This is a genomic window from Flavobacterium marginilacus (assembly GCF_026870155.1).
In the GTDB taxonomy this organism is placed as follows: domain Bacteria; phylum Bacteroidota; class Bacteroidia; order Flavobacteriales; family Flavobacteriaceae; genus Flavobacterium; species Flavobacterium marginilacus.
In genome coordinates this window covers 4613714-4671384 of the sequence record NZ_CP113975.1, presented here as the reverse complement: position 1 = coordinate 4671384, position 57671 = coordinate 4613714, and the positions used below count along the sequence as shown (strand labels likewise).

43 protein-coding genes and 1 tRNA gene (2 of these 44 running past the window's edge) are annotated in these 57671 nt (G+C 34.4%); 35 read left to right on the top strand and 9 right to left on the bottom strand.

Annotated features, from left to right (window positions below; translation table 11 throughout):
* Positions 1-972: the 3' portion of an MFS transporter gene (locus OZP07_RS19450; protein ID WP_281636399.1), read on the top strand. Its footprint begins 267 nt before the window's first position; only the last 972 of its 1239 coding nucleotides appear in the window; the start codon falls outside the window, past its left edge; the stop codon is at positions 970-972.
* Between the two features lie 491 nt (positions 973-1463).
* Here OZP07_RS19450 and tsf read toward each other — a convergent pair whose 3' ends face one another.
* The 4 genes from tsf to rplM form a co-directional block, all read right to left on the bottom strand.
* Positions 1464-2426 (bottom strand): translation elongation factor Ts, encoded by a 963-nt coding sequence (tsf, locus tag OZP07_RS19445; protein WP_194641931.1) that lies wholly within the window; start codon positions 2424-2426, stop codon positions 1464-1466.
* 127 nt (positions 2427-2553) lie between these two features.
* The gene (gene rpsB / locus OZP07_RS19440; RefSeq protein ID WP_194641930.1) at positions 2554-3333 is read right to left on the bottom strand and encodes a 30S ribosomal protein S2; all 780 of its coding nucleotides are present in this window, start codon (positions 3331-3333) and stop codon (positions 2554-2556) included.
* A gap of 189 nt (positions 3334-3522) precedes the next feature.
* Entirely contained in the window at positions 3523-3909 is a 387-nt protein-coding gene (gene rpsI / locus OZP07_RS19435) for a 30S ribosomal protein S9 (RefSeq protein WP_194641929.1), read from the bottom strand.
* The gene (gene rplM, locus OZP07_RS19430) at positions 3909-4364 is read right to left on the bottom strand and encodes a 50S ribosomal protein L13 (protein WP_194641928.1); all 456 of its coding nucleotides are present in this window, start codon (positions 4362-4364) and stop codon (positions 3909-3911) included. The genes rpsI and rplM overlap by 1 nt, the downstream gene beginning before the upstream one ends.
* 349 nt (positions 4365-4713) lie before the next feature.
* Here rplM and OZP07_RS19425 point away from each other — a divergent pair, with 349 nt between their 5' ends.
* The 3 genes from OZP07_RS19425 (at position 4714) to OZP07_RS19415 (ending at position 7533) form a co-directional block, all read left to right on the top strand.
* Complete coding sequence (locus tag OZP07_RS19425) at positions 4714-5739, top strand: LacI family DNA-binding transcriptional regulator (protein ID WP_194641927.1); 1026 nt, start codon at positions 4714-4716, stop codon at positions 5737-5739.
* 538 nt (positions 5740-6277) lie between these two features.
* On the top strand, positions 6278-6910 hold the full coding sequence (locus tag OZP07_RS19420; RefSeq protein ID WP_281636398.1) for a hypothetical protein: 633 nt from the start codon (positions 6278-6280) through the stop codon (positions 6908-6910).
* A 161-nt stretch (positions 6911-7071) separates the two neighbouring features.
* Positions 7072-7533 carry a hypothetical protein gene (locus tag OZP07_RS19415; RefSeq protein WP_281636397.1) on the top strand — a complete coding sequence of 154 codons (462 nt, stop codon included), beginning with the start codon at positions 7072-7074 and terminating at the stop codon, positions 7531-7533.
* Between the two features lie 288 nt (positions 7534-7821).
* Here OZP07_RS19415 and polA read toward each other — a convergent pair whose 3' ends face one another.
* Positions 7822-10659 carry a DNA polymerase I gene (gene polA, locus OZP07_RS19410; protein ID WP_281636396.1) on the bottom strand — a complete coding sequence of 946 codons (2838 nt, stop codon included), beginning with the start codon at positions 10657-10659 and terminating at the stop codon, positions 7822-7824.
* Between the two features lie 502 nt (positions 10660-11161).
* On the opposite strand from polA, the gene OZP07_RS19405 reads away from it, so the two are divergent.
* The 6 genes from OZP07_RS19405 to OZP07_RS19380 all read left to right on the top strand — a co-directional run bounded on the left by OZP07_RS19405 (position 11162) and on the right by OZP07_RS19380 (position 15788).
* A complete protein-coding gene (locus tag OZP07_RS19405; RefSeq protein ID WP_194641923.1) occupies positions 11162-11353 on the top strand; it encodes a hypothetical protein in 192 nt (63 codons plus the stop codon).
* Between the two features lie 149 nt (positions 11354-11502).
* Positions 11503-12177, top strand: coding sequence for a response regulator transcription factor (locus OZP07_RS19400; RefSeq protein ID WP_281636395.1), 675 nt, complete (start codon positions 11503-11505; stop codon positions 12175-12177).
* Between the two features lie 187 nt (positions 12178-12364).
* Positions 12365-13699 carry a sensor histidine kinase gene (locus OZP07_RS19395; RefSeq protein WP_281636394.1) on the top strand — a complete coding sequence of 445 codons (1335 nt, stop codon included), beginning with the start codon at positions 12365-12367 and terminating at the stop codon, positions 13697-13699.
* Between the two features lie 107 nt (positions 13700-13806).
* Positions 13807-14004, top strand: coding sequence for a hypothetical protein (locus tag OZP07_RS19390; RefSeq protein ID WP_194641921.1), 198 nt, complete (start codon positions 13807-13809; stop codon positions 14002-14004).
* Positions 14005-14182: 178 nt separating this feature from the next.
* Positions 14183-15418, top strand: a complete 1236-nt coding sequence (locus OZP07_RS19385) for a metallophosphoesterase (protein ID WP_281636393.1) — start codon at positions 14183-14185, stop codon at positions 15416-15418.
* Between the two features lie 73 nt (positions 15419-15491).
* Positions 15492-15788, top strand: a complete 297-nt coding sequence (locus tag OZP07_RS19380; RefSeq protein WP_194641919.1) for a thioredoxin family protein — start codon at positions 15492-15494, stop codon at positions 15786-15788.
* A gap of 14 nt (positions 15789-15802) precedes the next feature.
* On the opposite strand, the gene OZP07_RS19375 is transcribed toward OZP07_RS19380, so the two are convergent.
* Both OZP07_RS19375 and OZP07_RS19370 read right to left on the bottom strand, forming a co-directional pair.
* Positions 15803-16441 carry a polysaccharide deacetylase family protein gene (locus OZP07_RS19375; protein WP_281636392.1) on the bottom strand — a complete coding sequence of 213 codons (639 nt, stop codon included), beginning with the start codon at positions 16439-16441 and terminating at the stop codon, positions 15803-15805.
* Positions 16442-16539: 98 nt separating this feature from the next.
* Positions 16540-19815, bottom strand: a complete 3276-nt coding sequence (locus tag OZP07_RS19370; protein WP_281636391.1) for a glycosyltransferase family 117 protein — start codon at positions 19813-19815, stop codon at positions 16540-16542.
* Positions 19816-20078: 263 nt separating this feature from the next.
* On the opposite strand from OZP07_RS19370, the gene OZP07_RS19365 reads away from it, so the two are divergent.
* A tRNA-Gln gene (locus OZP07_RS19365) sits at positions 20079-20149 on the top strand.
* Between the two features lie 108 nt (positions 20150-20257).
* Here OZP07_RS19365 and OZP07_RS19360 read toward each other — a convergent pair.
* On the bottom strand, positions 20258-21085 hold the full coding sequence (locus tag OZP07_RS19360) for a universal stress protein (RefSeq protein ID WP_281636390.1): 828 nt from the start codon (positions 21083-21085) through the stop codon (positions 20258-20260).
* A gap of 170 nt (positions 21086-21255) precedes the next feature.
* Between OZP07_RS19360 and rimP the strand changes: the two genes are divergently transcribed.
* The 4 genes from rimP (at position 21256) to OZP07_RS22285 (ending at position 27171) form a co-directional block, all read left to right on the top strand.
* Positions 21256-21720 carry a ribosome assembly cofactor RimP gene (gene rimP, locus OZP07_RS19355; RefSeq protein WP_281636389.1) on the top strand — a complete coding sequence of 155 codons (465 nt, stop codon included), beginning with the start codon at positions 21256-21258 and terminating at the stop codon, positions 21718-21720.
* 14 nt (positions 21721-21734) lie between these two features.
* On the top strand, positions 21735-22988 hold the full coding sequence (gene nusA, locus OZP07_RS19350; RefSeq protein ID WP_115811312.1) for a transcription termination factor NusA: 1254 nt from the start codon (positions 21735-21737) through the stop codon (positions 22986-22988).
* 90 nt (positions 22989-23078) lie between these two features.
* Positions 23079-25994: a translation initiation factor IF-2 gene (infB, locus tag OZP07_RS19345; protein ID WP_281636388.1), complete on the top strand. Its 2916-nt coding sequence runs from the start codon at positions 23079-23081 to the stop codon at positions 25992-25994.
* Between the two features lie 1021 nt (positions 25995-27015).
* Positions 27016-27171 carry a phosphorylase family protein gene (locus OZP07_RS22285; RefSeq protein ID WP_432419541.1) on the top strand — a complete coding sequence of 52 codons (156 nt, stop codon included), beginning with the start codon at positions 27016-27018 and terminating at the stop codon, positions 27169-27171.
* A 57-nt stretch (positions 27172-27228) separates the two neighbouring features.
* On the opposite strand, the gene OZP07_RS19340 is transcribed toward OZP07_RS22285, so the two are convergent.
* Positions 27229-27618: an SPOR domain-containing protein gene (locus tag OZP07_RS19340; protein WP_194641912.1), complete on the bottom strand. Its 390-nt coding sequence runs from the start codon at positions 27616-27618 to the stop codon at positions 27229-27231.
* Between the two features lie 219 nt (positions 27619-27837).
* On the opposite strand from OZP07_RS19340, the gene OZP07_RS19335 reads away from it, so the two are divergent.
* The 20 genes from OZP07_RS19335 to cyoE form a co-directional block, all read left to right on the top strand.
* Complete coding sequence (locus tag OZP07_RS19335) at positions 27838-29169, top strand: c-type cytochrome (protein WP_281636387.1); 1332 nt, start codon at positions 27838-27840, stop codon at positions 29167-29169.
* Between the two features lie 103 nt (positions 29170-29272).
* Positions 29273-32335 (top strand): TAT-variant-translocated molybdopterin oxidoreductase, encoded by a 3063-nt coding sequence (locus tag OZP07_RS19330; RefSeq protein ID WP_281636386.1) that lies wholly within the window; start codon positions 29273-29275, stop codon positions 32333-32335.
* A gap of 36 nt (positions 32336-32371) precedes the next feature.
* Entirely contained in the window at positions 32372-33775 is a 1404-nt protein-coding gene (gene nrfD / locus OZP07_RS19325) for an NrfD/PsrC family molybdoenzyme membrane anchor subunit (RefSeq protein WP_194641909.1), read from the top strand.
* On the top strand, positions 33768-34292 hold the full coding sequence (locus OZP07_RS19320; protein ID WP_194641908.1) for a DUF3341 domain-containing protein: 525 nt from the start codon (positions 33768-33770) through the stop codon (positions 34290-34292). Before nrfD ends, OZP07_RS19320 begins: the two co-directional genes overlap by 8 nt.
* 8 nt (positions 34293-34300) lie before the next feature.
* Complete coding sequence (locus OZP07_RS19315; protein WP_194641907.1) at positions 34301-34849, top strand: c-type cytochrome; 549 nt, start codon at positions 34301-34303, stop codon at positions 34847-34849.
* 30 nt (positions 34850-34879) lie between these two features.
* Positions 34880-36217, top strand: coding sequence for a quinol:cytochrome C oxidoreductase (locus OZP07_RS19310; protein ID WP_281636385.1), 1338 nt, complete (start codon positions 34880-34882; stop codon positions 36215-36217).
* A 19-nt stretch (positions 36218-36236) separates the two neighbouring features.
* Positions 36237-37394, top strand: coding sequence for a cytochrome c oxidase subunit II (locus tag OZP07_RS19305; protein ID WP_281636384.1), 1158 nt, complete (start codon positions 36237-36239; stop codon positions 37392-37394).
* Positions 37395-37425: 31 nt separating this feature from the next.
* Entirely contained in the window at positions 37426-39222 is a 1797-nt protein-coding gene (locus OZP07_RS19300; protein ID WP_281636383.1) for a cytochrome c oxidase subunit I, read from the top strand.
* An 83-nt stretch (positions 39223-39305) separates the two neighbouring features.
* Positions 39306-40328 carry a Holliday junction branch migration DNA helicase RuvB gene (gene ruvB / locus OZP07_RS19295; RefSeq protein ID WP_281636382.1) on the top strand — a complete coding sequence of 341 codons (1023 nt, stop codon included), beginning with the start codon at positions 39306-39308 and terminating at the stop codon, positions 40326-40328.
* Positions 40329-40346: 18 nt separating this feature from the next.
* A complete protein-coding gene (locus OZP07_RS19290) occupies positions 40347-41687 on the top strand; it encodes a cytochrome P450 (RefSeq protein ID WP_281636381.1) in 1341 nt (446 codons plus the stop codon).
* Positions 41684-42610 (top strand): tRNA epoxyqueuosine(34) reductase QueG, encoded by a 927-nt coding sequence (queG, locus tag OZP07_RS19285; protein WP_281636380.1) that lies wholly within the window; start codon positions 41684-41686, stop codon positions 42608-42610. The genes OZP07_RS19290 and queG overlap by 4 nt, the downstream gene beginning before the upstream one ends.
* A gap of 214 nt (positions 42611-42824) precedes the next feature.
* Complete coding sequence (locus tag OZP07_RS19280) at positions 42825-43250, top strand: CBS domain-containing protein (protein WP_281636379.1); 426 nt, start codon at positions 42825-42827, stop codon at positions 43248-43250.
* Between the two features lie 148 nt (positions 43251-43398).
* Positions 43399-45681, top strand: a complete 2283-nt coding sequence (locus tag OZP07_RS19275; RefSeq protein ID WP_281636378.1) for an NADP-dependent malic enzyme — start codon at positions 43399-43401, stop codon at positions 45679-45681.
* A gap of 150 nt (positions 45682-45831) precedes the next feature.
* Positions 45832-46413: a Holliday junction branch migration protein RuvA gene (gene ruvA, locus OZP07_RS19270; RefSeq protein WP_194641900.1), complete on the top strand. Its 582-nt coding sequence runs from the start codon at positions 45832-45834 to the stop codon at positions 46411-46413.
* Between the two features lie 24 nt (positions 46414-46437).
* Positions 46438-53586 carry a T9SS outer membrane translocon Sov/SprA gene (gene sov / locus OZP07_RS19265; protein ID WP_281636377.1) on the top strand — a complete coding sequence of 2383 codons (7149 nt, stop codon included), beginning with the start codon at positions 46438-46440 and terminating at the stop codon, positions 53584-53586.
* Positions 53587-53668: 82 nt separating this feature from the next.
* The gene (gene gcvH, locus OZP07_RS19260; RefSeq protein ID WP_194641898.1) at positions 53669-54049 is read left to right on the top strand and encodes a glycine cleavage system protein GcvH; all 381 of its coding nucleotides are present in this window, start codon (positions 53669-53671) and stop codon (positions 54047-54049) included.
* Positions 54042-54437, top strand: a complete 396-nt coding sequence (locus tag OZP07_RS19255) for a VanZ family protein (RefSeq protein ID WP_281636376.1) — start codon at positions 54042-54044, stop codon at positions 54435-54437. The genes gcvH and OZP07_RS19255 overlap by 8 nt, the downstream gene beginning before the upstream one ends.
* A gap of 99 nt (positions 54438-54536) precedes the next feature.
* Positions 54537-55280 carry a deoxyribose-phosphate aldolase gene (deoC, locus tag OZP07_RS19250; RefSeq protein WP_281636375.1) on the top strand — a complete coding sequence of 248 codons (744 nt, stop codon included), beginning with the start codon at positions 54537-54539 and terminating at the stop codon, positions 55278-55280.
* A 16-nt stretch (positions 55281-55296) separates the two neighbouring features.
* Complete coding sequence (locus tag OZP07_RS19245; protein ID WP_281636374.1) at positions 55297-57411, top strand: gliding motility protein RemB; 2115 nt, start codon at positions 55297-55299, stop codon at positions 57409-57411.
* A 168-nt stretch (positions 57412-57579) separates the two neighbouring features.
* A protein-coding gene (gene cyoE / locus OZP07_RS19240; RefSeq protein WP_281636373.1) for a heme o synthase crosses the window boundary here: on the top strand, positions 57580-57671 show its beginning. 811 nt of this gene lie beyond the right edge of the window; the window shows 92 of its 903 coding nt (coding positions 1-92); the start codon lies at positions 57580-57582; its stop codon lies beyond the right edge, outside the window.

The window sequence follows — 57671 nt, the reverse complement described above, 5'->3', positions numbered from 1 at the left end:
GGAATAGTGTTTATTTTGCTGCAGTATGCTACTACTTTTGAAGAGCTTTGTGTCGGTATTTTGATTCTTACTACTATTGCAGATATGTTTAGACCTGCTATGCTGGTATGTTTGAAAACATTTACAGAGAAAGAGGACAGAGCCCGTGCCTATTCATTAACTCGTGCTGCTATCAATTTAGGTTTTCTTTTTGGTCCAGTACTGGGCGGACTGATTATTATGCAGATGGGTTACGAGTACATTTTTTATGTAGACGGGATAACTTGTATATTGGCAATTATTGTTTTTGTTCTTTTTGTTAAAGAGAAAAAATTACCAATTAAAGCACAAAAAGAAAGCAAAGAAAAAGTTAAAGTTTCAGTAATGAAAGACAGACCTTTCATGCTGCACTTGGTTATTTGTCTGATTACTGGTATTCTTTTCTTTCAGATCTTTACTACTTTGCCGTTATATCACAAAGAGCGTTTTGATATGACGGAGTTTGACAGCGGGTTGCTTTTGAGTTTAAATGGATTGCTTATATTGCTTTTTGAACTTCCTATAGTGAATTATGTAAGCAGAAATAAAATTAATAATCACAAAGTTATTTCTTTTGGTTTATTGTTAATGGCGACTAGTTTCTTATTGTTATTGCTTCCTTTTGAGGTTGTTTTGGTTCCAATGATGTTCTTTATGACTTGCGGTGTAATGCTTACTTTTCCGTTTGCTAATTCATTTGCAATGGACAGATCGCATATGCAGGAAGGCAAATATATGGCGGCTTTTACAATGAGTTATAGTTTTGCACATATTTTAAGTGCTAAAACGGGTATGGAAATCATTCAGAATTCAGGATATGAGTCCAATTGGGTTTTCATGACTTGTTTAGGAGTTGTAGGTACTTTACTTGTTTTTAGACTTTCTAAAATGGTCGAAAAAGAAGAATTGAAGGATTCTGCAATGGTAACTGTAGAAGTTAACGACAGAAAATAGTTAATTCAAATGGTACTCTTTTGAGTATTTGAATAGTATAAAATTACAATTAAAAGAACAGCAGTAACGATATTTTACTGCTGTTTTTTTATGGGACAAATTTTCTATTTTGATTAGATTGGTGTTTTGAAAAATTAAAATTGTTCCTTAATGATGGTTTGACTGTTATGTAAGGTCGTTGTATGGTCTTTATTGCAATCAAAAAGAGAAAGGAGGATTTTGGTTGGTTTAGTTTAAATAGTGCTGGTTTTATTCTAGAATAGAATCTTATGAGGTGTATTTGTTATGTGTTAGCTTCCTTTTTTAGAAATAAAGATGGGGAGTTTTTTTAAGTAGTAAACTGGGATGAATTGTATGTGTTACTGGTGATGCTGAGTTCAGTAAAGATTAATCATAAAAAAATCCCATCTTGATGAAACAAACAAGATGGGATTTTATATGTAAACGGAAATCTTAATTAGATTTTCGTTTGTTTAAATCAATAGGTTGTATTATCCTAAAGAAACTCTTTTGAAACCTGAGATTTCAACGTTGAATCCTTTTACATAATCACCTACTTTTTTACTGTCATCTTTGATGAAGTTTTGATCTAATAAAGCTTTCTCTTGATCTAAAGTTGTATTATCAGAAATGAAACGCTGAATTTTTCCTGGAATAATTTTATCCCAGATTTGTTCTGGTTTTCCTTCAGCTTTTAATTCAGCTTTAGCATCTTCTTCAGCTTGTTTGATAACTTCTTCAGTTAATTGAGAGAAAGAAATGTATTTAGGAACATTTTTTAAAGTTTTTCCTAAACGTTTTGCTTCTTCATTTTCTTTTTCGATTACTGCAATACGGGCAGCAAGTTCAGAAGCAACGAAAGATGGATCAAAATCTTTGTAAGATAATGTATCAGCTCCCATAGAAGCAACTTGCATAGAAATGTCTTTAGTTAAAACGTCACCATTAGCAATTGGTGCAGAAATTGCAGTTAATGCAGCAATTTTGTTAACGTGAACATAAGATCCAACGAAAGCGCCTTCTAAAATTTCAAAACCGCCGATTTCGATTTTTTCACCGATAACACCAGTTTGCTCAATTAATTTTTCAGCAACTGTAAGTCCGTTGAAATCTGAAGCTAAAAATTCCTCTTTTGAAGAAAAGTTAATAGCTCTTTCAACTAATTCTTTGGCTAAAGTTACGAAAGCTTCATTTTTACCTACGAAATCTGTTTCGCAGTTTAAAGTGATAATAGCTCCTTTGGTTTTGTCAGCATTAATGAAAGAAACAGCAGCTCCTTCAGAAGACTCACGGTCAGAACGGTTAGCAGCAACTTTTTGTCCTTTTTCTCTAAGGTTTTGTATAGCTTTATCGAAATCTCCATCAGCTTCAACTAAAGCTTTTTTACAGTCCATCATTCCGGCACCTGTAGTTTGTCTTAATTTATTTACGTCTGCAGCAGTAATTGTTGCCATAATATATTTGTGTTTTAATGTTAAAAGTAAAAATTCCAATCTTCAAATCCCAAATTCCAATGTTATCAGATGGTTAAAGATCTGATTTTGGAATTTGGAATTTAAAATTTGGAATTTAAAGTTTGATTTATTCTTCAGTTGCTGGAGCTTCTGGAGCTTCAACTGCTGGAGCTTCAGCTTCAGCGGCAACTTCAGCAGTATCAGTTTCTTTATCAGATGTTCTGTTTGCAAGACCATCGATAATTGAAGTAGTTACTAAAGATAAAATTTTATCAATTGATTTAGAAGCGTCATCATTTGCAGGAATCACGTAATCAACCTCTCTTGGGTCAGAATTCGTATCAACCATTGCAAAAACTGGAATGTTTAATTTTTGAGCTTCTTTTATTGCGATGTGTTCAGCTTTGATATCTACTACGAACAATGCAGCAGGAAGTCTAGACATATCTGCGATTGAACCTAAGTTTTTCTCTAATTTAGCACGAAGACGATCAACTTGCAAACGCTCTTTTTTAGATAGAGTGTTGAATGTGCCGTCTTTCTTCATTTTATCAATAGAAGACATTTTTTTAACAGCCTTTCTGATAGTTACGAAGTTAGTCAGCATCCCGCCAGGCCATCTTTCAGTGATGTATGGCATGTTTGCAGCTTTTGCTTTGTCAGCAACGATGTCTTTTGCTTGTTTTTTGGTAGCAACAAATAATATTTTTCTACCTGATGCAGCGATTTTTTTCAAAGCTTCATTAGCCTCTTCGATTTTTGCTGCAGTTTTATATAGATTGATAATGTGGATTCCATTACGCTCCATATAAATGTAAGGAGCCATGTTTGGATCCCATTTTCTAGTCATGTGTCCAAAATGAACACCTGCTTCTAGTAATTCTTTTACTTCTACTTTGTTTGACATTTTTTGTACTAGTTTACGTTCTGTTGAATTAGCAATGTTCCTTATTGGCTTTAAGCTTTAAGCTTTAGGCTCTAGGCTTCATTTAGATGCTAAACTAATTTCCAGCCTCGGCTGGACAACAACAACATTGTTTTAAATTTTTTAATACATTCTAGAGTGTCCTGCATAAATGATGCAAGACAGGCAATATTAACGTTTAGAGAATTGGAATCTCTTACGAGCTTTCTTCTGACCGAATTTCTTACGTTCAACCATTCTTGGGTCTCTAGTTAATAAACCTTCTGGTTTCAGGATTCCTCTGTTTTCAGCATTTACTTCACACATTACGCGTGCCAATGCCATTCTTACAGCTTCTGCCTGACCATTTGTACCACCTCCATAAACGTTTACTTTTACGTCAAAGTTACTTGCATTTTCTGTCATAGATAATGGTTGTAAAACTTTGTACTGTAATGTAGCAGTTGGGAAATAAGTTGCAAATTCTTTTTTGTTTACAGTGATTACTCCTGTTCCTTCTGAAACATAAACACGTGCAACAGCGGTTTTTCTTCTACCGATTTTGTGAATAACTCCCATTACTTAAGATCGTTTAGGTTAACAGTTCTAGGTTTTTGAGCTCCTTGTTTGTGCTCAGATCCTACAACAACATTTAAATTTCTAAAAAGTTCTGCTCCTAATTTGTTTTTAGGTAACATACCTTTTACAGCTTTCTCTACTAATAATGCAGGGTTTTTTGCTTGCAGTACTTTAGCAGTTAAACTTCTTTGTCCTCCAGGGTAACCAGTGTGACGGATGTATGTTTTCTCATCCAATTTGTTACCTGTAAGGTTGATTTTTTCTGAGTTGATAACAATTACGTTATCTCCACAGTCTACGTGTGGTGTGTAACTTGGCTTGTACTTACCTCTCAAAATCATAGCGACTTTAGTAGCAAGACGTCCTAAGTTATGACCATCAGCGTCTACAACAATCCATTCTTTTGTAGAATTGGCCTTTGTTGCTGAAATTGTCTTGTAGCTTAATGCGTTCACAATAATATATTTTAATTAAACATTCCATTCCCAATAAAGGGAGCGCAAAAGTACAATTAATTATTTTAAAACCAAATAGCTTAATTGATTATTTTTTTGAGGAGTTTATGCTGATAATCAAATATATATTTATTGAATGTTAAATTCGACTGCGTTTGTGTTTCATTCTTTTGCAATAATTTTGATTATTTTTTTTTTTGATGTTGCATTTTTTTTGTACTTTTCCGTTTTATCGAATAAATGACTACTTTTTTTTATGTTTTTTAGTAAAAACATAGTATCCTGTTGTTAAATACGAATAATGTTCATTTTAACACTATTAATTTAGTTTAAATACCACTACTTTACAATGAAAGCAAAAGCAACATTAAAACAAATTGCGAAAGAACTTAATGTTTCGGTGTCTACAGTGTCTAAGGCACTAAATGATAGTCCTGAGATTAGCGAACAAACGAAAGTCAGGATTAAAGAATATGCAAAACTAAAAAATTATAAGCCCAACGTTATTGGGCTGAATCTTAAAAATCGTAAGACTAAAACAATAGGGGTTATTATACCTAATATATTGAATTCCTTTTTTGCCAAGGTTTTCAGCGGTATTGAAAAGGTAGCAGATGAAAGAGGTTATAATGTTATTATGTGTATCTCTAATGAGTCGTTAGACAAAGAGGCACATACAATGGAAATGCTAAGTAACGGAACTATTGATGGTTTTGTACTGTCTATTTCAGAAGAAGCTCAAAAATTAAATGATTTCAGCCATTTTAATTCTATTATTAACGACGGTACGCCTATCGTTATGTTTGATAGAACAACAGACGAAGTAGAATGTGATAAAGTGATTGTTGATGATTTTGATTCTGGTCAGAATGCAACGCAGCGTTTAATTGATTTAGGCTGTAAAAACATTGCATTAATTTCTTCGTCTAATAATTTAAGTGTTGGTAAATTAAGAGCCGAGGGGTATTTAAAAGCGCTGAAAATGAATAATATAGAAATCAATGAGAATATTATTATTCGAACAGAATCAGAATCAGACCATGACTTAGCGGAAAAAATTGAAGAAATGTATTCTAATAATCTGATAGATGGTGTTTTTGCATTGGAAGAAAGTGATTCGGTTGCGGCTTTAAAAGTTGGAGTAAAGAAAGGATATAAAATTCCGAAAGACCTAAAAATTATTGGTTTTGCTGATGGAATTCTTGCTTCTAGACGTTTATCACCTAGTTTAACAACAGTCAGCCAGCATGGAATTGAGATTGGAGAAGAAGCAGTAAGATTATTAATTGACCGATTAGAATCTAAAGAAGAACACAAACCTTTTGAAACAGTTGTCATCAAAACAAAATTAAAGGAAAGAGAATCTACTACATAATAAAAGAGCCATTCGTATTGAATGGTTTTTTTATGCTGTTTTTTTAGAAACGGCTGTAGGTAATTCATGAATCAGTTTATAAATTGGGTTCTATTGTTTCTTCGCCTTTTATGGCCAATAACACTGTTTGTTTTGTAATCGCCGATGGGAATTATTATGCCATTGGATTACTAAGCAAAAAATAGCTTTGCTATAAAATTAAGTTTGCTATTACCGAATAAATTCTGAATAATTCATTATAAAGGTTTTAAAAGCTGATTCGAAAAAGACGGCAGTTTGTTCGAAGCTTATAATAGGGACGCGGTAGTTCGCATCATGCGCACTGAAGACTATAATTTCTTCGAATGCCTATTTTACTGGCGGAGTGTAAAAACAGCTTAAATGAAGAAAATTACGTTTGCAGGTTTGTAATTTTAAATTTCTATATTTGAGAAAAGAATAAAACGAGACAAACTTTCGTTGATTTATCCAATTTGGGGTGTATATGTAAAGGTTTGTAGCGTATATAAACTAGTTGGCAGCTTTTTAAATCAATTACATGAAAAATATCATCTTAATATTTGTTTTACTGATTTCAATTTTTGTAAGCTCGCAGACAAAGAATGATTCTTACAAATCATTTTCTAACTCTACGAGAACTGCCCACATAATCAAATTCGAAAACGATAGTATTGTAACCATTCAAAATGTTATGAGGCATATGTGTGGCAGAATAGCTCTAAGCGGTATTTACCATAAAGTTCAAGACACAATTTATGTTTCTATTCCAGAACTTGATCAAACAAAAATGTCCGAAGCTAACAAATTTGGTTTAGCTTATTTATCAGGAACAAAAATCAAGTTAATCGAAACAAAAACTGAATTATTGAATTTTGAAAATGATGCAGTTTATGTTAGAAGTAAAATCTATGGCTCAAATAGGGTTCGTCGAAAAACAATAACTTTTATAAACGGTAAAAAATATCTCGTAGATGGAGGATTAACTGATAGCTATGGCTTAATAAAAAGTGAATCAAAAAAAAATGCTAAGTTTATGAAAGCTGTTGAAGAAATGATTAAAATGCCAGAAGATTACTTAATAAAAAAATATGGATTAATAGAAGGATATCAAAAATTCGGTATATTGGCAATTAAAGGTGTTATAGATTACAGAAAGAAAAACAACCTATAAAACTTGCTACAAAAGATTTGGGCAATTGACTTAATTTGAAAATGGTTTTGTATTTGGGATCTTTTGGCGAATCCAAAAATAAGGCTTAATTTAATTGCTAATACATTGTTGTTGAGCATGTTACTAGAAGTGATACAAGCCAAAAAATACTATGATAAAATATGGAAGCACTTTGGATATTCCCACTTTACATAATCAGCCCTTTAATAGGTACAATATTAACTGTTAGTGGTATTTTCAAAATTAGAATTGGTAATACAAATAAAACACTTTATATAGGACTAGGTTTTCTTGCACTTCCATTGATTCATCTTGTACTAGTTTCTATATTTCATCTAAATTTGGAAAATAAAATCGTAGGTAACTACAATCTCGGAAAAGAAAAAGATATTCTCATTATCTATGACAACGAGACTTTTACTCTATATAAATCTAAACAATACAATAATGTCGGTAAAGGAAAATGGAAAATTGAAGAAATCGATTCGCCAATACTAATTCTAGATTTTGACTCTATTAAAAAAAGTGAATTATGGCTACAAATTGAGCCGAATCAGAAAAAAAATGTATTGAAAACTATGCCTTGGGGAAATAATCTTTCAATAGAGTTTATCAAGAAATAATCACTGCGGGTAACAGGTAATACAACTGATTTGCCAACAGGCTTAATTTAAAAATGGTCTTGTATTTGGATGATTTGCTTCGTCAGTTCGCCCAAGTGGAAAATCCGAGGAATGGGCTTAATTTAGTACTAAACCCGCTTTAATAGCAACAAAAATTTCGGCTAGAAAATTGATAATCTCAATGCAGTAGAAATAAAAAGAGCAGAAATCGATACGGTTATTTACCTAACGATTTCTGCTCTTTTTATTTTTTTCTGATTACTTAAAACTGCTTTCTGCTTACTTTTTCTAGTGCGCTTCCAGCCAGTTTTTACCCAATCCAATTTCAACATCCAGTGGCACATCCATTTTAAAGGCGTTTTCCATTTCATGCTTAATCATCGGCTGGATTTTTTCGAGTTCTGAGTTGTGAACATCGAACACAAGCTCATCATGTACCTGCAGTAACATTTTTGATTTCCAGTTTTCAGAAACTAATTTTTTATGAATATTGATCATTGCAATTTTGATGATATCTGCGGCAGAACCCTGAATCGGTGCATTAACGGCATTTCGTTCGGCACCGCTTTTCACCATCATATTAGCAGAATTAATGTCTTTTAAATAACGTCTTCTTCCTAAAACCGTCTGCACATACCCATTTTCTCTTGCAAAATCCACCTGATTCGACATGTATGATTTCAGTTTTGGATAAGTAGCATAATAGGCATCAATCAGTTCGGCACTTTCTTTTCGCGAAAGCGAAGTCTGATTACTTAATCCAAAAGCAGAAACCCCATAGATAATTCCGAAATTCACGGTTTTGGCATTGCTTCTTTGTTCTTTGGTTACTTCTTCCAAAGGAACGCTGAATACTTTGGCGGCCGTACTTCGGTGAATGTCTTCGTTGTTTTGAAAAGCAGCAATCATGTTTTCTTCACCGGATAAAGCAGCAATGATGCGTAATTCTATCTGTGAGTAATCCGCAGAAACCAAAGTGTAATTTTCATCTCTGGCGATAAACGCTTTTCGGATCAATCGGCCTCTTTCGGTACGGATTGGAATGTTTTGTAAGTTTGGATTATTGGAACTCAAACGTCCTGTTGCAGCAACTGTCTGCATATAATCGGTGTGGACACGGCCTGTTTTAGAATCAACCTGATTAGGCAGTGCATCAATATAAGTGCTTTGCAGTTTCACCATTTGGCGCCATTCGAGAATATCGCGGACAATTTCATTGTCATTTGCTAAATACGACAAAACTTCTTCGCCGGTTGCGTATTGGCCTGTTTTGGTTTTTTTTTGTTTGGCTCCGCCAATTTTTAATTTATCGAATAAAATGTCGCCTAATTGTTTTGGCGAAGCCAGATTGAATTTTTCGCCGGCGGTTTCATATATTTTTTGTTCCAAAGCATTGCTTTCGGCAGCTATGTCAATTGACATTGATTTTAAGAAAGGAACGTCAAGATTAATTCCCTCCAGTTCCATTGCAGCCAAAACAGGAATCAATGGAATTTCGATTTCGTCAAAAAGTTTTTTGGTTTCGGCTTTATCTAGAATCGGGCTGAAATTCTGCTTTAATTGATAGGTGATGTCAGCATCTTCGGCAGCGTATTCTTTGATGTCTTCCAATGGTACTTCGCGCATTGTTTTTTGCCCTTTTCCTTTTTTACCAATTAAATCTTCAATCGATTTTGGCGAATATTTCAAATACGTTTCTGATAAAACATCCATGTTATGACGCATATCAGGATTGATCAGATAATGTGCAATCATCGTGTCGAATAACTTTCCTTTTATCTGAACACCATAATTCGAAAGAATCTTTAAATCGTATTTTACGTTCTGGCCAATTTTTTCGATGGCTTCGTTTTCGAAAAAAGGCTTGAATTTATCGGCCAAAGTCTGAGCTTCTTCTCTGTCTTCCGGAAACGGAACATAAAAAGCTTTTCCTTTTTCATAGGAGAATGACATCCCGACTAATTCGGCATTTAAGGCATCAATTCCTGTAGTTTCGGTATCGAAACATACGGAAGTCTGCTGAAGTAAATTTTGCAGAAGCAATTTTACAGCAAAATCGCCTTGAATAATCTGGTAAAAATGTTCGGTATTTTCAAGAGTTGCGTAGAATGAACTGTGTTGTGCTTCACCAGTTTCTTCCTCAGAAAAACCGAATAAATCAAATTGTTCTTCGTTGGATTTTTTTGCCGGCGCTTTTTTGGCAGCTGGTGTTTCAGGACTTGTGCTTTCTTCTTCAATCGCCAAATTGTACAATTTGTCAAATTGTGCCTTCATCTGGCGAAATTCCAGTTCCTGAAACAGCGCATCGGTTTTTTCAACATCGGGTTTGGATAATTCATACTCTGTTTCGTTGAAAGTTACAGGGCAGTCGAGCAGGATAGTCGCTAGTTTTTTAGACAATAATCCCAATTCGGCATTGGCTTCGATTTTTTCTTTTATCGCTCCTTTTAATTGATGCGTGTTGGCCAAAAGATTTTCCATGGAACCATATTCGGCCAAGAATTTTTTGGCTGTTTTTTCTCCAACACCCGGCAGGCCTGGAATATTATCGGCCGCGTCGCCCATCATTCCGAGAAAATCAATTACTTGTTCGGGACGCTCGATTTCAAATTTGGCCAATACTTCCGGAATTCCCCAAATTTCGATATCGTTACCCATTCTAGCAGGCTTGTACATGAAAATATTTTCGGAAACCAATTGTGCAAAATCCTTATCAGGAGTTACCATATACACTTGGTAGTTTTCTTTTTCAGCCTGTTTTGCTATGGTTCCTATTAAATCATCGGCTTCGAAACCAGGGACTTCTATAATAGGAATGTGCATTGCTTTTAATAATTCCTGAATGTAAGGAACTGCGATTTTGATAGCTTCGGGAGTTTCGTCACGGTTTGCCTTGTATTCCTGATACATTTCGTAGCGGTAAGTGCTTCCGCCTTTGTCAAAAGCTACGGCTAAATGATCTGGTTTTTCGCGTTTGATTACATCCATCAGGGCATTCATAAACCCCATAATGGCCGAAGTATCCATTCCTTTTGAATTGATTCTTGGGTTTTTGATAAAGGCAAAATAACCACGAAATATTAAGGCGTAAGCATCGAGAAGGTAAAGACGTTTTTGGGTTGACATAAAAAAAATTTAGTCTGTAAAAATAGGGAATTGCCTTTTAAAAACGAATTTGTTGCTGAAAATTATAATTGAAAGTATTGAAGTTTGCGCAATATTGTCATTCCGAGGCACGAGGAATCTCCGTAAGTAACTCCGCAATCAAAAGTATCACAATCTTTGTCGAGCTTCTAATGGAGATTCCTCGTGCCTCGGAATGACAAACAGTGAGGGGAATTCATGGTCGTAATAGCTGGTCTTATAAAAACAAAATGTTGTCTTTTGAGCCCCGATCGCAGTGAAAATCCTTGTGTGCCGGGGTTCGGCACACAAGATTGTAGCGGAGAGCGGGAACAATGCTGATAAGAATACCTAATGTTCTGCTCCAAAAAAAAAATTAGGAAAAGCGAAATCCGTTAAGGGAAAGTTAAACTTTTTGAGAAAGATAAATCTTCATTTTGTCTTCATTTTGCGGTTATACATTTGACCTATAAATAAAAAATTAATAATTTAAATTTTAGAAATCATGAGAAATTTATTGATGTTATTAGTAGCAGTTTTAGGAACAAGTGCAATGGTTCAGGCATTCCCTGCAAAAGATGTAAAAGCAGCTTCGGCAAAGGAGATCACAACAAAAAAACACCACAAACACAACAAAGCTAAAAAAGAGCAAAAAATGGCAGCACCCGAAGCCTCAAGTTCTAATGCAAAAAAATAATTGATGTTTTTGTTTTGCCTGCATTGAGGATGGGAGCAAAAGAAAAGGGTTAATTGTTTTATCAAAGTCAGTAGAGTCATTTACTGGCTTTTTTGTATTTTAGATACATCAAATTTTTAAAAGAATATGGTTGTAAATTGTGCTTTGTTATGAAAATTCTAATTGTTGAAGATAATCCCGAGTTGGCTGTAGAGGTGAAAGAATATCTTTCGGGAAGTGGTTATATCTGTAAAGTTTCGAAGAATTGCGAAGAGGCTTTGGAAGAAATCAACAGCAACGATTATGATATTATGCTTTTGGATTTGGGTCTGCCAGACGGAAGCGGTTTTGATATTTTGAAAGAGATTCGGAAAACCGAGTCTAAAGCTGCGGTAATTATCATTACTGCCCAAGGCGAACTGGAAGACCGCATAAACGGATTACAGCTTGGTGCGGATGATTATTTGACAAAACCTTTTGCTTTGACCGAATTGGGTGCGCGTTTGTTTGCGATTATCCGCAGAATGCACGGGTACACGGTGAATCAGCTGGATGTTCATGGTTTTAGTCTGAAACTGCAGGATTACAAGGTAAGTTATGCCGAAATTCCAATTAATCTCACCAAAAAGGAATTTGATATTTTTCAGTATTTGGTTTTGAATAAAAATCGGGTTATAACCCGTCTGCAGTTGACTGAACATATTTGGGGAGATATTCTGGAGGTGAATTCGGATTCTAATTTTATTGATGTTCATGTTCGGAATCTTAGAAAGAAATTGGATAAGCACAGTAAAATTGAGTGGTTTGAAACGGTTAGAAATGTTGGTTATAGAATTAATGTCTAAATTGGCTTTAGGCTTAAGGATTTCTTACTAGAGTTTGTAAAAGGATAGATCTCGCAAAGACGCTAAGACGCAAAGAAATCTGATCCTAACTTTGCGACTTCGCGTCTTTGCGAGAAGAAATTAAGTTTAATTTAATGACATTGAGCAATAAGCTTTATGTAAAACTGAAACTCATAATTATTAAAGTATGAAAATCAAACATCAGCTGGCTATTTTTAATGCATTATCACGTTTACTGCTGATATTGGTTTTGTGGCTGATGCTTCCTGTCTTAGTCGAAAAAGTGGTTTACAATCATATTAATAAAAGTCTGCTGGAGAAAAAGCAGAAATTCATTGACCATTTAGATAAGGAGGAAATAAATGATTTCATAGTTCGGAATGATACTTCTGAAACATATGCTAGTTTTTCGACTTTACACAGCGAGTTTCTTGTGCTTTCCAGAATGCCTTCCGCTGGTAAAATAAATCAGACGCTTTTTGTTACTGAACCAAGAATTATTGAAGAAGAAAGCAACGACTATAGAATTCTTCAGTATTATTTTAAGTATGAAAACGAAAATTATCTGTTAGAAATAGGGAACAGTTTGAGTGAAATTAATGACCTGACTTTCGTAATTAGGCTTTTCTTTATAATGGTTTTGATTGTTATTGTTGTGATTACTTTTGTGGCTGATACTTTTTATATCGAATATTTATTAAAGCCTTTTTATAAAATTATTGATACTAAAATCCGTCATGTCAACGAACCCGAGGCTTTTGATCACACCCCGATAAAAACACATTCTACGGATTTTCAGGAATTGGATACGGTTTTAAACCAAATGATGGATAGAATCAGTGAATTGTTTAAGAAAGAAAAACAGTTTATAGGCAATGTTTCTCATGAACTGCTGACTCCGATTGCATTATTGAAAAACAAATTTGAGAATCTGCTTCAAAACGAGTCTTTGAATGATGGTGCCGTGGACAAAATTGTGAGTTCATTAAGCACATTGGATTTGTTGAAAAAGATAATTGCTAATCTGCTACTGATTTCAAAAATCGAAAACAATCAGTATGAAGCGAATGAAGTGATTGATTTTGATGCAATAATTACTGATTTGGTAAGCGATTTACAGGATAGAATTGATGATAAAGAATTGTCTTTTGATAAAAAACTACAGCATCATTTTAATTTTAAAGGAAATAGAACCTTAATGCATATTCTTTTTTATAATCTGATTGTAAATGCCATCAAATACAATAAGCCATTGGGTACAATTGAAATTGCTGATGGGTTTTTGGATGGAAAATATTTTATATCAATATCTGACTCAGGAATTGGAATGAATGAAAAACAGCAGCAGAATGTTTTTAAGCGATTTACCAGAGTGAGCACAGATCAGGAAGGGCAGGGTTTAGGGCTTGCAATTGTTGAAAGTATTGCTCAATTCCACCATATTGCGATTGAAATTTCATCTGAAATAAATGTTGGTACCACTTTTCTTTTATTGTTTGCAAAAGAGCCAAAATCTAATTAAATGTTAATTTTTTCAGACAGGTCAAAACTTCATCTAATCTTCATCTAGCATGCATAGCTTTGACCTATAATTAATAAACGAATTAACAATTTTAAAAATTTAAGATCATGAAAAAATTATTGATGGTATTGGCAGTAGCTTTAGGAACAACAGTTATGGTAAGTGCACAAACTGCACCAGCTCAAACTACTCCGGCTAAAGAAACAAAAGCGGTTAAAAAAGAAGCTAAAAAAGAAACCAAAAAAGCTCACAAAGCTGAAGCTGCTAAAACTACAGCTGCCGAAACTACAACTGCAAAAAAATAATTGTTTTTTCAGTCAGTGGTTTATTAGGTCATTGACTAAAAAAGCATTAAAAGTTGGTTTTAATAGACGGAAAGAGGGGGATAAAGAAATTTACTCCCTTTTTTTGCGTTAAAATTATGATAATATAAAACCTTAACGTTTTCATTAGTTGTTACTTTGTGTAAAATTTTTTAAAATAATGATTCTACGTTTATTTTTTTTCGGAGCTGTTCTTTTTATTATTGAGCTTTATGCATTCCAAGCTGTCAAAACTTTGATTAAGATGCGATGGATGCTGATTTCTTATCAAGTAATAAGTTTTCTTCTTTTTGCTTTTATCCTTTATTCTTTTACACAGTTTGACCGTTCGGTCGGGCAGACTAAGCAGACTATGTTTACCATGGGACTGCTGCTTTTGGTTTATGTTCCAAAAATTGTAACAATGATTATTCTTTTGGGCGAAGATGTGTTTCGTATAGCAGCAGGTGCAGTTAATTATTTTATCGATAATAACAACAAAGCTGATTTTTTGCCTTCGAGACGTAAATTTGTAAGCCAAATTGGTTTAGGCCTAGCAGCTATTCCTTTTCTGTCGCTGATTTATGGAATATTTGAAGGGAAATATAATTTTAAAGTCATAAAGCAAGCGGTGCATTTCCCTGATCTGCCAGATGCTTTTGATGGTTTTACAATAACTCAAATTTCTGATGTGCACAGCGGCAGTTTTGATAATCCTGAGAAAATCAGTTACGCAATTGATTTGGTTAATGAACAGAATTCGGATTTGATTTTGTTTACAGGAGATATCGTTAATACGCATGCCAAAGAAATGCATCCTTGGATTGAGACTTTCAACAGAATTAAGGAGCATAAATATGGCAAATTTTCGGTGCTTGGGAACCACGATTATGGAGAATACGTGACCTGGCCTTCGCAGAAAGCTAAAGATGAAAACTTTGAAGGAATCAAAAAATTGTATGGAGATATTGGTTTTCAGCTGTTATTGAATGAGCATACTTTTATTGAAAAAGACGGAGAAAAAATTGCATTGGTAGGAGTAGAAAACTGGGGCAGAAATTTTAAACAGGCAGGAGATTTAAAGAAAGCTTCGCAGCATTTAACCAAAGAGGATTTTAAAATTTTAATGAGCCATGACCCAAGCCACTGGAACGAAGTGGTGCAGCATGATGATAAGCATTTTCAGTTAACATTGTCCGGTCATACGCATGGAATGCAGTTTGGTATTGAAATTCCAGGTGTTTTCAAATGGAGTCTGGCACAATATGTGTATAAGCAATGGGCAGGATTATATGAAAACTTAGGGAGATACGTTTATGTAAACAGAGGTTTTGGTTTTCATGCATATCCTGGCAGAGTGGGGATTATGCCTGAGATTACAGTTATTCAACTAATAAAAGGAGAAAAATTAGCATAATTGGTTTAAAATGCTAAATTTGTAACCTAAATATCTCTTTTTGGAACTAATAGAAATTTAACATTTTGGTTTTATGTCAAAATTTGGAGAACTTATAAATGTACAAGTTCCTGTGTTGATAGATTTTTACACAGATTGGAACGAACCATCACTTTCGATGCATCCTGTAATAAAAGATGTAGCAGCTGCGCTTGGAGATAAAGTAAAAGTTATCATGATAGATGTAGATAAAAATCAAGAATTGGCCGAAGCACTGCGTATTAAAGGCTTGCCTACCTTGATGATATATAAAGAAGGAATGATGATATGGAGACAATCCGGCGAGCTTGATGCCAATACTTTAATTGGAATTGTACAAGAACAATTGTAGATAATCCTTGTTTTTTAATGGATTGTGTCAAATGTAAAACCTCTTTCTTTTAGGATTTGTAATGACCGAGGGAGTACATATTCCAGATTTTTATAAGCTTTTACACTGTCGTGGAAAATAATTATACTTCCCGAAACAGTATTTTTGAGTACGTTTTCAAGACATTTTTCTGGTGTTATGGTTTGGTCAAAATCGGCACTGAGGACATTCCACATGATTATTTTGTAACCCAGTCTTCGCAATTCTTTAGATTGTGATTTTTTTATTTTGCCGTATGGCGGACGAAACAGCTTGTTGTTTGCTGTGTTTAATCTGTTGATTTCAGCTTGGCATAGGAAAGTGTTTTTTACATAATCATTAGAACTTGTTTTCCAGCCATTAAAATGATTAAAAGTGTGATTTCCTATTGCATGACCTTCATTGATTACTTTTTGAAATAAACCTGGGCTGTTTTCTATATTCTTTCCAATGCAAAAAAATGTTGCTTTTGCCTGATGCTTTTTTAGTTCTTCCAAAACCCATTCAGTTACTTCAGGAGTTGGCCCGTCGTCAAAAGTGAGGTAGATTTTATTCTCTGCATTGGGAATATCCCATGTAAAATTGGAGAATATTTTTTTTATAAACGTATTTGTCTTAATCCAATAGAATTTCATAATCCAATAGTACAATTAAATTCAATTTTAAGCAAAAAAAATGTAGTGCCTTTTTTAGTTGCACTACATTTTAATTGTTTTTGATTTATATCAGATAGCTATTCTTTTTTGCGTCCAAATCGGGCAAATATTTCAATATAAGTGTTAAATGTTTTTTTGCTTGAATTGTAATATGCCTGATCTTTACTTTCCTGCATAACTGTTAATAAGCTTCTGTAACGCTCTATGTCGGTAATGATTTCAATACTTACATCAGATTGTTCTGAAGGAGCTAATTTTGCATAATAATTAAGGTTTTCGCGATATTTGTTTATCAATTTTTCTAATAAATCATGTGCTTTAGCCTTTTCTCCAACATCATAGTAACCTTTAGCAAATGGTTCAACTAAGGAGTAATATCCAAATTTTTCCAAAGGCATTTTTGTCATTGCTAACTCAATGATTTTTTTGGCTTTGTCAATTTTTCCTTCAGCGATCAGCTGTTTCATCAATCGGGCCAAATTCATTCGGTAAGTAAGACTTTCTCTGCGCGTTTCTGGATCATGATATATTTTGTCACTGTCGCTGTTCCCCCAATCCCACGCCATTACTTTGGCATACATGTTTTCAGTGTCAATTCGTCCCATATCCATTTGACCAGAATCTTCAGTGAATGCTGTTTTTATTGGAACTAATTTATAAACCATACCTTCTAATTGAAGATAATCTTTCATCCATAAATAATCTTCTGCATCAAATGCGCCTCCGCTAAAATAAACAGGTCTTTTCCAGTTGTTGTTGTTGATAAGGTCAAGCATCATCAGTCTGTTTTTGTAGATGGCACTTCCTTTTATATCAATATCAATATAAGGAACAATTGAATCGTATAATTTTGGATTGACAATTTTGTTCTTTATAATGTTGGCTTTATTAATAGGAATTCTGATTTTATTAGTCGGATAAAAATGTATGGTTTGTCCATTTTGCATTTCTACAGTAGATCTAGGGTCTTTTATGAATTTTATAAAAGCGGGTAAATCCCAGCGGCTTTCGGTTTTTTGAATATGTGCTACATAGTCAAGTTTATCTCCCACATATTCATTATGTGTAAATGAAATTGGCAGAGCATTGGATTGATATGCTTTTCTCTTCATTTGATCAATGTACCAATCTGTCATAAATAAACTTGTATTTACAATTTTAATATCGGTACGGATGCCTTCTATTTCCTGAGCATACCAAAGAGGAAATGTGTCGTTATCTCCAATGGTAAATAAAATAGCATTTGGATCACATGATTCTAAATAGGCTTTTGCCATAGCGGTTGCTGTGTATTTCCCTGAACGGTCGTGATCATCCCAGTTTTGATAAGCCATTAATACTGGTGCTGCCAATAATGAAGCTCCTATGAATACAGGACCTGCAATTTTTGGAGAAAGGTATTTTTGAAAACTTTCATATAATGAATATACGCCAAAACCTATCCAAATGGCAAATACGTAAAATGATCCTACTAAGGCATAGTCTCTTTCGCGCGGTTCAAATGGTCTTTCGTTCAGGTATATTTTTAACGCAATTCCCATAAAAAGGAAAAGTGCTAATAAAACATAAAAGCTTTTTCTGTCTTTGCTCGCATGATGCATAATTCCAATTAACCCAAGTATAAATGGTAAAAAGAAATATACGTTTCTTCCTTTATTGTTTAAAGTATCTTTTGGTAAATTGTCTTGAGAAACTAAGTGTAAATTGTCTACAAATGGAATACCGCTTATCCAGTTTCCGTCAAGATAGTCATATCTGCCCTGTTCGTCGTTTTGTCTTCCAACAAAATTCCACATTAAATACCTCCAGTACATGTATCCAAATTGGTATTCGAACATAAAGCTGAAGTTGTCTGCAGTGGTTGGTTTTTCTATAATTAAATAGTCGCTATAGTGTTTTAGAAAAGCAACATATCCTTCATTGTCAATTTGTTTTTGAGCATAAGCCTGTCTGAACTCAGATACCGTTTTTTCAGTTTCATTTTTTAATTGTGCAACTGCTTTGTTGTAATCTTCTTCACTTAATTTGCTTGGATCCAATCCATATTTTACAAGATCTTCATCATAATCATGGTTTGGATTTATTCTAAATGCCGGCGGATGTGTGAAGTTAATATAGTTTTCAATATGTTCTGTGCTCCACATTCTTGGAAGAATGGTTTTTTGGCTGTTGTCTGAATTTTGTTCGGCATTCTTGTAATTGTTTACAATAACATATTTGCCGGTTTTGTAATCTCTCTCGTAGTTAGGAGCTTTGTCTAAATATGGAGTTTCAGGGTCTAATCCTGTAAAAGCCTCGGTGTATTGAGGACCATAAAATAATGGGTTAACTCCGTATTGCTCTCTGTTGTAATATGCTAAAACTTCGGCAGCATCAGATGGTTTGTTTTCATTGATGACAGTTTCAGAATTGGCACGAATTGGCAACATCAGCCATGTTGAAAATCCTATAAGAATGAAAAGAATACAAAGAATAAGAGTGTTATAGTGTACTAATCCTTTACTGCGGGTATAATTCAATCCAAAATAGAAGAAAGCTATTAGAAGCAGTGTTACAAAAATAGTTCCTGAGTTAAAAGGCAGTCCCATTGAATTAACCATGAAGACTTCGGTTTTACCAAAGAAAGCCATTGTTAAAGGTAATAATAATTTGAAGATGAAAAGTAAAACAGAAACAACTACAATGTTGGCAATTATGAAATTTTTTACTGTTACTACTTTGTAGTTTTTAAAATAATATAAAAATCCAATAGCAGGAATAGTTAACAAGGCCATGAAGTGCACTCCAAATGATAATCCAACTACAAGCGAAATTAACAATAACCATTTATGACCTCTAGGAGTATCCATATCCTGTTCCCAGCGTAATCCTAGCCATAAAAGCAGAGAAATTAATAAACTGGCCATTGCATAAACTTCAGCTTCTACTGCATTAAACCAAAAACTGTCCGAAAAAGTATAAGCAAGCGAACCTACTAAAGAACTTCCAAGTATTACAATAGCATTACTGCTGTTTATTTCGGTATACTGACTTATAACTTTTTTCAAAATTATAGTTGATGACCAAAACATAAATAATATGGTGAAAGCACTTGAAAATACAGATGTCATGTTTACCATCAATGCAATATGTTCTTTGTCTAAAGCAAACATTGCAAAGAAAGCACCAATCATTTGGAACAAAGGTGCTCCTGGCGGATGCCCAACCTCTAGTTTTGCAGCAGTAGCAATATATTCTCCACAATCCCAAAAGCTCATGGTAGGCTCAACAGTAAGCGTATAAGTTATTAAAGCGATTGAAAAGGCAAACCAACCTGTAATGGTATTCCATTTGTTGAAATTGAATGATGTCATATACTCGTCTTCTGTTTTTTTTACATGTTTTAAAAAGTGATACAAAGAAAATGTTTTTTTTTTTAAAGTGAAGTCGCATTATTATAATTTTATTGAAAATAATCATTTTGGTAAATGCTTTGTAATTCAATGTTTTAATCATATTTTGATTTTTAAATTGAAATTTGTTTCGATTTTTTTAAAGAAAAAGGCAAAAAAAGTTTGCACAACTAGGAATTTGTTCTAAATTTGCACTCGCTAAGCAGAAATGCTCGCAGTAAAGCTGGTCTATGGTGTAATGGTAACACAACTGTTTTTGGTGCAGTCTTTCTAGGTTCGAGTCCTAGTAGACCAACAAAAAAAGCCTCTCAATCGAGAGGCTTTTTTTATGAAATAATTTTAAACTGTATGCGTTTGAAAAGTAAAGCCTCTCTTTTTTTTGGAGAGGCTTTCTTTTTTAAAATTATACTCTAAAAGTTAATACTGGCTTTTGAGAGTGATTTACTAGATCTTCAGAAATGCTTCCAGTGAAGAAATGGTTTAATGCAGTTCTTCCGTGTGTGCAGAAAGCAATTATGTCTCCATTGTTTTCATTAGAGTAATTTATGATTCCTTTTTCAATGTTGCTTTCGTTGTATGTTTCAAAAGTATACTCTGGCATATCAAATTCAGCAACGAATTCGTTTATGATTTTGCGTGCAGCCGAAGTGCTTTTGAAGCTGTTTGGAGTGCAGATCATTACAAGGTTTAATTTTGCTTCAAATATTTTAGCAAATTCAATAACCTTTTTGAAAGGTTTTTTGATTTCGTTAGAGAAATCTGAAGCGAAAATGATGTTTGCTGCTTTGAAGTTTTCTAGTTTGTTTTTGATTACTAAAACTGGAACTTCAGATTGTCTTACGACTTTTTCGGTATTAGAACCTACTAAGATTTCATTAAGACCGGTTGCTCCGTGAGATCCCATTACAATTAAGTCAAAATCGCTGTTTTGTTTAATGTAGTTGTTGATTCCTTTGTAAGCACCATCGAGTCTAACTACTTCGGTTACTGCTATTCCGTCTAGATATGGACGGTTTTTTATGCTTTTTAGAGTTTCTTCTGCTTTGCGTTTGAATAGCATAATTTCCGGGATGCTTGTTTCGCCGGATATGGCGTCATTCATGTGTGTAGGTAGTTCCAGCATGTGAATTAAGACAATTTCGCTGTTGTTTTTTTTTGCAATTTGTGCGCCAACTTCTATAGCTTCATCAGCATATTTTGAAAAATCAGTTGGGATAAGAATTTTTTTCATTGTAATTGGGGTTTGTTTAAGTATAAATTATTTGTTAATTGATAGATTAAAGATATATTATTTTTTAATAGTAATCAATTTTTTTGATTTAAAAAAAACACTATATTTGCACCGTTATTTAGTAAAGTTTAAATAATGAGGGGACTAACGTCCCCTCTTTTTATAAAGATATGACATTTAAAGAGAAAGTAAAGCAGGTATTAGAAGAGGTTCTTCTGGAAAAACCATCTATTTTTTTAATTGACTTGACTGTAACGGATAGTTTTAAAATTATTATTGGGATTGATGGGGATAATGGAGTGGTTTTGCAGGACTGTATTGATATAAGTCGTGCTGTTGAGGGTAACTTAGACAGAGAAGAACAGGATTTCTCATTAGAAGTAGCTTCGGTAGGAGTAGGTTCTCCTTTAAAATTAGTTAGGCAGTATAAAAAGAATATTGGCAGAACATTAATTGTTAAAACCAATCAAGAAAATATTGAGGCAGAATTAGTTGAAGCTAATGATCTTTTTATAATTTTGTCTTGGAAAGCCAGAGAAGCCAAAAAAGTGGGTAAGGGAAAAGAGACGGTTCAAAAGGAATTGCAGATACCTTACGCAGATATTAAAGAAGCAGTTGTTACAGTAACATTTTAATTTAAAGAATTCGCATGGAAAATTTAGCATTAATCGATTCATTTTCAGAGTTTAAAGATGATAAACTTATTGATCGTGTAACGCTTATGGCAATTTTGGAAGATGTATTTAGAAATGCATTGAAAAAAAAATACGGTTCAGATGATAATTTTGACATCATCATAAATCCTGACAAAGGAGATATGGAGATTTGGAGAAGAAGAGTAATCGTTGCTGACGAGGATTTGGATTTTGAAAATGAAGAAATTACATTAACTGAAGCTAGAAAAATCGAAGCCGATTTCGAAATTGGAGAGGAAGTTTCAGAAGAAGTTAAATTGATAGATTTAGGAAGAAGAGCGATATTGGCTTTAAGACAAAATTTAATATCAAAAATACACGAACACGATAATACGAATCTTTACAAGCAATTTAAGGATATTATTGGTGATATTTATACTGCAGAAGTGCATCATGTTCGTCCAAGAGTTGTAATTTTGGTGGATGATGACGGAAACGAAATCATTTTGCCGAAAGAAAAACAAATTCCTTCTGATTTTTTCCGTAAAGGAGATAATGTTAGAGGTATAATTGAAAGTGTTGAACTAAAAGGAAACAAACCTCAGATTATTATGTCCAGAACTTCAGATAAGTTCTTGGAAAAATTATTTGAACAAGAAATTCCAGAAGTTTTTGATGGTTTAATTATGGTTAAAAATGTAGTGAGAATTCCTGGTGAAAAAGCAAAAGTAGCTGTAGATTCTTATGATGACCGTATCGATCCAGTTGGAGCTTGTGTTGGTATGAAAGGATCTCGTATTCACGGAATTGTTCGTGAATTAGGAAATGAAAATATTGATGTGATTAACTATACAAGCAATGTTCAATTGTATATTACCAGAGCGTTAAGTCCTGCGAAAGTTTCTTCTATCAAAATTAATGAAGAAGCTAAAAGAGCCGAAGTGTTTTTGAAATTAGAAGAAGTTTCTAAAGCAATTGGTAGAGGAGGTCATAACATTCGTTTGGCTGGACAGTTAACAGGTTATGAATTAGATGTAATTCGTGAAGGTGATGTTGCCGGAACTACAGCTGATGATGATGATGTTGAATTAACTGAGTTCTCAGATGAGATCGAAGAATGGGTTATAGAAGAATTTGCAAAAATTGGTTTGGATACTGCTAAAAGTATTTTGAAACACGATGTTGAAGATTTAGTTAGAAGAACTGACCTAGAAGAGGAAACGATTTTAGATGTAATTAGAATATTAAATGAAGAATTTGATAGTTAACAGACTGTTAATTCCTCATATAAAATAAATTTCTATTTTTAATGTAAGGTAAAAATGGAACAACGAATAAGGTAAAAATAAAAAGATTTTATGTCTGAAGAGAGAATTATTAGAATAAACAAGGTTTTAAGGGAATTAAATATTTCGTTAGAAAGAGCTGTGGATTATCTTAAGGATAAGGGAATTGCTATTGAGGCAAATCCAAATGCTAAAATTTCTGACAATGAATTTAATATCCTACAAAGTCAGTTTGCAGGCGACAAGGGGAATAAAGAAGCTTCCAAGGAAGTAGGTGAAGAGAAAAGAAAAGAAAAAGAGGCATTGCGTATTGAGCGTGAAAAAGAAGTTGAAGATAAACGCAAACTAGAGGAAGAGCGTTTGAAACAACAAGAAGTTATTAAAGCCAGGGCTACATTGTCTGGGCCGGTTCAAGTTGGTAAAATTGATCTTAATCCTAAAAAAGCCGCTCCTGCTCCTGAACCTATTGTTGCTGAAAAAGTAATTACTCCTGTAGATATAACTTCAAATGAAGCACCTGTTTCTAAAGAAGATGTGAAAAAAGTTACTGCTGAACCTGTAGAAATAAAACAGCCAGTAGTAGAAAAAATCATAAAAGAGATACCTAAAGTTCAAGAAAATGAGGCTGTTGAAAAACCTAAATTCAAGGAAGTTAAAAGTGCCGATAAACAGCCTGAAGCTGTAGTAGAGAAAAAGGCAGTAAGCACTACTAATGAAGCTCCAGTTGAAGAATCAATTGCTACACAATACCAAAAACTTTCTGGTGCAACTCTAACCGGTCAAGTGATTGACTTGTCTCAGTTTAACAAACCGAAGAAGAAAAAAGAAGATCCAAAAATTACGCCTAACAAGCCTGGTACTTCTGGAGTTGCTGGTGCTAATAATGCGAATAAAAATAAACGCAAGAGAATTGCTCCTAAACCGGGAGCTCCAAAATCTCCTGCAGCTCCTGGTGTTCCTGGAGTGCCAAATCCTAATAAGATTACTCCGAATACAGGTGGAGGAGGTTTTAATGCAAACAGAAGTGCAAGACCTGGATTTGTAAAAGGCAATAGACCTGCAATTGTTGCAAAAGTTGAGCCAACAGAAGAAGAAGTTAAAAATCAAATTCGCGAAACTTTAGAGAAACTTCAAGGTAAAGGAGGGAAGTCTAAAGCGGCGAAATATAGAAGAGATAAAAGAGATACGCATCGTCAAAAATCTGATGACGAGCAAAGAGCTTTGGATGAAGGAAGTAAAACGATTAAAGTTACTGAGTTTGTTACTGTAGGTGAAATTGCAATAATGATGGATGTGCCGATTACAAAAGTGATTGGAACTTGTATGTCTCTTGGAATAATGGTTACGATGAATCAGCGTCTGGATGCTGAAACATTGACAATTGTTGCTGATGAGTTTGGTTATGACGTTGAATTTATAACAGTAGATATCGAAGAAGCTATTGAGGTAGTAGAAGATAAAGAGGAAGATTTAGTTACCAGAGCACCAATTGTTACTGTAATGGGACATGTTGACCACGGTAAAACATCTTTGCTGGATTATATTCGTAAAGAAAATGTTATTGCAGGTGAGTCAGGTGGTATTACACAGCACATTGGAGCTTATGGAGTAACATTGGATAACGGACAAAAAATTGCGTTCCTTGATACACCAGGTCACGAAGCGTTTACTGCGATGCGTGCCCGTGGAGCTCAAGTTACCGATATTGCTATTATTGTGGTAGCTGCGGATGATGATATCATGCCACAGACCAAAGAGGCTATTTCTCATGCTCAGGCGGCTGGTGTTCCGATTATATTTGCAATCAATAAAATCGATAAGCCAAATGCTAACGTTGAAAAAATTAAAGAACGTTTGGCAGGTATGAATTTACTTGTAGAAGATTGGGGTGGAAAAATTCAATCTCATGATATTTCTGCAAAAATTGGTACAGGTGTTAAAGAATTATTGGAAAAAGTATTGTTAGAAGCTGAAATTTTAGATCTGAAAGCAAATCCAAATAAAGCTGCGCAGGGTACAGTTGTGGAAGCTTTCTTGGATAAAGGTAAAGGTTATGTTTCTACAATTTTAGTACAGCATGGTACTCTTAAAATTGGTGATTATATGCTGGCAGGAAAGCATCATGGAAAAATTAAAGCGATGCACGATGAAAGAGGTAAAACTGTTACTATAGCAGGGCCTTCTACTCCTGTTTCGGTTTTAGGACTTGATGGGGCTCCTACAGCTGGTGATAAGTTCAATATTTTTGAAGATGAAAAAGAGGCAAAACAAATTGCTGCGAAACGTTCTCAATTAATGCGTGAACAATCAGTACGTACACAGCGTCACATTACATTAGACGAGATTGGACGTAGAATCGCATTAGGTCAGTTTAAAGAGTTGAACATTATTCTTAAAGGTGACGTGGATGGTTCTGTAGAAGCCTTGTCTGATTCGTTCTCTAAATTATCAACCGAAGAAATCCAGATCAATATTATTCATAAAGGTGTTGGAGCAATTACAGAATCTGACGTTATGTTAGCTTCTGCTTCTGATGCGATTATTATAGGATTTAACGTTCGTCCTGCTGGAAATGCTAGACAATTAGCTGATAAAGAAGAAATCGATATCCGTTATTATTCTATTATCTATGCTGCTATCGATGATTTGAAAGATGCGATGGAAGGAATGTTAGCTCCAGAAATGAAAGAGGAAGTTCTTGGTACTGCTGAAATCAGAGAATTGTTCAAAATTTCTAAAGTGGGTACAATTGCCGGCTGTATGGTTACGGATGGTAAAATTACCAGAAATGGTAAAATTAGAATTGTTAGAGACGGCGTAGTAGTTCATGAAGGTGAATTAATTGCATTGAAACGTTTCAAAGACGATGTAAAAGAAGTTACCAAAGGCTACGATTGCGGTATTCAGATAAAAGGCTATAATGACATCGAAGAAAGAGATGTTATTGAAGCTTACCACGAAGTGGCTATCAAAAAGAAATTGAAGTAATATTCAGTTGTTATATGATTTAAAATCCCAATTCGTTGGGATTTTTTTTTGTTTAGGATGTCGTTTTACTTAGGGGTTGATTGTTTAATTGAGAGCAGTAATATAAGGTGTTTTTTTATATGATTATTGCTCTTGCAAGTGAATTGTTGCGCTGGGATTAATTTTAAAGCTTCTTTGTTGTTATTGTTAAATGTTTTCACAATGATGCAAGGTATTCGCTTTTAAAAAATAAATATTACTTTGTCATTTTGCAAAACAGTTAAATTTGCACGTATCCCAAGGATTAAACAGATTAGGATGGGTTTTTTAATAACTCCGTTAAGAATTTAATTGGAATCTGTGCAAAATCCATTCAATCCGAGTCATCTGTGTGCCATTTTTTTTATACTTTGAGTGTGTTGAAATTAAAAGTTTTAAAAGCAAATGTCTTATCAATGATGGTTTGTGATTTATTGTTTAAATGGTTTTTGTTATGAATAAAAGACGGATTAATGCCTAAAGAAATTAATGGCATTGTCACTCTCCTTGCAGATAAAAAGGAAATTGTTAAAGGAATGTGAACTTATTCCATAGGCACGATAAGTAATTTTGAAGCTATAGTAGTGTTTTCAAGGTGGTCAATGTTGCTTCTAACTCACTTGATTGCAGAATTCGGAATAACTGAATTTTTATTTACAGGAGTTGCCAGTGCAGTAGAGGAGACTTAAATATCGGTGATATTGTTGTTGCGAATAGCCTTGTGCAGCATGATTTGGATGCCCGTCCTATAATCAAATAAATTGAAATCCCGTTCTTAGGCATAAGTGAACTCTTTCTTCCAAAAGAAGTTTTGGATAATTAAAGTAGAAAGGATTGGTGAGTTAGTTAAATGGAAACCTGATTGATTTAGTTTCTTTAAAACAACAGAAAGATTTTCCATTGATAATTCATAAAGTAATGGTTGGATAAAATATAAGCTGGAATCAATTCTTTTTAGTAATCTTGAATAAGAAAATATTCTAGCTGTCTTTCCAGATGTTTTGTGTGTAGTATAGAAGGATCAGTTGTGGTTCAGGTATGTTTTGAATATAATATTCCTTTTGTGATTATCTGTACTATTTCTGATGATGCGAATGAGAATTCTGTAATAGATTTCAATGAGTTTATATCACAGGTTGCTTCTAAATTTAGTCTGTAAATCATTAAAAAACTTACAAAACAGCTTAGGTTTTAATATAGTTCAGTGTTTAAAAATTTATTTGCTAGGCTTTATTAAAAAAACGTTTTTATATCTTTTTTTAATATCAATAAGATTTCGTTCGGCTTCCATTCTAGTTCTGAAATTTCCAACCCAAACTTTATAATTAGGTGTATTGAAAATAATTGTTCCGTCGAGGTCTTTGAATTCTTGTTTAAATTCTGACAAAGTTTTTTTGGCAGTTTCACTTACACCGTTGAATATTTGAATTTTGTACCTGTCATTATAAGATAAATTAGGGTTTGATTTTCTTTTTTCTGTCAGTAATTGTTCGAATTTTGGATCCTGATTAAGTGTTAAATTCGAATTTTGAGCTCCTGTTTTTATTGTAGTTAAACAAAATAAAAGAGCTGATACTAATGGCTGTGCTAATCTTAAAAATCTCATAATCTGATTATTTATTTTACAAAAATAACATTTTAACAGGAAATTGAAATTAGATTCCTTATTTAGATTTGATATAAATTATAATTAAGATTATTTTAAGGTTTTGAGAATAGTTCTTAAGTCGTATTTTTGTCGCAGTTTTTAAAATAAGGAGGGTTTCGTCTTCTAGTTTATTTGACAATAAGCGAACAATTTTTAGTAGATAATCAATATATTAATATGAAAAAGGTGGGTAACCATAATTCGAATTCAAGGAAATTATTTTTAAGCTTAGCATTAATGTTGAGTATTTCCGTAGCTTCGCTTGCACAAGATGCTGCTCCAGTAGCAGCTGCTGCAGCTGCTGCGCCAGCTGCCAGTTCTGGAGGTGATGCGGCAAAAGGGAAAGAGCTTTTTAATACCAATTGTGCCGCATGTCATAAGTTAGATGCAAAATCTACAGGTCCTGCCTTGAGAGGTGTGTCTGCAAGGCATGATATGGCTTGGATTTATAAATGGGTTCACAATAGTTCTGATTTAATTAAATCAGGAGATAAAGTTGCAGTAAAACTTTTTGAAGATAATAATAAAGTTCCGATGACTCCTTTTCCTCAGTTATCTGAAGGAGATATTGATAATATTATAGCATATACTTCTGAACCTAAGGCTGAAGTTGCTGCGCCAGCTGCTGGTGTTCCTGGTGCTGTAAAAGACGCTTCGCAAGAGGCTGGTATTTCAAATAATGTTATTTTAGGTGCTTTGTCATTAGTAATGGCAATACTTATTGTGATGTTGGTTTTGGTAAACAAAGTTTTAAGAAAAGTTGCAGCTGCAAATGGTATTGAAGTTGCTGCAAAAGAACCTACTTTGCCTATTTGGAAGGCTTTTGTTAAAAATCAATTCTTAGTATTGGTTTCGGCTATTTTCTTACTGCTGGCTGGGGCTTATATGGTTTATGGTTTTTTAATGCAGGTTGGTGTGGATCAAAACTACGAACCAATTCAGCCAATTCACTACTCTCATAGAATACACGCAGGAGATAATGAAATCAACTGTAAATATTGCCACTCTGCTTCTAGAGTGAGTAAAACTGCTGGAATTCCTTCTTTAAATGTTTGTATGAACTGTCATAAAAGTATTAGTGAAGTTGCTGAAACTACTGCAACTCCAGAATACAGTAAGGCTTTCTATGACGAGCAGATTAAAAAATTATACAAAGCTGTTGGCTGGGATGCAGCTAGTCAGTCTTATACTGGAAAGACCGAGCCTGTAAAATGGGTGCGTATTCATAACTTGCCTGATTTCGTTTATTTTAATCACTCGCAGCATGTTACTACAGCTGGAATTGAATGCCAGACTTGTCACGGTCCTGTTCAGGAATTTGAAATCATGAAACAGTTCTCTCCATTAACAATGGGATGGTGTATTAACTGCCACAGAAAAACTGATGTTAAAATGGAAGGTAATGAGTACTACAAAAAAATACACGAACAGCTTTCTAAAAAATATGGTGTTGATAAATTAACAGCTGCTCAGATGGGCGGGTTAGAATGCGGTAAATGCCACTACTAAAAAGTTTAAAGTTTCAGCTTTCAAGTCTAGTATAATTTGAAAGCTGAAGCAAATAAAGCTTGAAACTAAAAAGAAATTATTAAGATTAATATTTATATATAATATGTCATCAAACAAAAAATACTGGAAAAGTGTTGAAGAACTAGACGGAAATAGTTCTATTGTTGAGGCGCTTAGAAATAACGAATTTGTTGAAGAGATTCCTACTGATGAGTTTTTAGGAAATGAGTCGGCTTTGTCTTCTTCTTCAACTACACGTCGTGACTTTTTAAAGTACGTTGGTTTTAGTACAGCGGCGGCTTCTTTAGCTGCTTGTGAAGGTCCTGTGCATTTGTCAATTCCTTATGTGCTGCAGCCAGAACAAATTATTCCTGGAGTAGCAGATTATTATGCAACTTCGGTTTTTGATGGATTTGATTTCGCAAACCTTTTGGTTAAAACTCGTGAAGGGCGTCCAATTAAAATTGATAATAACACTATTGCTGGGGCTAAGTTTGCTGCTAATGCCAGAGTTCATGCTTCTATATTATCATTGTATGATAATATGCGTTTGAAAGAGCCTAAACTTGATGCTAAAAAAGCTTCTTGGTCTGCAGTTGATTCAAAAATAAAATCTAGTATTGTTGATGCTAAAGCAAAAGGAGGGCAAGTCGTATTTTTGACAAATACATTGGCAAGTCCGTCTACTGAAAAGTTGATTGCTGACTTTATCGCTAAGAATCCTAATGCTAAACATGTTATATATGATGCTGTTTCTTCTTCAGAAGCTTTAGATGCTTTTGAGGCTGTTTATGGAGAAAGAGCTTTAGTGGATTATGATTTTTCAAAAGCTTCATTAATCCTTTCCGTTGGTGCAGATTTCCTTGGAGATTGGCAAGGTGGTGGGTATGATTCAGGTTATGCTAAAGGCAGAATTCCATCTGGAGCAGTTGGAAAGAAAATAATATCTAAACACGTACAACTAGAATCTAATATGACGTTGTCTGGTGCAGCTGCTGATAAGCGTATTGCTATGTCTACGGCTAACCAAAAACAAGCATTAGTTCATATTTATAATATTATTACCGGATCATCTGTTGCTGCATCATTAGATGCTGCTTTCAAAGCGGATGTAACTAAAGCGGCTCAGCAATTGAAAGCTGCAGGTTCTAAAGGAGTTTTAGTATCTGGTATTGAAGATAAAAATGCTCAGTTATTAGTTCTTGCCATTAATCAAGTTTTGGCAAGTGAAGCTTTCAACACTTCGGGAACAAGACAAATCCGTAAAGGATCTAACGAAAAAGTCGCTCAATTAGTAAAAGACATGAATGCTGGAAGTGTTCATACTTTAATCATGAGCGGCGTTAATCCAGTTTATACTTTAGCTGACAGTAAATCATTTGCTGAAGGATTGAAAAAAGTAAAAACTTCAGTTGCATTATCTTTAAAAGAAGATGAAACTGCTTCATTGACAACAATTGCTGCTCCAGTGCCTCATTATTTGGAAGCTTGGGGGGATTTAGCATTGACAAAAGGGACTTATAGTTTGACACAGCCAACTATTCGTCCATTATTCGACACAAAACAATTTCAAGATATTTTATTATCTATAAACGGAATTCCTGGAACTTATTATGATTATCTGAAAGCATTTTCAGCTTCAATAATCGCTGGTTCTTCTTGGAATAAAGTTTTGCATGACGGTGTATTTGTAGGTGCTGTTCAAGTTTCTGCCGCAGGTACTGCTGATTACGCTGGTGCTGCAAGTGCTTTAGCGCAGTCAAAAGCTGCTGGTCTTGAATTAGTATTGTATACAAAAACTGGAATGGGAGACGGGCAGCAGGCAAACAACCCTTGGCTGCAAGAGTTTCCAGATCCATTAACAAGAGTTTCTTGGGATAATTATGTTACTGTTTCAAATGCTGATGCTAAGAAATGGGGAATGACAAATGAAATCGTTGCTAACGGTGGATTGAATGGTAGTTATGCTAATTTGATTGTTAATGGCGTAAAACTTGAAAAAGTTCCAGTAATTGTTCAGCCAGGTCAAGCTGTCGGAACTGTTGGTATGGCTTTAGGATATGGCCGTAAAGCTGCTTTGAAAGAAGAGATGCAGGTTGGTATTAATGCTTACGCTGTATATGGAGGATTCAATAATGTGCAGTCTGTTACTATTGAAAAAGCAAATGGAGAACATGAATTTGCTTGCGTTCAAGGTCAGAAAACATTAATGGGAAGAGGTGATATTATTAAAGAAACTACTCTTGAAATATTTAATACTAAAGATGCTGAAGTTTGGAATGAAAAACCAGTTGTATCTTTAGATCACAAAGAAGTTCCAACTACTTCAGTGGATTTGTGGGGTTCATTTGACCGTTCTACTGGACATCATTTTAATCTTTCTATCGATCTGAATGCTTGTACTGGTTGTGGTGCCTGTGTAATTGCTTGTCATGCTGAAAATAACGTACCGGTTGTTGGAAAAGATGAAGTAAGAAGAAGCAGGGATATGCATTGGTTGCGTATCGACAGATACTATTCTTCTGAGAGTACTTTTGAAGGTGATAACGAAAGAAAAGAGAATATTGCTGGATTGTCAAGTTCATTGTCTACTTTCAATGAAATGGAAAAAGCAGGAGATAATCCACAAGTTTCTTTCCAGCCAGTAATGTGTCAGCACTGTAATCACGCTCCTTGTGAAACTGTTTGTCCAGTTGCTGCAACTTCTCACGGCCGTCAAGGTCAAAACCAAATGGCTTATAATAGATGTGTTGGTACTCGTTACTGTGCTAATAACTGTCCTTATAAAGTTCGTCGTTTTAACTGGTTCTTGTATAGCAAAAACAGTGAATTCGATTATCATATGAATGATGATTTAGGACGAATGGTTTTAAATCCTGATGTAAATGTTCGTTCTCGTGGTGTAATGGAAAAATGTTCAATGTGTATTCAAATGACACAAGCAACAATTTTGAAAGCTAAAAATGAAGGAAGAGCAATTAAAGACGGAGAATTCCAAACTGCTTGTTCAAATGCTTGTTCTACTGGAGCAATGATATTTGGAGATGTAAATGATAAAGAGGCTGCTGTCACTAAATTGGCAGAAGATGATAGAAGCTATCATTTATTGGAGCATGTTGGTACTAAGCCAAATGTTGTTTACCACGTTAAAGTTAGAAATACCTAGTACAAAAATTATTAATTAAGAATCAAATAAAGGATTATGTCGTCTCACTACGAAGCAGCCATTAGAAAACCCTTAGTTATAGGTGATAAGTCTTATCACGATATAACTGTTGATGTAGCCGCACCTATTGAAGGTAAAGCAAATAAACAATGGTGGATTGTATTTTCAATCGCATTAATAGCCTTCCTTTGGGGATTAGGCTGCATTATATACACAGTGTCTACAGGTATTGGTACTTGGGGATTAAATAAAACAGTTGGCTGGGCTTGGGATATTACTAACTTCGTTTGGTGGGTTGGTATTGGTCACGCAGGAACACTTATTTCTGCAGTACTTTTGTTATTCCGTCAGCGTTGGAGAATGGCAATTAACCGTTCTGCAGAGGCAATGACCATTTTCTCTGTAATCCAGGCAGGTTTATTTCCAATTATTCACATGGGACGTCCTTGGCTGGCATATTGGGTATTGCCAATTCCAAATCAATTTGGATCTCTTTGGGTGAATTTTAACTCGCCATTGCTTTGGGACGTATTTGCAATCTCTACTTATTTATCTGTTTCGTTAGTTTTCTGGTGGACTGGTTTATTGCCTGATTTCGCAATGCTCCGTGACAGAGCTGTTACACCTTTCAACAAAAGAGTATATTCTATCTTGAGTTTTGGATGGAGCGGTAGAGCAAAAGACTGGCAGCGTTTTGAAGAAGTTTCATTAGTTCTTGCTGGTTTGGCAACTCCTCTTGTACTTTCGGTGCATACTATTGTATCCATGGACTTTGCTACTTCTGTAATTCCAGGATGGCATACTACAATTTTCCCTCCATACTTCGTTGCTGGAGCCGTTTTCTCTGGATTTGCGATGGTAAATACCTTACTTATCATTATGAGAAAAGTTATTAATCTTGAAGCTTATATCACTATTCAGCATATCGAATTAATGAACATTGTAATTATGATTACAGGTTCTATCGTAGGTGTTGCTTATATAACTGAGTTATTCATTGCATGGTACTCTGGTGTAGAGTATGAACAATATGCTTTCTTGAACAGAGCAACAGGACCTTATGCTTGGGCATATTGGGCTATGATGACATGTAACGTGTTCTCTCCACAATTTATGTGGTTTAAAAAATTAAGAACGAGTATTATGTTTTCTTTCATAATCTCAATTGTGGTAAACATTGGTATGTGGTTCGAAAGATTTGTAATTATCGTTACTTCATTACATAGAGATTATTTACCATCTTCATGGACTATGTTCTCTCCAACTTTTGTTGATATTGGTATTTTTATCGGAACAATAGGTTTCTTCTTTGTTTTATTCTTATTGTACGCAAGAACATTCCCTGTTATTGCACAAGCAGAGGTTAAAACTATATTGAAAGCTACAGGAGAAAATTACATTAAAGAAAGAGAAGCTAATAAACATTCACATCATGAGTAATAAAGTTATATACGCCATTTATAATGACGATGATATTTTGATGGATGCAGTAAAAAAGACACGTGCAGCCCACCACCATATCGAAGAAGTATTTACGCCATTTCCTGTTCACGGATTGGACAAAGCAATGGGGCTTGCTCCAACGCGTTTAGCAATTTGCGCTTTTATCTACGGATTGTGTGGTTTGTCTTTTGGAACTTTCTTGATGGACTTTGTTATGATTCAGGACTGGCCTCAAGATATTGGAGGTAAGCCAAGTTTCAGTTATATTGATAATATGCCGGCTTTTGTGCCTATTATGTTTGAAGAGACTGTATTTTTTGCAGCTCACTTAATGGTTATCACTTTTTATATGAGAAGTAGATTATGGCCATTTAAAGAAGCTGAAAATCCTGATGTAAGAACTACTGATGATCACTTCTTGATGGAAGTAGCAGTTAACGGAAATGAAGAAGATCTGGTTTCTTTTTTTGAAGGTACAGGTGCAGTAGAAGTTAAAGTAATTGAAAAGCATTAATTGTAGATATGAAAAGTTTATATAAAATAACACTTGTATTGGGTTTAATGATATTGGTTTCATCTTGTTTTAATAAAGATAAACCGAACTATCAATATTTTCCAAATATGTATGAAGCTGTAAGTGCAGAAACTTATGCACCGGCTCCAGTTGATGTATTTAAAAACGGTAAAGAAGGCCAGCTTCCTGCTGTTGGTTCAATAAACAGAGGTTTTGAACCTTTCGAATATGAAAATACTCCAGAGGGATATGCTTTAGCGAAAGCTAATTTAAAATCTCCTTTAGATTCATTAGCTAGAAATTCTGATAAAGGAAAAGAGCTTTTTGAAATTTACTGCATTAGCTGTCATGGTGCTGCTGGTGACGGTAAAGGAAAGTTGGTAGAAAGAGAAAAATTTCTTGGTGTTCCTAATTACAAAGACAGAGAGATTACTGAAGGAAGTATTTTCTTTGTTGAAACTTATGGTTTAAATGCTATGGGTTCACATGCTAATCAAATGAGTGCTCACGAACGCTGGTTAGTTGCTGACTATGTTCTTAAACTAAAAGCACAATAATAATTGTTGAACAAACTGATCGTAATAGATATGTATACATTTTCAAGTAAATTAAAAACTTTTTCTTTCGTCTTAATGGCCATTGGTCTTTTAGGAATTGGATATGGTTTTTTGAGTGCACCTAAAAATATTCAAGAAGTTGAAGCCCTTCTTGCAGCTGATTCACATGGAGGACATGGTTCTGAAAGTGCTCATGAAGCAGCTTCTTCTGAACATGCGTCTGCTGAGGCAAAACATGATGTTAAAGCTGATTCTGAACATAAAGAACATTTAGAGCATGTATTTCACCAATTAAGCAATAAACCTTGGTCTGCATTATATGTGGCTTGTATTTTCTTTATGTTGCTTTCTTTGGGAACTTTAGCTTTTTACGCTATTCAACAAGTTGCACAAGCTGGATGGTCTCCAGTTTTGTTTAGAGTAATGCAAGGGATAACTGCTTATTTGCCTGTAGGTTCAGTGATATTCTTTATTATACTTGTACTTTGTGGTCTTCACTTTAATCATTTGTTTATTTGGTTAGATCCTGAAGTTGTAAAGCATGATGAATTAATTCAGACTAAATCTGGTTTCTTGAATTTTCCTTTTTGGATTGTTAGAGCTGCAGTATTTTTGACTGGTTGGAACTTATACCGTTATTTTTCTAGAAAAAACTGTTTAGCTCAAGATGAGTCAAATGATAATAGTTTTTATAAAAAGAATTTTAATTATTCAGCTGGATTTTTAGTATTCTTTATTGTTACAGAATCTATTATGTCTTGGGACTGGATTATGTCTATTGATCCGCACTGGTTCAGTACTTTGTTTGGATGGTATGTGTTTGCAAGTTTCTTTGTAAGCGGTATTACTATGATCTGTATGGTAACTCTTTACTTGAAATCTAGAGGATATTTAGAGCATGTAAATACAAGCCATGTTCATGATTTAGCTAAGTTTATGTTTGGAATCAGCGTATTCTGGACTTACTTATGGTTCTCTCAGTTTATGCTGATCTGGTATGCTAATATCCCTGAAGAGATTACTTATTTTATAACAAGAATTCAGGTATATAACCTGCCTTTCTTTGGAGCTGTTGTTATGAATTTCTTGTTTCCGGTTTTAATTTTGATTAATACTGATTTCAAACGAATTACTTGGGTTTTGGTTATGGCTGGAATTGTAATATTGTTAGGTCACTATGTTGACTTCTTTAATATGATTATGCCTGGTACTGTTGGAGGCAGCTGGTTTATTGGTGTGCCAGAAATTGCATCAGTTTTATTCTTTCTTGGATTGTTTATTTTTGTTGTATTCTCGGCATTAACTAAAGCTCCTTTATTAGCAAAAAGAAATCCATTCATAGAAGAGAGTAAACATTTTCATTATTAATATTTAAAGAGATAAACAGATGACAAGTTTGTTGGTAATTATAGTTTTAGTTTTATTGGCTGTTGCTGTTTGGCAATTGACGAAGATATTCGATTTAACGCAAGTTGCTTCGACTTCTGACAATTCGCAAGTTGCAACCGATGATGATAATAATGTACAGGGATATTTGATGTTTGGATTTTTAGCCTTCATCTATATCTTTACAATATATGGAGTTTACACATGGGGTCATTTAGTACTTCATACTCCTGCTTCTGATCATGGTGCATTAATTGACCGCCTAATGAATATTACTTGGGTGTTAATTTTTACTGTTCAGGCAATTACTCAGGTTTTGTTGCATTATTTTGCTTTCAAATACAGAGGCAATAAAGATAAAAGAGCCTTATATTTTGCAGATAACAATAAATTAGAAGCAATTTGGAGTGTTATTCCAGCTGTTGTTTTAGCGGGATTAATCCTTTATGGTTTATATGCTTGGACTAACATTATGTTTGTTGATGAAGATGAAGACACTATTGTTATTGAGTTATATGCACAGCAATTTAAATGGACTGCAAGGTATGCTGGTGCTGATAATGTTTTAGGTAAAGCAAATGTTAGATTAATTGAAGGTGTTAATACTTTAGGTGTTGATTTGTCAGACCCTTATGCTCAGGACGATATTGTAGTTTCTGAACTGCATATTCCCAAAGGTAAAAAGATACATTTCAAAATGAGATCTCAGGATGTATTGCACTCTGCTTACTTCCCATATTTTAGAGCTCAGATGAACTGTGTTCCAGGAATGGTTACAGAATTTGCTTTTACTCCAATTTATACTACAGCTGAATACCAAGCTTTGCCTTATATGGTTGAAAAAGTAGCTAATATTAATGCAATCAGAGCGAAAAAAAGTATTGAATTAGTTGCAAAAGGAGAGCCTGGATTAGATCCATACACTTTTGAATATTTGTTATTATGTAACAAAATTTGCGGAGCTTCTCACTATAATATGCAAATGAAAGTTGTAGTTGATACTCCTGAAGATTATAAAAAATGGTTGAGTGAAAAAACAGCTCTAGTTGCTGAAGTAAAAGCTTCTAAAGCTGAACCAGCTGCACCAGAAGCTTCTTCAGCGAAAGATTCAACTGTTGCAAAAGATACTGCAGCTGTTGCGAAAATAGCAATGAAATAATTATTATTAAGAAAATTTAAAGTATAAATATATGTCAGCAGAAGGTCACGATCACGGACACGATCACGAACACGAACACCACCATAAAGACACTTTCATTACTAAATATATTTTTAGTATTGATCACAAAATGATTGCTAAGCAATATTTGTTAACTGGTATCATAATGGGTGTTATCGGTGTGAGTATGTCTTTGCTTTTTAGAATGCAATTGGCTTGGCCAGAAGAGTCTTTTAAGATTTTTAATGTTTTGTTGGGTGATAAATTTGCGCCAAATGGTGTAATGGCTAATGATATTTATCTGGCCTTGGTTACTATACATGGTACCATTATGGTTTTCTTTGTATTGACCGCAGGTTTGAGCGGAACCTTTAGTAATTTACTTATTCCGCTTCAAATTGGAGCTCGAGATATGGCTTCAGGTTTTATGAATATGATATCGTATTGGTTATTCTTTTTATCAAGTGTAATCATGATCTGTTCTCTTTTTGTTGAAGCTGGACCAGCTTCTGCAGGATGGACAATTTATCCTCCATTGAGTGCCTTGCCTCAAGCGATTCCTGGTTCTGGATTAGGTATGACTTTATGGTTAGTTTCTATGGCAATTTTCATTGCTTCTTCTTTAATGGGATCTTTAAACTATGTTGTTACCGTTATTAATTTAAGAACAAAAGGAATGTCTATGACAAGATTGCCTCTTACTATCTGGGCTTTCTTTGTTACAGCAATTATCGGTATCGTTTCGTTCCCAGTATTATTATCAGCTGCTTTGTTGTTGATTTTTGATAGAAGTTTTGGTACTTCATTCTTCTTGTCTGATATTTATATTGCTGGTGAAGTTTTACATTATCAAGGTGGTTCTCCTGTACTTTTTGAACACTTGTTCTGGTTCTTAGGACACCCTGAGGTATATATTGTAATCTTGCCTGCATTAGGAATCACTTCTGAAATTATTGCTACAAACTCTCGTAAGCCAATCTTTGGTTACAGAGCGATGATTATGTCAATTATTGCAATTGCATTTTTGTCTACAATTGTTTGGGGTCACCACATGTTTATCTCAGGTATGAATCCATTCTTGGGGTCTGTGTTTACATTTACAACATTATTGATTGCAATTCCATCTGCTGTAAAAGCATTTAACTATATTACTACGCTTTGGAAAGGTAATCTTCAGATGAATCCAGCAATGCTGTTTTCAATTGGTTTGGTTTCGACTTTCATCACTGGAGGTTTAACAGGAATCATTCTTGGTGACAGTACTTTGGATATTAACGTTCACGATACTTATTTCGTAGTTGCACACTTTCACTTGGTAATGGGTATTTCTGCTCTTTACGGTATGTTTGCTGGAATTTACCACTGGTATCCAAAAATGTTCGGAAGAATGCTGAACAAGAATTTAGGTTATGTTCACTTCTGGGTAACTGCAGTTTGTGCTTATGGAGTATTTTTTCCAATGCACTTTATCGGATTAGCTGGTTTACCAAGACGTTATTATACAAATACTAACTTCCCATTATTTGATGATCTGCAAAATGTAAACGTATTGATTACAACTTTTGCTTTAATCGGTGGAGCTTTCCAATTGGTATTCTTGTATAACTTCTTCGTTAGTATTTTCTACGGTAAAAAAGCTGTCCAAAATCCATGGAAATCTAATACTTTGGAATGGACTACTCCAGTAGAGCATATCCACGGTAACTGGCCTGGGGAAATTCCTCACGTACACCGTTGGCCTTATGATTACAGTAATCCTGGACATGAAGAGGATTTTGTCCCTCAGACAGTTCCAATGAAAGAGGGAGAAGTAGTTTTACATCACTAGAATTTCACAAAAATTATATAAATGCCTTTCATTATTGAGAGGCATTTTTTTATTGCAATGATTACTTTTTTTATCTTTATCGAATGAATGAGAATTTAGATCCTACGAATAATAATTTCAGTCCAGAAGAACTTGATATTGAAAAAAGATTAAGGCCATTATCCTTTGATGATTTTTCTGGTCAGGATCAGGTATTGGAAAATCTTAAAGTTTTTGTTGCAGCGGCTAATCAAAGGCACGAGGCTCTTGATCATACTCTTTTTCACGGGCCTCCAGGTTTGGGTAAGACAACTTTGGCAAATATTCTGGCAAATGAATTGGAAGTAGGAATTAAAATTACTTCGGGGCCTGTTTTGGATAAACCGGGTGATTTGGCAGGACTGCTGACTAATCTTGAAGAACGTGATGTTTTATTTATAGATGAAATTCACCGTTTGAGTCCAATAGTTGAGGAGTATTTATATTCGGCTATGGAGGATTTTAAGATTGATATTATGATTGAATCGGGGCCAAATGCCAGAACGGTTCAGATTAATTTGAATCCTTTTACACTTATTGGTGCAACAACCCGATCAGGACTTTTGACTGCTCCGATGCGTGCCCGCTTTGGAATTTCTTCCCGGCTGCAATATTACACAACGGAACTTTTGACTACTATTGTCGAACGGAGTGCTATGATTTTTAAAATGCCTATTACCATGGAAGCGGCTATTGAAATTGCGGGAAGAAGCAGGGGAACACCTCGTATCGCCAATGCTTTGTTACGCCGTGTCCGCGATTTTGCTCAGATAAAAGGAAATGGGACTATCGATATTGAAATTGCCCGTTATGCCTTGAAAGCATTGAATGTAGATGCTCACGGTCTTGATGAAATGGATAATAAAATCCTGAATACTATTATCGATAAATTCAAAGGAGGTCCTGTGGGATTAACTACGCTTGCCACTGCCGTATCTGAAAGCAGTGAAACGATCGAAGAAGTTTATGAACCTTTTTTGATTCAAGAAGGGTTTATTATGCGAACTCCTAGAGGAAGAGAAGTTACTGAAAAAGCCTATAAGCATTTGGGTAAAATTAAAACAAATATACAAGGCGGACTTTTTTAAAATTTTGTGCCAATTGCGATGAAGAAGAAATACAATTATCCTGAAAGACTTTCAATAGTTAATTTCTTTTTAGATGCTGAAGGTATTCGTAAAAATCCGATTCCTTTTCATAAAAAATATTTTGACAAATTAGGTGATACTTTTTCTGTTAGAATAGGCAGAACTAAACATCTGGTATTATCAAGAGATAATGAAGTAGCTGCTTACATATTACAGAAAAACCATAAAAGTTATTATAAGTCCAATATTCAGACAGTATATCTGTCAAAATATCTTGGGAAAGGTCTTTTGACTTCGGATGGTGACTTTTGGCTGAAGCAAAGAAGATTAATTCAGCCTGCTTTTCATAAGCAGAAGATGAATGAACTGGTTGTCAATATGGAGCAGATTATAGTCTCTGAATTAAATAATTTGGCTGAAGAAAAACCAGTCGATATATTTCCTGTAATGAGTCAGCTGGCATATACTGTTGTTGCCAAATCATTATTCCATCTTTCTGCTTCAAAAGAAAAATTAAATAGAATAAAATTTATTGTTGATGAAGTTCAAAAGTTCTTAATTAAAGAAGTAAGACTTCCGCATAAAGGATGGTGGTTTTATTTGAGCGGAGAAACAAAAAAGCACTTTCTATTATCATTAGAGAACAATAATATTATTAAAGAAATTATTGAGGAGAGAACAGCTTCAGATGTACAGACTAATGATTTGCTGAATATGCTTCTTGAAACACGATATGAAGATACTGGCGAAGGAATGTCAATTTCTCAATTAATAGACGAAATTAAAATCCTTTTTGTCGCTGGTTACGAAACAACTGCAAATGCCCTGACTTTTACGCTTTATCTTTTAGCAAAACATCCTGATGTGCAGCAAAAAGTTTGGGAAGAGATTATAGAAATTGAATCCTATGAAAGTGACACTGTTACTCAGCTGCAGAGGATGACTTATATTAATGCTGTTCTAAATGAATCCATGCGTCTGTATCCGCCAGCTTGGATTGTGGACAGGCAGAATGTTACTGATGATATTATTGGTTCTTATCATATAAAAAAAGGAACGCTTATTGGTATTTCATTATATGAACTGCACCGGAATCCAAAATATTGGAAGAATCCGGACGAGTTTAATCCCGAGCGTTTTTTAGGTGATGAAAAAAAACATTCCATGCAGTATTTTTATCCTTTTGGGGCTGGGCCTAGGATGTGTATAGGTACCGGTTTTGCCATTTATGAAATGTGTCTTACGCTTTTTAAAATTGTAACAAAATATGAGATAAAACCAGTAAGCGGAGAGGTTCAGTTTAATCCGCTGGTTACTTTGAAACCTGTAGGTGTTGAAGTTTTATTTGCAAAAAGATGACAATCAATTCTAAAGAAATCTATTCTAAATTTATAAAAGCTGAAGCTAAGCGCCTTGGATTTTTGTCTTGCGGCATCTCGAAGGCAGGCTTTCTTGAGCAGGAAGCTCCCCGTTTAGAAAATTGGCTGAATAAAAATTATAATGGACAGATGTCCTATATGGCAAATCACTTTGATAAGCGTTTAGATCCAACTTTATTAGTAGATGATGCCAAAAGCGTGGTTTCCCTATTATTGAACTATTATCCTTCGGAAACCCAAAATACTGATTCCTATAAGATTTCCAAATATGCATATGGTCAGGATTATCATTTTGTCATCAGAGAAAAACTTAATGAATTTTTGTTTTCAATTCAGCAGCATATTGGAGAGGTGGCTGGCCGTGCTTTCGTGGATTCTGCACCGGTATTGGATAAGGCCTGGGCTGCCAAAAGCGGTTTGGGCTGGATTGGCAAGAACAGTAATTTGCTGACTCAAAAAACAGGGTCTTTTTATTTTATCGCCGAACTTATTATTGATCTTGATTTAGAATACGATCATGCCGTTACTGATCATTGTGGTTCGTGTACCGCATGTCTGGATGCATGTCCCACACAGGCAATTGTTGCTCCGTATGTTGTTGACGGCAGTAAGTGTATTTCTTATTTTACAATTGAACTGAAAGATAATATTCCAATGGAAATGAAAGGAAAATTCGATGACTGGGCTTTTGGTTGTGACGTTTGTCAGGACGTCTGTCCCTGGAACCGTTTTTCTAAGCCCCACAATGAGCCTTTGTTAAAAGCCAATCCTGAATTGCTTTCTATGTCCAAAAAAGATTGGATAGAAATTACCGAAGAAACCTTCAAAAAGGTTTTTAAAGATTCCCCTCTTAAAAGATCAAAATTTAAAGGCTTAAAGAGGAATATCCTTTTCCTTGAATAAATTGTGAAACTGGCAGTTTTTACTTTTTAATGACTGGTTTTGAACCTAAAAAAACAAATAGATAATTAACATTTTGCATTCTATGACAGAATTTATTTTCAGTATTTTGTTAGTTCATTTAGATTTCAATTTTGGTTTCAAAGATTAAATTTTGATTTTTTTGGTTTTTGTATATCTTTTTTTTCTAAATTTAACTTTCTAAAATTTATCTATTATGACTGTAAATCAGATACTAAGAAAAAAAGGGTCGGAGGTATATTCTATTGTTTCGGACTTTACCGTATTCGAAGCATTACGGGTTATGGGAGAAAAAAACATAGGAGCGATACTTGTAATTGACAATGGAGTTTTAAAAGGGATTTTATCGGAAAGGGATTATGCGAGAAAAATTGTTTTAAAAGATAAGTCATCTAAAAAAACACCCGTAAGTGAAATCATGGAGAGTGATGTTGTAACCGTTAAGCCTTCAGATAATTTGGAATATTGCATGGGATTAATGAGCGGAAGAAGAATAAGACATCTGCCAGTGATTGAAAATGAAGTGATAATCGGGCTTGTCTCTATTGGAGATGTTGTAAAAGCTATAATTGAAGTTCAAAAAGAAACAATTAAGCATCTGGATTCATATATTTCACAGTAACAGTGAGTCGAAATTTTATTAAATAGCTGCATTTCAATGCGGCTATTTTTTTTAGTTATAAATTACATCAAAATAGTAAAAGATTGTGATAAAAGCTTCAGTTTTAAAGCTGGTGGCTTATCTTTGTTACTAGTAAAAAAAATAAAAAATGGACAATAATAGTAAAAGAACCGAAGCGTTATTGTATCACGCTAAACCGACTCCAGGGAAAATACAAGTAGTTCCAACCAAAAAATATGCAACACAAAGAGATTTGTCTTTGGCTTATTCTCCAGGAGTTGCAGAACCTTGTTTAGAAATTGCTAAAGACATAAATAATGTTTATAAATATACGGCAAAAGGAAATCTGGTAGCTGTAATCTCAAATGGAACAGCTGTTTTGGGGCTTGGTGATATTGGACCAGAAGCTTCAAAGCCCGTAATGGAAGGAAAAGGTCTTTTGTTCAAAATATTTTCGGATATAGATGTATTTGATATTGAGATTGGGACTAAGGATGTTGAAGAATTTATACAGACTGTAAAAAATATAGCACCAACATTTGGAGGAATAAATCTAGAAGATATTAAAGCACCAGAATCTTTTGAAATTGAGCGCAGATTAGTGGAAGAACTCAATATTCCTGTGATGCATGATGATCAGCATGGAACGGCTATTATATCTTCGGCAGCTTTGATTAACGCATTAGAATTGGCTGATAAAAAAGCTGAAGATGTAAAAATGGTTGTTTCCGGAGCAGGATCTGCAGCTATTGCATGTGCCGATTTGTATGTTTTATTGGGAGTGAAAAAAGAGAACATTTTAATGTACAACAGCAAAGGTCTTTTGACAAAAGATAACCCTAATCTGTCTGAATTGCAGCTTAAATATGCAATTGATGGTGCTTCTATTAGTCTTGAAGAAGCAGTAAAAGGATCGGATATTTTCTTAGGACTCTCAACAGCTAATGTAATGTCAGCTGAAATGTTATTGTCAATGGCAGCGAACCCAATCGTTTTTGCAATGGCAAATCCAAATCCTGAAATTGCCTATGATCTTGCTGTTGCTACACGTAAAGATGTAATTATGGCAACAGGACGTTCGGATCATCCTAATCAGGTTAATAATGTACTCGGGTTTCCATATATTTTCAGAGGAGCACTTGATGTTCGTGCTACAAAGATAAATGAGGCTATGAAAATGGCAGCTGTAAAATCTCTTGCAGCACTTGCTAAAGAGAATGTGCCTGAACAGGTAAATATAGCTTATGGTGCTACAAAACTGGTTTTTGGAAGGGAATATATTATCCCGAAGCCTTTTGATCCAAGATTAATATCTGAGGTTGCTCCTGCGGTTGCAAAGGCTGCTATGGAATCTGGGGTTGCATTGAATCCAATTACAGATTGGGATAAGTATAAAGAAGAATTATTGGAACGTCTTGGTAATGACAATAAAATGATTCGCCTGATTACCAATAGAGCAAAAACAGATCCTAAACGAATTGTCTTTGCCGAAGCTGAACAATTAGATGTTTTAAAAGCGGCTCAGATTGTTTATGAAGAAGGTATTGGTTTTCCTATTTTATTAGGGAATAAAGAAATTATTTCTGAGTTAAAAGGCGAACTGGGTTTTGATGCTGATCTTCAGATTATTGACCCCAAACTTAATGAGGAGGAAGAAAGAAGAACTAGATATGCAACTGTACTATGGGAATCTAGAAAAAGGAATGGAATCTCGTTTTATGATGCTGAAAAGTTCATGAGAGAACGCAATTATTTTGCGGCCATGATGGTAAACACTGGTGAAGCAGATGCAATGGTTTCCGGGCATTCCAGAAGTTATCCCTCTGTTGTTAAGCCGCTGCTGCAGATTATAGGGAAGGCACCTAATGTTTCGTTAGTAGCGACAACTAATATTATGATGACAGCCAGAGGACCAATGTTTTTATCAGATACTGCAATAAACGTGAATCCAACGGCAGAAGAATTAGCAAAAATTGCTGTCATGACTGCTAACACTGCAAAAATGTTTGGTGTCGAGCCTGTCATAGCAATGGTGTCGTATTCAAATTTTGGTTCTTCAGGAAATCCAAGTGCTTCAAAAGTAAAAGAAGCTGTAGCCTACCTGCATGAGCACCATCCTGAAATTATTGTAGATGGTGAGGTTCAGGCTGATTTTGCCTTAAACCCGGATATGTTATCGGCTAAATTTCCTTTTTCAAAATTGGCAGGCAAAAAAGTAAATACTTTGGTTTTTCCAAATCTTGAGTCAGCTAATATTACATATAAGTTAATGAAGGAACTGAATAAAGCGGGATCAATCGGGCCGATTATGATGGGAATGAAACATCCAGTCCATGTTTTCCAGTTAGGAGCAAGAGTAGAAGAAATGGTAAATATGGCTGCAATAGCAGTAATTGATGCTCAAGAAAAAAGTGCAAGATTGAAAGGATAATAATAGCAAAATACTTACGATTAAAATTTGAGGTTTTAAGAAAGAAATGCCATCAGTTAGTTTACATCCAGAAATGAGTAATCTAATATCAGCAGTGCATTTATCTTTTAATCTCAAATTTTTATTATATTTGAATAGATAATTTATTTTATGATAGCACATTTGCAAGGAAAATTAGTAGAGAAAAACCCTACCGAAGTGGTAATTGAATGTGGCGGAGTTGGTTATCATGTAAATATATCCCTTCATACATATGCTTTACTGCCTAACACAGATTTTATTAAGCTGTTTACTTATCTGCAGATAAAGGAAGATGCACACACTTTGTTTGGTTTTGTTGAGAAGTCTGAAAGAGAAATTTTTAAAATGCTGATATCAGTTTCTGGAATTGGTGCAGGTATAGCACGAACAATGCTTTCGTCTCTGGAACCCAAGCAGATTATTAATGCAATTGCTTCTGGTGATGTTGCAGCAATTCAGAGAATAAAAGGGATTGGAGCCAAAACTGCCCAAAGAGCCATACTCGATTTAAAAGAAAAAGTGTTAAAATTGTATGATTTGGACGAAGTTTCAATGATGCAGAGCAATACTAACAAAGATGAAGCGTTATCTGCTCTAGAAGTTCTTGGTTTTGTTAGGAAAACTTCTGAAAAAGTTATTGAAAAAATCATTAAAGAAGATCCAGAGGCTACTGTGGAAACAATAATTAAAAAAGCTTTAAAAAATTTATAAGGTCATTTACCAAGCCTAATTGATATGCATAAAATATACATTTTTTTGCTGGTATTTTTTTGTGGCTTCGTGTCTCAGGCTCAAGTGCAGGATGCTGTTCAGGATACTATAAAAAAAGGATATGATGTTGGAGAGCTTCAATTAGCAAATCCTAAAAGCATATTGTCTGCCTATACCTATGATCCAGTTACTAATACTTATGTTTATACCAGTTCGGTAGATGATTTCAACATCAATTATCCTATTGTTTTAACTCCAGCAGAATATGAAAAACTGATGTTAAAAGAATCCATGAATCAGTATTTTGGAAAAAAACTGGATGCTATTGATGGAAATAAAAAAGGGAGCGATGCGGCAAAAAAAGATTTATTGCCTCGTTATTACATAAAATCAGGACTTTTTGAATCTATTTTTGGGAGTAATACTATCGACGTAAAACCTACCGGATCGATTGAAGTAGATTTAGGATTATTGTATACTAAACAAGATAATCCAGCATTCTCACCCAGAAACCGCACAAATACTTCATTCGATTTTAATCAGCGGATAAGTATGAGTCTGTTGGGTAAAGTTGGTACAAGACTTAATGTGAATGCTAATTTTGATACCCAATCCACATTTGCTTTTCAAAATTTATTAAAACTGGAATACACTCCGGCAGATGATGATATTGTCCGAAAAATTGAGGTTGGAAATGTCAGCATGCCTTTAAACAGTACTTTGATTCAGGGAGCTCAAAGTTTATTTGGGGTAAAAACCGAACTGCAGTTTGGTAAAACTACAGTTACAGGGGTTTTCTCTGAACAAAAATCGCAGGCCAAAAGAGTAACGGCCCAAGGCGGCGGAACCATTCAGGAATTTGAAATGTATGGTTTGGATTATGATAATGACAGACATTTTTTTCTGTCTCAGTACTTTAGAGAAAAATATGATGCTTCGTTAAAAAATTATCCTTTTGTTGATTCCAGAGTTCAAATTACGAGACTGGAAGTTTGGGTTACCAATAAACAGAATAGGGTAAATGCTACAAGCAATAATTTACGAAACATTATTGCACTGCAGGATTTGGGAGAAGCGCAGTTAACTGGTCTGCCTGACAGTAAAGTTGTAGTGCTAAATCCCTCTGCCGGAATGTTCGTAAAACCAATAGATTCTCCTTCTGATAATACCAATAACTTATATAATCCAGCTTTAATCAATAATAATACGGGCTATTTAAATAGTAATATCCGTGAAATTGTTACCGCAAGTTCTGGATTTTCGCCTTCAATTGATGTTAGTGAAGGGCAGGATTATTCTAAATTAGAAAATGCAAGAAAGCTGCTGCCTAATGAATATACTTTTAATGCACAATTGGGTTATCTCTCTTTGCAGCAAAGATTAGGTAATGACGAAATTTTGGCTGTTGCTTATCAGTATTCGATTGGTGATAAGGTATACCAAGTAGGAGAATTTGGAAATGATGGTGTTGAGGCTACTGTTGTTGGAGGGAATCAGTCTTCCAATCAGACAGTTATTTCTCAGACCTTAATTTTGAAAATGCTAAAAAGCAGTCTGACGAATGTTGAGAATCCTGTTTGGAATTTGATGATGAAAAATATTTATCAGATTCAGGGAGCCTATCAGCTCATTCAGGAGGATTTTAGACTTAATATATTATATAAAAATCCATCAGCATTAAATTACATAACACCTGTTGCAGGAACTCCTTTTCCGTCAAATCCAACTCCAGAAAATACAGTCGAAAATACTACTTTGCTAAAAGTACTTAATTTAGATAAACTGAATTACAATAATGATCCGCAAGCTGGAGGAGATGGTTTTTTTGATTTTATTCCAGGTATGACTGTCGATTCTCAAAACGGCAGGCTGATTTTTACTACTAAAGAGCCTTTTGGTCAATTATTGTTTTCTAAATTGAAAACTGAAGGCTCGAATGAGAATTATAATGATGTGACAACATATAATGATAATCAGAAGAAATATGTAAATCCTTATATGTACAGCGTTACGCAGGCTAAGGCAATTCAGTACCCGGAACTGAATAAATTTCTTTTGCGCGGAAAGTATAAATCTGTCGGGGGTGATGGAATTCCGATCGGTGCTTTCAACGTTCCTCTAGGTTCTGTTAAAGTTACAGCAGCGGGCAGGGTTTTGGTGGAAGGAGTAGATTATAGCGTTAATTATCAGTTAGGGAAAGTTCAGATTCTTGATCCTTCGCTGCAGGCTTCTAATACGCCAATAGAAATTTCATTAGAAAATAATTCAATATTTGGCCAGCAGACCAGAAGATTTTTTGGTGTGAATGTCGACCATCTAATTTCTGAAAACTTTATGGTTGGCGCCACTTTTTTGAATCTGAAAGAAAAACCATTTACCCAAAAATCCAGTTACGGACAAGAATCTGTTGATAATAGTATATTTGGACTGCATGGAAATTATTCTTCTCAGGTTCCATTTTTTACCCGTCTGGTTAATAAGCTTCCTAATATAGATACAGATGCTCCTTCATCTGTTACAGTAAGCGGTGAGTTTGCTTATTTGATGCCGAATGCATCTAAAGGGGATAAGTTTGAAGGGGAATCTACCATATATGTTGATGATTTTGAAAGTTCTCAGTCATCAATAGATCTGCGTTCTCCATATGCTTGGACTTTATCTTCTACACCTGCAAATAGCAGTAGAAGTGCTTATAACTTTAATGGAAACTCAGAAGGATTAGACTATGGCTTCAAAAGAGGAAAACTTTCATGGTATTCAATTGATCCTGTTTTTTACACTTCAAAACCGTCAGGAATAACCAATGATGATTTGTCTACCAATGCAACAAGGAGAGTTTATAGTGAAGAGTTATACCCATTAACAGATATTGTTCAGGGGCAGTCACTTGTTGTGAGTACTTTGGATTTGAGTTTTTATCCAAAAGAACGGGGGCCTTACAATAATAATTTAAATGTTTCAGATACACCCAGCGAAAATTACGGAGGGATTATAAGATCTTTAAGTTCTACAAATTTTGAGCAAAGCAACGTAGAGTATATCCAGTTTTGGGTTATGGATCCTTATGTAGGAGCGGGGAAAACATCAAATACAAACTCAGGTAAAATTTATTTTAATTTAGGCGAAATTTCCGAAGATGTTTTGAAAGATGGCCGAAAAGTCTATGAAAATGGTCTTGGACCCGATCAGGTTTTAGTAAATCCTCCGCCAGTTTGGGGTAATGCACCAGCGTCGCAATCATTGATTTATGCTTTTGATAATAATGAAAATAACCGTATCAATCAGGATATTGGTTTTGATGGACTTGCGTCAAAAGATGAAGCAAAAGTATATAACAATTATGCCTCTGATCCCGACCCGGCGGCAGATGATTACACATATTATCTCAATACTACAGGCAGTGTGCTTGATCGGTATAAAAATTATAATGGGGTCGAAAATAATTCAACGGTTAATATTAATTCCCCTAACAGAGGTTCTACAACAATTCCAGATGTTGAAGATGTGAATAGAGATAATACGATGAATACTATTAATGCGTATTATGAATACAGCATTGATATGAAACCGGATATGAAAGTGGGGCAGAATTATATTTCGGATGAACGAAATACGGTTGTAACCTTGCCAAATGGTACTACTACAGATGCAAGATGGATTCAGTTTAAAATCCCTATTTCCCAGCCACAGGATACTATTGGGAAAATTTCAGATTTTAGGTCAATTCGTTTCATGAGAATGTTCATGACCAATTTTACAGATCAGGTTACTTTGCGTTTCGGGGCTTTAGATTTAATGCGAGGAGAATGGAGACGTTATGCAAATTCATTGGATTTTAATGATATAAATGTTAATGACGATGCAACTATTTTTGAAACAGCATCTGTTAATATTGAAGAGAACTCCAATAAATGTCCTATCAATTATGTAAGCCCGCCTAGTGTTAAAAGGGAAAAGCTGTATAATAATAACACGGTTATCAATCAGGATGAACAGTCTTTGTCAATGCGGATTTCTGGAGGAGGTTTAGAGCCTTTGGACGGGCGCGGAGCTTTCAAGAGTTTCAATATTGATATGCGTCAGTATAATAAACTCAAAATGTTTCTGCATGCAGAATCTTTACCATTTGAAACTGAGTTAAAAGACAATCAGATGGTTGCTTTCCTCCGTATTGGTGCTGATTATTCTAATGATTTTTATCAAATAGAAATTCCGCTAAAAGTAACTGTCGCTTCTTCTTCAGCCGATAAAAACTGTCCGCCGACTAGTGCAGATTTAGTTTGGCCAACAGATAATGAGATCGATTTATCTTTAAAATTATTGACGGATTTAAAATTGAAGTCCTTAAAAATTGACAAAACGACTCTGCCTGCAGATGGAATTTATTATTCGGATGATGACCCAAATGTAGAAGGGGGAGATGGAGATGCTAAACTGCGTTTGGGGATAAAAGGAAATCCAAATTTAGGTCTGATTCGAAATATTATGCTTGGAGTTAAAAGTAATGAACCCCATCAGGATATTAAAGGAGAAGTTTGGTTTAATGAACTTCGTTTAGCCGATATGGATAATAAAGGCGGGATAGCTGCTTTGTTAAATGTCGATACAAATTTTGCAGATTTAGCAACAGTTTCATTCACAGGTAATATGAAAAATTTTGGTTTTGGAACAATTGAGCAGGGACCAAATGAAAGAAGCAGAGAGGATATTCAGCAGTATAATGTAGTAACAAATATTAATTTGGGAAGATTTCTGCCTAAAAAATGGGGCGTTAATCTGCCTTTTAATTATTCGGTAGGAGAACAAATTATTACGCCGGAATATGATCCGTTTTATGAAGATATTAAATTAAAGCAAGTTTTGGATGATGCCGATACTGAAGCTGAAAGAAAAGCCAAACGGACTCAGGCAATAGATTACACCAAACGTAAAAGTATCAACTTAATTGGCGTGAGAAAAGATCGAAGCGCAGAGAAAAAACCAATGCCTTATGATGTGGAGAATTTTACTTTTTCACAATATTATAATGAAGTAGAGCGTCATGATTTTGAAATAGAAAAAAATGTCGATCAGCAATCGCGAACAACATTGGATTATGCTTTTGCATTTCAGCCAAAACCGGTAGAGCCTTTTCAAAAAACAAAGTTTATGAAAAAAAGCACCTATTGGAAGTTTTTGAGCGATCTTAATTTTAATTATCTGCCTTCCAGCGTTACTTTCAGTACCAATGTGATTAGACAGAGTAATGAACAGCAGTTTAGACAGGTTGAAGATATTGGTATTGGTTTTGAGCCATTGTTCAGAAGGAATTTCGGATTTAACTATCAATATGGATTTAACTTTAATCTGACCAAATCTTTAAAAATAAATTATACGGCAGCTTCCAGGAATTTAGTCAAAAATTATCTGGACGAATTTAATGAACCCATTGATAATGTAACTATCTGGGATGGTTATCTAGACACGGGAACTGCTAATTTTCATATGCAGCAGTTTATTTTGAACTATGAAATCCCGCTGAATAAAATTCCTGTTTTAGGATTTATCAAAGCGAATTATTCTTACACTGGAGATTACAGCTGGCAAAAATCTTCTGAAGCTTTAAATAATGTGTCTATTGGGGATGTATCTTATGATTTAGGGAATACGGTGCAAAATGCTAAATCGAGCACTCTTAATACAACTTTCAATATGGAAACTCTTTATAAATATATAGGGATTTCTAAAAGTGCTCCTAAAAGCCCCCCAAAAACTTTGGCGCCGCCAAAACCAGGTGAAAAAATTGTCAAATCTGATCCTATAAAACAGATTAATCATAATCAGTTTATTGACGGTTTGAAGGGTGTGCTCACGAGTGTAAAAAATATTCAGTTGACTTTTACAGAAAATCAAGGAACAGTTTTGCCAGGATATACGCCAAGTGTTGGTTTTTTTGGCTCTTCCAAACCGACTTTAGGTTTTGTTTTCGGAAGCCAGAGCGATGTGCGTTTTGAGGCTGCCAAAAAGGGCTGGTTAACCACATATGAGGAATTTAATCAAAATTATACAACCGTAAATAACCAGACATTTAAAGGATCGGCTAATTTGGAAATAATCCCTGATCTTAAAATTGATTTACTGGCAGATCGTTCTTATTCCGAAAATTTTTCTGAACAGTATGATGTGTCAGATGGTGTGTATAATTCTAGGTCTCCTTATAATTATGGATTGTTTTCCATTTCAACGGTTTTAATCGGTACTTCTTTTTCAACCAGTAATGAAGTTCGTTCTACAGCTTTTGATCAGTTTAGAAATAATAGGCTTACTGTGGCTAACAGGCTTGCTGTGGAAAGAGGAATAGATATTACAAATCCTGCTAATCTTGATTCGAAAGGATTTCCGCTTGGTTTTTCAAGCTCGAGCCAGGCTGTTTTACTGCCTTCATTTTTGGCTGCTTATTCAGGAAGAAGTGCTGATAATGTTTCTTTTGATATTTTTAGAAGTTTTCCAATACCCAATTGGGCAATTACATACAATGGATTGATGCGGTATGAGTTTTTCAAAAAAACTTTTAAACGTTTTTCTTTGAAGCAAAATTATAGAGCATCCTATACTGTTAACTCATTTAGATCTAATTATAAATATATCGAAAATCCAAATGGTTTAGATGATAGTAACAATTATTACAGCCCGACTATTATGTCGAATGTTACTTTGGTAGAACAGTTTAATCCATTAGTACGTATTGATTTTGAATTAAAAAATTCGTTTAAATTTCTGACTCAGATAAATAGGGACAGAGCTTTGTCTATGAGTTTCGATAATAATTTATTGACGGAAGTGCATGGAGTTGAATATGTTGTTGGGTTGGGATACAGAATTAAAGATGTAATTTTTTCTTCTAAATTGGCCGATAATCCAACAGGTATTATAAAAAGCGATATTAATATTAAGGCCGATTTGACTTATAGAGACAGCCAGACTATTGTACGTTATTTAGATTACGATAATAATCAGTTAGGAGGCGGACAAAATATATGGACATTGAATACTACGGCAGATTATTCTTTGAGTAAAAACCTAACGATAATCTTTTATTACAATCATTCGTTTTCTAAGCCAGTTATTTCGACTTCATTTCCTTTAACCAATATTAGTTCAGGATTTACATTCCGCTATAATTTTGGAAATTAATTTTTAAAAATCTAAACCATATTTGTACATAAGATTGTTACATTTGTGCAAAAAATAATTATTAATTATCAATTATCATTTTATGAGCATACCAGCAAATTTAAAGTACACTAAAGATCACGAATGGGTAAGTCTTGAAGGCGATGTTGCAACCGTGGGAATTACACATTTTGCGCAAAAAGAGTTAGGAGATATTGTATATGTTGAGGTAGAAACATTGGATCAGACTTTAGATAAAGATGAGGTTTTTGGTACAGTTGAGGCAGTAAAAACAGTATCTGATTTATTTCTTCCGTTATCAGGAGAAATTATTGCTTTCAATGATGCTTTAGAAAGTGCTCCGGAAAGCGTAAATTCAGATCCATATGGTGATGGATGGATGATTAAGGTGAAAATATCCAATGCTTCTGAAGTGGAACAATTACTTTCAAGTGAAGAATATAAAGAACTTATAGGTGCCTAAAAAATATATTCTGTTTTTAATTGCTTTATTTTGGGCAGGAGTAATTGCTTATTTTTGCTTAGTAAAATCTAGTGATCTTCCAGTTGTAAATATTTCAAATATTGATAAGTGTATTCATACTTTTTTTCATTTTGTATTTACATTCGTGTGGTTCCTGTTTTTTAGAAAGCAGTTAAAATTTAAATACGATTTAAAGCCTTTATTGTTTTCTTTATTACTGTCGGTGGTTTTTGGATTGTTAATCGAGCTGTTGCAGGAATTGTTTACTTTGACAAGACATGCCGATGTTTTGGATGTTGTTGCTAATTTGACTGGAGCAGTATTGGCAGTTTTAGCAGTGCTGATTTGTAATAAATTGAATATTTTAAGTTCTATATTAAAAAATTAATTCCCACTTCGGTGGGTTTTTTTGCTTCTGTTGCGGCTTGTTTGAAGCCATTTCATCCGAATAACGTAATTTTGTCTTTTAATTTCTTAGATTGTGAAAATGGATATTAAGAATTATTTAGATTCTACCTATTTAAAAACAAATAGTCAGGCTGGATTAAGCGAAAGTGAAAATAAAGCTGTGGCTAAAGATTTTATTCAGGAAGCGATAGACGAGGGATTTAAACTGATAATGATTCGTCCTGATAGAGTTGCTTTGGCTAAAAAAATGATTGCTGATGCTGATTCAAAAGTTTTAATAGGAACGGTTATTGATTTTCCTGAAGGAACATCTTCTATCGATAAAAAGCTGGAGGAAGCATTTGAGTGTATTCAAAACGGTGTTGATGAGCTGGATTATGTTTGCAATTATGAGGCCTTTAAGGCTGGAAATACTGATTTGGTTAAAGATGAAGTTTTAAAAGGCACTCAGCTGGCACTGAATAATAACAAAATTGCAAAATGGATTATTGAAGCGGCAGCATTGAATAATGTTCAAATCGCAGCGATTACTGCATTAATAAAAAATGTGGTTATTGCTAATTTTAGTCCTGAATCATATGGTTCTGTTTTTGTAAAATCATCAACGGGTTTTTATAAAACTGAAAACAATCTGCCTAATGGCGCTACCATAGCTTCAATTACAATAATGCTTGAAAATGCAGGATCGCTTCCTGTAAAAGCGGCTGGCGGTGTAAGAACTTATAATGAAGCTGTTGAAATGGTTGGGCTTGGAGTGAAACGTATTGGCACATCGGGAGCAAAAGCAATTGCAAAAGGAGAAGAAACTTCTTCGGAATATTGATTTTATACAAAATAAAATGATTAAAAAAGTACTAACTCTTCTTTTAATTTTTTCTGCATTTGTAATAAATGCACAAACTCCGGATAATAAAAATTCTGAATCTTCGGATGAACGTTTTCCTGTTTTTTCAAATTGTAAAAATTTAGAAAATCAAGATTTGGAAAATTGTTTTTATAATGAAGTACAGCAGTTTGTATTTCAAAATTTCCAAGTGCCCGAAAAATTAAAGCAGAGCCAATATAAAGGAACTGTAAAAGTGCTTTTTGAAGTTAATTCTAAAGGTAAGTTCGAAGTGCTATTTGTAAATTCAAATAATGAAGAACTGATAGCCGAAACCAAAAGAGTTTTTGGAAGTTTACCTCAAATAGATCCGCCAACTTATAATGGAAATCCAACGTATTCGAAATTTAATATAAGTATTGCGATACCATTATTGTCTCCCGAAGAGATAGCGGCAGCTGCAAAAGCTAAAAAAGAAAATATCAATGTTAATGCAGGTTTGACAGAATTAGACAGCATTGTTTACAAACGTTTTGATAATCCTCAATTTACAAGTCATTTAAGTATTCCTTTTTCTCATAGTTATTATGCTCAGTTTGATGAGGCTATGAATAAAGTTGGAAGTAATAATCATACTGCATCAAAGCCTTATACTTATTCTGAAGTTGAGAAATATTATAATTTTCAAAAGGTCAATGCGAATTTAATGAAGAATAAAACGAGCTGGTGGGGACGAAAAACATGGAATGAAAATTTAGCCGAAATTCAAGGAGAAGGGTATTGGTTTGCTGTAAATTTTTTATTTAATGTTCAAGGCGGAATTTCTAACCCTAGTAAAAGTGATTATACATATGTAAATACAAGAGCTCTTAATTTTAAAGCTGGTCTTGGATCCCGTTTTAATTTCACGACAACTTTTTATGAGAGCCAAGGACGTTTTGCCGATTATTATAATGATTATGCTAATTCAATAAAGCCGTCTGGCGGGAATCCTGCAATTGTTCCTGGAATAGGTATTGCCAAGCAATTCAAAACAGATTCTTATGATTTTCCTTTGGCAGATGCCAATATTACGTATAATGCCGCTAAGTTTTTGGATCTGCAGTTAGGATATGGTAAAAATTTTATTGGAGATGGATATCGTTCGCTGTTATTAAGTGACGGAAGCAGTCCGTATCCTTTTTTTAAGATTAATGCCAATTTTTGGAAAGTTAAATATACTGTAGATTATATCTGGCTGAAGGATGTTCGTCCTGATGTCACAGTAGATAAAACCTATGCAACAAAATATGCAGTAAATCATTATTTGAGCTGGAATGTTTCAAATAGACTGAACTTAGGTTTTTTTGAATCTGTTGTTTGGACTAATACAAACGGAAGAGGTTTTGATGCTAATTTTGTAAATCCGGTTGTTTTTTATCGCGCTGTTGAGTTTTCTTCTTCTTCCAAAAGCGGTAATGCTCTTTTAGGACTGACTTCTAAATATAAATGGAATAATCAGGTAAATCTTTATGCGCAGCTTCTTATTGATGAATTTTCTACAGGTGATATTTTTGCCGGAGAAGGAAGCTGGAAAAATAAATTGGGCTATCAGTTTGGAGCAAAATATTTCAAGGCTTTTAATGTTGATAATTTAACACTGCAGTTAGAGTTCAATCATGTGCGTCCTTATGTGTACTCACATAGTGAGCCAATTACAAATTATGCTCACAACAACCAGAGTTTGGGACATCAATGGGGAGGGAATTTTCAGGAATTGGTTTTGTTAGGTTATTATACTAAAGATAGGTTTTATGCTAATGCTAAGCTTACTGTTGGCACGCGCGGTTTTGATTTTGATACTGCAGCTGATAAGTTCAACTACGGGCAAAACATTTACAAAGACTATGATTTGAATAGGCCTTATGATAAAGGTGTTAAAGTTGGGCAAGGAAATAAAACGAGTGTTTTTATTTCAGAAGTTCAAGTGGGTTATTTAGTAAATCCTGCCACTAACTTTAAATTTTTCGGAAACTTTTTATTTAGGAATTTTGATCCGACAGCTAATACTGCGACTGTTTTTAAAAATCAAACAACTTGGTTTACAGTTGGATTTAGATCAGATGTTTTTAATTGGTATTTTGATTATTAGTTTTATTGGATCATAAACAAAGAATTGAAACTCAGTAATTACTAATTGTGCCGTAAAAACCGACTAAAAAAATATCTGTTATTTCAAATGTATAATTCATAGACTGTTTTTGAATCTTACTTTGTATATTTGCAGCAGTTTTCAAAAAATACACCAATTTTATCTGCATTGAGTACAACATCAAACCCTATTTCGTTCAAGTCTATTTATATTGATTTTAAGGCAATTACAAAAGCTGGATTAGCTATAAGTGTTGTTTT

Excerpts from the sequence above, each read along its gene's own strand:
- tsf (WP_194641931.1), bottom strand. The coding sequence starts at position 2,426 with ATGGCAACAATTACTGCTGCAGACGTAAATAAATTAAGACAAACTACA.
- rpsB (WP_194641930.1), bottom strand. The coding sequence starts at position 3,333 with ATGTCAAACAAAGTAGAAGTAAAAGAATTACTAGAAGCAGGTGTTCAT.
- rpsI (WP_194641929.1), bottom strand. The coding sequence starts at position 3,909 with ATGGGAGTTATTCACAAAATCGGTAGAAGAAAAACCGCTGTTGCACGT.
- OZP07_RS19425 (WP_194641927.1), top strand. The coding sequence starts at position 4,714 with ATGAAAGCAAAAGCAACATTAAAACAAATTGCGAAAGAACTTAATGTT.
- OZP07_RS19420 (WP_281636398.1), top strand. The coding sequence starts at position 6,278 with ATGAAAAATATCATCTTAATATTTGTTTTACTGATTTCAATTTTTGTA.
- OZP07_RS19415 (WP_281636397.1), top strand. The coding sequence starts at position 7,072 with ATGGAAGCACTTTGGATATTCCCACTTTACATAATCAGCCCTTTAATA.
- polA (WP_281636396.1), bottom strand. The coding sequence starts at position 10,659 with ATGTCAACCCAAAAACGTCTTTACCTTCTCGATGCTTACGCCTTAATA.
- OZP07_RS19405 (WP_194641923.1), top strand. The coding sequence starts at position 11,162 with ATGAGAAATTTATTGATGTTATTAGTAGCAGTTTTAGGAACAAGTGCA.
- OZP07_RS19400 (WP_281636395.1), top strand. The coding sequence starts at position 11,503 with ATGAAAATTCTAATTGTTGAAGATAATCCCGAGTTGGCTGTAGAGGTG.
- OZP07_RS19395 (WP_281636394.1), top strand. The coding sequence starts at position 12,365 with ATGAAAATCAAACATCAGCTGGCTATTTTTAATGCATTATCACGTTTA.
- OZP07_RS19390 (WP_194641921.1), top strand. The coding sequence starts at position 13,807 with ATGAAAAAATTATTGATGGTATTGGCAGTAGCTTTAGGAACAACAGTT.
- OZP07_RS19385 (WP_281636393.1), top strand. The coding sequence starts at position 14,183 with ATGATTCTACGTTTATTTTTTTTCGGAGCTGTTCTTTTTATTATTGAG.
- OZP07_RS19380 (WP_194641919.1), top strand. The coding sequence starts at position 15,492 with ATGTCAAAATTTGGAGAACTTATAAATGTACAAGTTCCTGTGTTGATA.
- OZP07_RS19375 (WP_281636392.1), bottom strand. The coding sequence starts at position 16,441 with ATGAAATTCTATTGGATTAAGACAAATACGTTTATAAAAAAAATATTC.
- OZP07_RS19370 (WP_281636391.1), bottom strand. The coding sequence starts at position 19,815 with ATGACATCATTCAATTTCAACAAATGGAATACCATTACAGGTTGGTTT.
- OZP07_RS19360 (WP_281636390.1), bottom strand. The coding sequence starts at position 21,085 with ATGAAAAAAATTCTTATCCCAACTGATTTTTCAAAATATGCTGATGAA.
- rimP (WP_281636389.1), top strand. The coding sequence starts at position 21,256 with ATGACATTTAAAGAGAAAGTAAAGCAGGTATTAGAAGAGGTTCTTCTG.
- nusA (WP_115811312.1), top strand. The coding sequence starts at position 21,735 with ATGGAAAATTTAGCATTAATCGATTCATTTTCAGAGTTTAAAGATGAT.
- infB (WP_281636388.1), top strand. The coding sequence starts at position 23,079 with ATGTCTGAAGAGAGAATTATTAGAATAAACAAGGTTTTAAGGGAATTA.
- OZP07_RS19340 (WP_194641912.1), bottom strand. The coding sequence starts at position 27,618 with ATGAGATTTTTAAGATTAGCACAGCCATTAGTATCAGCTCTTTTATTT.
- OZP07_RS19335 (WP_281636387.1), top strand. The coding sequence starts at position 27,838 with ATGAAAAAGGTGGGTAACCATAATTCGAATTCAAGGAAATTATTTTTA.
- OZP07_RS19330 (WP_281636386.1), top strand. The coding sequence starts at position 29,273 with ATGTCATCAAACAAAAAATACTGGAAAAGTGTTGAAGAACTAGACGGA.
- nrfD (WP_194641909.1), top strand. The coding sequence starts at position 32,372 with ATGTCGTCTCACTACGAAGCAGCCATTAGAAAACCCTTAGTTATAGGT.
- OZP07_RS19320 (WP_194641908.1), top strand. The coding sequence starts at position 33,768 with ATGAGTAATAAAGTTATATACGCCATTTATAATGACGATGATATTTTG.
- OZP07_RS19315 (WP_194641907.1), top strand. The coding sequence starts at position 34,301 with ATGAAAAGTTTATATAAAATAACACTTGTATTGGGTTTAATGATATTG.
- OZP07_RS19310 (WP_281636385.1), top strand. The coding sequence starts at position 34,880 with ATGTATACATTTTCAAGTAAATTAAAAACTTTTTCTTTCGTCTTAATG.
- OZP07_RS19305 (WP_281636384.1), top strand. The coding sequence starts at position 36,237 with ATGACAAGTTTGTTGGTAATTATAGTTTTAGTTTTATTGGCTGTTGCT.
- OZP07_RS19300 (WP_281636383.1), top strand. The coding sequence starts at position 37,426 with ATGTCAGCAGAAGGTCACGATCACGGACACGATCACGAACACGAACAC.
- ruvB (WP_281636382.1), top strand. The coding sequence starts at position 39,306 with ATGAATGAGAATTTAGATCCTACGAATAATAATTTCAGTCCAGAAGAA.
- OZP07_RS19290 (WP_281636381.1), top strand. The coding sequence starts at position 40,347 with ATGAAGAAGAAATACAATTATCCTGAAAGACTTTCAATAGTTAATTTC.
- queG (WP_281636380.1), top strand. The coding sequence starts at position 41,684 with ATGACAATCAATTCTAAAGAAATCTATTCTAAATTTATAAAAGCTGAA.
- OZP07_RS19280 (WP_281636379.1), top strand. The coding sequence starts at position 42,825 with ATGACTGTAAATCAGATACTAAGAAAAAAAGGGTCGGAGGTATATTCT.
- OZP07_RS19275 (WP_281636378.1), top strand. The coding sequence starts at position 43,399 with ATGGACAATAATAGTAAAAGAACCGAAGCGTTATTGTATCACGCTAAA.
- ruvA (WP_194641900.1), top strand. The coding sequence starts at position 45,832 with ATGATAGCACATTTGCAAGGAAAATTAGTAGAGAAAAACCCTACCGAA.
- sov (WP_281636377.1), top strand. The coding sequence starts at position 46,438 with ATGCATAAAATATACATTTTTTTGCTGGTATTTTTTTGTGGCTTCGTG.
- gcvH (WP_194641898.1), top strand. The coding sequence starts at position 53,669 with ATGAGCATACCAGCAAATTTAAAGTACACTAAAGATCACGAATGGGTA.
- deoC (WP_281636375.1), top strand. The coding sequence starts at position 54,537 with ATGGATATTAAGAATTATTTAGATTCTACCTATTTAAAAACAAATAGT.
- OZP07_RS19245 (WP_281636374.1), top strand. The coding sequence starts at position 55,297 with ATGATTAAAAAAGTACTAACTCTTCTTTTAATTTTTTCTGCATTTGTA.